Here is a 55,433-nt window from a genome sequence, read left to right on the forward strand (position 1 = left end):
AGATGATCCGCGGGCCTCCGACCAGGGTCATGGCGAGGTCGAGGCGGCGTTTCATGCCGCCGGAGTAGGTGGAGGCGGGCTTCTTCGCGGCCTCGACCAGGTCGAACCGCTCCAGCAGTTCAGCGGCGACCCGCCGCCCCTCGCTGCGGGAGAGGTGGTGCAGGTCCGCCATGAGGAGCATGTTCTCCTCGCCGGTGATCAGGCCGTCGACGGCGGAGAACTGCCCGGTGACACCGATCGCGGCACGCACGGCCTGCGGGTCGGCGGCGAGGTCGTGGCCGCCGATGTGGATCCGGCCACTGGCGAGGTCGGGGGAGATGAGAGTGGACAGGATCTTGACGGCGGTGGTCTTGCCGGCGCCGTTCGGGCCGAGCAGGGAGAAGATCGTGCCTTCCGGGACGGTCAGATCGATGCCGTCGAGCACGGTCTTGTCGCCGTACGACTTGCGCAGCCCGTTCGCCGCGATGGCCGAGTCGGTCATGAGGGGGCTCCTTCTGGAGGCTGCGGGCTACAGGCTGCGGGCGGTGATGTCGCCGTAGGCGGTGGTGGCGTGGATGTTCAGGTCGGCGGAGCCGCCGTCGGTGTTCTTGAGCGTGTTGTGGATCCGGCCGTGGGTGGTGCCGGCGTCCAGGGAGGCGGAGATCCCCTGGGCGGCGCCGATTGCGATGTCGCCGTACTCGGTGCGCAGCGTGAGAGTGCCGCGCAGGGCCTCGGTGATGTGGAGGTCGCCCTTCTGGGTGCTGATCTGTGCGGGGCCGCCCAGGCGGCCGACCGAGATGTCGCCGGCCTGGAGGGTCACGCGGGCGCTTGCGGCCTCGTCGAGTCCGACCGAGCCCTGCGCGCCCTCGAAGGCGACGTCGCCGAGCCGTCCGACGCCCCGGAACTCGGCGTCGGCCGCCTTCACCTCGATCCGGGAGCCGGCAGGCAGTTGGACAGTCACCTCGATGGATCCGGAGGGGCCGAGGATCCGGTTCTTCGCCGCCGGGGCCTCGATCCGCAGGACGCCGTCGCCGTATACGACCTCGATCTGCTCCGCCGCCTTCACGTCGCGGCTCCTGGAGGCGTCCGTGGGCAGGATCTCGACGGTGGTGTCTGCCCGGTCCGCGGCGATGAACCGGATGTGTCCCGCGGGGATGTCGAGGGCGGCCGAGACCGGGGCGGGGGTGTCGAACTTCTGCATGGTGCCCTGCTTCTTCTGCATCGCGCGTTCCTTCGGCTCGCTGTTTCTGATGATGGAAACGCTACGTAGCATTCACTGATACAGCAACACGCTTGTTGCGCAGAGATGGCATCGATGCAGGTCAGAGCTAATAAATCATTGCAATGTTTCAGGAGATAATGCAACAACCTCAATCATGTTCGTTGCAATGAATTGAGAGTGAACGCTATTTCGGGGTGCTGTCCCGGAGACGCCGGGGGGCCACGAAGGAGGCCGCGATGCCGGGAGACGGACTCGCCCAGCAGGAACGCCGACAGATCGCGCTGGGACTGGCCGACGGCCTAAGCCTCCCACCAGCCTTCGAGTTCGTCCGGCCGGAAGCGCATCATGACGGAGGCGGTCCAGAAGAGTACGACGAATACGCCGCTCACGATCTCCCAGACGAGGTGGAAGACATCCGTACCGGGTCGAGGACCGAGGGCCGGGTGGACCTTGCGCTCCGGGTCGATGGTGATGAGATACCGGCCTCCGGTCCGCAACTCCGTGTTCACTGTGGACAGCTCGCGCTGACGCAGGTTCCCGGGGTAGGAGACGGCGTAGGTGTAGGTCGCGATGCCGTCCGAGTCGAAGGTCGAGGAGGTCTCCTTCTCTATCACGCCGTACACCTCCCGGCCCCGGTCGTGCAGGGCGTTGGACGAGAGGTACTGCATGTGCAGGGCGCAGAAGAACAGGGCCGCTATCCCTCCCAGCAACCCCCACGAGTACCCGATGCCGGTGCCCAGTCGCGTGAGCGCCATGGCACAACCGATGGCAATGCCGCTCGCCGCCAGAAGCAGCAGTCCGAGCGCGCCCTCCCGGGTGTAGAGGGCACGACCGAGCAGGGTCAGCAGCCACAGTGTCACCAGCCCGGCGGCCAGGCCGAGCACGATTCCCGCGCACAGCCGAACACTTGGAACTCTCACTTTGCGGCGTGGCATGGACGACCCCCCTGACGACGCTGATCCGGCCTGTGCCGGTCTCCTATGGACTCACGAGCCCGGCGGGGACGTCCAGAGCTTATGGATCTGGTGGGTGAGCTCACAGGCGTGGTCATAGAGTGGCGCCGTGATGACTCGGACGATCGTGCTCAATGGTGGCTCCAGCTCAGGGAAGTCCGGGATCGCCCGGTGTCTGCAGGCGGTCCTGCCGGATCCCTGGCTGTCCTTCGGCGTCGACACACTGGTCGACGCGATGCCCGCGTCCATGCAGGCATCGGACGGGGGCATCGAGTTCGCACCGGACGGTGAGGTGATCGTGGGCCCCGAGTTCCGTACGTTGGAGACGGCGTGGATCGAGGGGGTCGCCGCGATGGCCCGTGCCGGAGCCAGGGTCATCGTCGACGAGGTCTTCCTCGGCGGAGCGGACTCCCAGCGGCGTTGGCAGAAGGCGCTGGACGGCGTAGGCGTGTTGTGGGTCGGCGTACGGTGCGAGAGCGAGGTCGCCGCGGCCCGCGAGGTCGCACGCGGTGACCGGATCACAGGCATGGCGGCGTTGCAGGCGGACGTGGTCCACCAGGGAGTGTTCTACGACCTGGAAGTGGACACGACGCGGAACGAGTCCATGGAGTGCGCCCGGATCATCGCCGGCCGCGTCGGGTGATCCGTTCGTTCACACCCCGTCGGGGCTCGTGATCATTTCCGGCCACGGCGCGCAGTCACGCACAGCACGCACAACGCCCGGCAGGCACAACGCACCCGGCGACGAAGACCGCACCACACGTCGCCGAGGACCGTACCGCACGTCGCCGGGCTCCGGCCGGCCGACGACCTCCGTCCCCGCTCCTGTTACGGCCCGGAGGCCGCAACGGGAGCGGGGACGTACGGCTCGTGCTGTTCCCCTGCGGGGGACGTCAGTTGGCGGGGGCCTGGTAGAGGCCCCGGCCGGCGCGGTGGGCGCGGGAGGTGGCGACGAGCCGGTCCAGGGTGCTGCGGACGGTGTTGATGCCGTTGGGGGTCAGTTCACGCCCCAGGGCCTTGGTGACGTCACGGGCACGGACCGGCGTGTCGCCGAACGTGGACAGCACCTTGATGGCCATCTCCGTGAGGCTGCCACTGTCGTCGACAGCCGGTGCGGCGGGCGCCGCCTTCCTCGGGGCCGCGGCCTTCGCGGACTTGGTGGCCTTGGCGGGCGCCGCGGCGGCCTTCTTGCCCTTCGCAGCGGCGGCCTTCTTGGCTGTCGGCTCGGCGGACTTCGTGGTCTTCGCGGGCTGCGCGGACTTGGCGGCCTTGGCCGCGACGGGCTTCTTGGCCTGGCCGCGCTCGCTCTTCGGCTTGGCGGCGGCAGCCGTAGCCTGCTTGCGGCCCTTGGGGGCGGACGTCTGCCGGGCGGTGCGGCGTGCGGGGGCAGCCGCTGCCGGCTCCTGCGGAGCCTCTGCCCGGACGGCGGAATCGATGGAACCCTGAGCCTGCTGCGGGATCTGCGGGATCTGCGGGGTCTGCGGAACCTCGGCCGCGACAACGCTCTCGGCCTCGGTCTTGACGTCCTCGTTCTCGGTCTTGACGTCCTCCGTCCCGGCGTCACGCGCCTGCGTGTTCGCGGGAACGGGGGAGGCGGCCAGCGAACGCAGTGCCGTCAGCGCGGTCCGCACCGACTCCAGCCGCTCGGTGACAGTCGCGAGTTCCTTCTCCAGGGTCTGCTGGTGCTGCTCCAGGCGGGGAAGTTCCGCCTCCAGCACGGCAGTTGTGGCATCGATGGTGCCCAGTGTGTTGGTCTCTGAGGTCATGTTGTCGCCCTTCTCTCCCGGCCGACCGTCGGTGACCGATATGGTGCAGCGTAAGGGGCGTTGTGTTGTGGCCGGAAATCGACGCTTCGGCGCGCACAGTCAGGATCCGCTTCCGGTGCTGGCCGCCAGTCTCCTGAATCCTTCTGCCGCGCGCCCCGAGACCGGCCAAGAGGCACTCGTTTGGCCGCATGCGCTTCGTCGGTGGAGTGCCCTGCCGGGCCGGCACGGTCTATGCATCGCAACGTGACGCGGCACGCGGAGGGGCGACGGAACGCGGTGCGCCAGAAGACGGCAGGGCGTGCGGATTTCGTGGCGCGGGCGCCGATGCTCGTACTCGCTGCCGGAGGCTGTGGCAATGGCGAAGGGGCCGGGGACGATGCCTCAGAGGCACGGGGCGGTCACGCGTCCAAGGCGGACCCACCACCGGGGCGGGGCCCGCGCCAGGAGGGATCCAGGCCGGGGACGGGGCTCACAACCGAAACGGACCGCCAGGCCCGCCCCGGTCGGCCGTCAGGCCCGCCCCGGCCGTCAACTTCCGCTGCCCTCGCCACCATCCGCGCCGACGCCGCGTGAGGCGGCCTCGGCCATCCGGGCCGTGGTGCTGGCACCATCCAGCGCCTCGCGGATGATGTCCGCGTGCCCGCAGTGGTGCGCGATCTCCCGGAAGACATGCAGCAGCACGTGCCGTACGGTCCATGTGATCGGCTCCGGCGGCGACCAGGGATACCGGGGAAGTGTCACGAGACGGCCGAGATCGGGCTCCTGCCGTACGGTGCGATCGAATTCCGCCGCCGCCGTGTGAAAGGCGTCGAGCAGCCCGGCCAGGGTCTCGCCGTCGGTCATCCGATTGCTGTCGGGATCGAGGTCGGTCCAGCCGACCTCGCCGGGCGCCGTACCGTCCACCACGGCGAGCCAGGTCCGCTGCACGTCAGCGAGATGCTTGACCAGGCCGCCGAGCGTCAGCTCGCTGACGGTGGTGGCGAGTCCGGCCTGCTCGTCACTGATGTCCGTGACGGTGTAGAGGAAGTTGGTGCGCTGATCGGCGACGATCGCGAGAAGATCCTCGCGTTCCCCGGCCCACGCGTCGTCGGCGCTGGTCGTTCCCATGAACGTTCCCCCTCCGGACGGTTCCTGGCCGCACACACTACGGCGTCTCCCGGACGGCCGCGGATCAAAGACGCGACGGGTGCGATGGGTACGACGGGTCTCAGGTCCGCACCTCTGTTCGCCGGGGGCGACCGACGGACCCTGCCGCACCCCGGCGCGGTCCAGGCTCAGCTGCAGAGCCGTGACCAACAGTGCGGCGACGGCGAACCCCGTTCCCACCCAGGTGAGTTGACGGGCTCCGTACGCGGACAGGACCCATCCCCCGACCGCTGTTCCGATCGTGATGCCGAGGTTCGAGAACGAGATGAAGAGGCTGTTGCCGAACTCGGGCGCGTCGGAGGCGTCCCGCCCCAGCCAGCTCTGGCTCACGACGAGCCCGCCCGAGTGCACGGCCCCCCAGACCAGCACGGCGACGACCATCGGCGCGAACAGCGGGCCCACGGTGTACAGGAGCACGTAGACGATCAGGCACAGAACCGGGTAGCCGACCACGGTACGAATGAGATCGCGCCGCAACAGCTCACCGAAGACGAAGTTGCCGAGGACCATCACCACGCCGAACGCCATCAGCATGGCGCTGACCCAGGTGCCGTCCATGTGCGTGACCTGGCCCAGGTACTCGGCGAAGTAGCCGTAGACCGAGAACATCGCCGCGAAGACGAGAACGACGGACGCGATGGTCAGCCACAGCCGCAGCCGCTTCAGGACCTTCAACTGGGCACCGTAGGAGACCCGTTGACCGACAGGCATCGGCGGGACGAACAACAGCACGCCGATGAAGGCGAGCAGATTGACGAGCGCGCCGAACCAGAACGCCGAGGCCAGGGACACATGCTCGGCGAGGTACGAGGTCAGCGGCACCCCGAAGGCGAAGCCGACGGTGACGCCGCCGAACACGGTGGTCGTGGCGCGAGTGGCGTCCTCGGCGGGCACCAGCCGCGCGGCGGTCGCGAGCGCGACCGCGAAGAACACGGGATGGAAGAGCGCGGGAACGATACGGAAGGCGAGCATCACCTCGTACTGGGTGGTGAGCGCGTAGACGGCGTTGGACACGGCGAACACGGCTATCGCGGTCGCCAGCACCTTCTTGCGGTCGATGCCGGAGGCGAGCAACGTGGTGAACGGCCCGGATACGGCGATGACCAGCGCAAACACTCCGACGAGCCAGCCGGCGGTGGACGGTGCGACGTCGAGCTCCGCCGAGACCTGGGGGAGCACGCCGACCATCCCCATCTCGGTGGTGATGATCCCGAACACGCCCAGGGCGAGCACCAGGACGGTGACGGAGGCCTTTCTCATGGCAACCTTTCATCAAATCTAGAAAAGTAGATATATGCGCCGACGGAGCGGTGCTCGCAGGGGATTCCTCGGGTCTACAGCTCGTCGCGGACGTGCGCGGCGAACTCCGCGATCACCGGCTCGTTGCGCCGGTAGTACGTCCACTTGCCGATGCGTTCCGAGGTGAGCAGCCCCGCGTCCTTCAAGGTCTGCAGGTACCCGGACACCACTGACTGCGCCAGTCCGGCACGCTTCTGGATGTCGCCCACGCACACCCCGATGTGGAAGCCGAGCCCCTGCTGACGGTAGGAGTCCTCGTCGAAGTGCTTCTCCGGCTCCCGCAGCCACTGCATGAACTGCAGGCGTGCGGGATTGGCGAGTGCCTTGTGTACGGCCAGGGGGTCCACCGGTCTGCCTCTCTGTGCGGCATGGTTCGCATCTAGCTTTCTCGATATGTAGGCGCAAGTCAAATCGTCGAAATCGGCCGGAGCGCTGATCCAATCGTTCTGTGGGACTAAAGGGGCAAGTGATGCACTGTGTGACGCATGTGGTCAGAGGTGCATTGACGGGTACGCGGCGGTCGTAGGAAGCTGAGCAGTGCCCCACGGAAGCCCTTTCTGCTCCCAACCGTTGGATTACCCATGCGCACAGTTGCTTCCGCAGGCACGCTCACGGCCGCCGTCACCGCGGCCCTCCTGCTTGCCCCTACGGCATACGCCACCGCCCCCGGCGACAACGGCACCGTGAAGGTTCACGATGCCGCGACCGGTGAGGAGCTTCGTAAGAACGAGCCTCACGTGTGCACCTTCTATCTCGACGCCTTCGGTTTCGACGCCGAGCAGGACGTCGACTGGCGCATCGAAGCCTGGGCCCCGACCGCCCATGTCAAGGGCGAGACCGTGAAGTCCGGTTCGCTGACGCTCGACGGTAAGGGGCACGGCCGTTCGCAGGACCAGTCCCTGCCCGACGGGCACTACAAGCTGTTCTGGAACTTCGACGGTGAGCACGGCCGGGCCAAGCACAAGGTCTTCTGGGTCGACTGCGGCGAAGGATCGAAGCCGGGCGGCGACAAGCCTGGTGGCGGTAAGCCCGGTGGCGGCAAGCCGTCCCCGTCCGACACCCCGTCCCCGTCCGACGCCCCGTCGGCGTCCGTGACCCCGTCGACGTCCGTGACCCCGTCCGGCCCGGAGCAGCCGACCGCGGAGCCCGCGTCGTCCGCCCCTGAAGGCGCTGCTCCAGCTTCCCCGGGTTCGGGCTCCTCCGCCTCGACCCCCTCCTCGTCACCCTCCACGCAGACCGGCGGGGACCTCGCCGAGACCGGTAACGGCGCACCCGTCGCCCTGCTGTCCGCAGCGGCCGCCGCGCTCGTCGCGGCCGGCGGCTACCTGGTGATCCGTCGTCGCAAGGCGCAGCAGCAGCACTGACGCGCCGATTCCTGTGTGCCCCCGTGCTCGGCAACTTCGAGGACGGGGGCACCGCCCTGTTCCGCCTCAGCCGGACGCGCGCAAGCCAACTGCCGGAAATCCCAAGGCATTCGGCGATACCCCGCGACCTCCGCTGCACCGCACTCCGGCTCGTCCGGCGGGCGCAGACGCGGAGGTCGCGGCGTGAAGTCCCGTTCGCATGGCGAGGGATGGACGCGATGCGGTACGGTGACGCAATCATCACCCTCCGTGCGCGTCCGTGCGCATGAGGCAGCCCCCGGCGGTGCTGGTAACACCATCCGAGGGCCTACACCACCAGTGGAATAGAGCCACAGGAAATGCTGCGTCATGCTATCGCGCCCACCGCGCGCTACACGAAGGCATCACACGATGTCGTCCGTCATCCGCGTCTGAGCAGTGACGCGAAGATCCTGCTCCTGTACGTCCAGGGCCTGCCCGAAGACCCCACGTACAAGCCGTTGAGCGAACTCGCCCAGAAGCTGGGCATCAAGGGCCGCGCGTACCAGAAGGCGAAGGAACAATTGGTCGCGCACGGGTACGTGCACGAGTGGCGGAGCCAGGGCGAGGGGGGCCGCTGGCTGACCGAGCAGCTCGTCGCGAACAACCCCCTGACGAGCGAGCAGGCGGGACATCTGCGAGGGACCTCCCCGACGGCCGCCGCGCCACCGAGTAAGCACTTCCCGACGGTCGGCGAACCGACCGCCCGGACGGCCGGTGGCTATAAACCGTTAGAAGACCACAGTGATAAGACCACTCCCCACCCACCCTCCGAAGCCGAGCCGCCCGCGCCGACGGCCGACCCCACCCAACTCGCGCGGGCGGAACGGGTCCTGCTCTCGCTGCGCCACTCCCGCCGCGAACTGCACCTGGGCGTACGCGAGGCCCGCGCGCTGGCAACGGAAGCGGTCGCGTGGCTGGAGCGCGGCCTGACCGAATCCGACCTCCGCCACGCCCTGCTCGCCGAACGCCCGCAAGAGGGCGTGCGCTCGGCGGTCGGCTTCCTGCGCTACCGCCTCGCCCAGAAACTCCCCGAGGCTCAGACCTCACCCCAGCCGTACGAGCCTCCGCCCGTTCGCGAGCTCATTCCGTGCAAGGGCCCAGGCGAGGAACACCTCTTCCGGCCACTGGGCGACGAGACGGAGTGCGCCCCTTGCCGCAGGGCCACGGCCCACGCGAACTCAAACAGCAACAACCAAGCCTTCCCTGAGGGCGCCCCGTGGCGCGAACGGATCGCAAGAATCCAGGCCACAGACCTCCGACTCGGCGAGGCCTGAGGCTGCGGGTGGCCTACGGGCAACGGCATCGGTGACATGACCGGGCGGCCCTGCTCGGCGATCGCGCGTTCCGGCTGCCTCAGGCAAGGCCGTACCCAGCCTCGGCCCAGTCCCGAAGGCGGCGCCGACACGTCATTGCGCTGCGGTTGCGGGGTTGGCGTTCGCAGCTTGGGGGACGGACGGCGGTAGTCGGCCGGGCAGGACCTCGTGCCTTCGAACGACCCATCTCCGTTCGCTGAGCCGTTCGCCGGAAGCGGTTCCCTTTCCGGTGATGCGGAGGTCGATGTGTTGACCGCGTAGCCATTTCCGCAGTTGGGGGATCTCGTACGTCTTTTCGGGGGGTTAAATGCGCTGCCTCGGCACGGGATGCAGGGCGTATAAACCGAAGGGTGATCGGATGTGATCCGATGTCAGGAAATGAGCGAGAGGAATGGTTATCTTGAAGATCTCGGGGAGGCGCGCGTGGCGCATCGCCGCGAGCTCGGGCGCCGGCGCAGCAGCCATCGTGCTCGGTGCTCCGCTGCTTGCCGCTGCGGCTCCCGCTCAGGCTTGGCCCGCGGTGCCCTACGCCACGGTGATCAGCCAGAGTGGGGTGAACGAGCGGCAGTACCCCAGCACCGACTCATCGGTGCTGGGCATCCTCCAATACGCCGATCAAGTGGGCCTGCGATGCAAGGTCCGCGCACAGAACGTCGCCGGCAACGACGTCTGGTACCTGCTGCGTGACGAGCAGGCATGGATCTCGGCCAAGTACGCAGTCCAGACCGGGACCGTCCCCTACTGCAAGGACATCCAGCCGAACCCGCTCGCTCAGAGCCCGCAGGCCTCCGAGGCCAAGGGCTGAGCGCACCTGTCCCTCAGAACGTCCGAACCGTGGCGGACCGTGGTCCTGGTGGTATCTCGCCAGAAACCACGGTCCGCCACGGCGCTTTCCATACCGTTCATCACTTCCCGCTTCGTAGACGAGGAAGACGTCCGGGAGTGGGAGTGTCCGACCTGACTGCCATAGTGCGGCCCATGGATGAGAACTCCTTCTGGGCCCTGCTGGAGGGCTCTCAGCAGCAGACCGATGACCCGGACCAGCGGCTGGAGGCACTGCGTGAGCAACTCATGCAGCGACCGCTGGCGGAGATCGTGCAGTTCCAGTCGTGCCTGCACCGGGTGCGACAGCGGATCGACACGTGGGAGATGTGGGCCGCGGCCGAGCAGATACACGGAGGATCGTGCTCCGACGACAGTTTCTGGTACTTCCAGTTCTGGGTGATCGGCCTCGGCCGAGAGGCGTACGAGAGGGCAGTGGCCGATCCGGATTCGTTGGCGGAGGTGCCGCAGCTGCGCCGGTTGGCCGGTCGGCCCATGAAGACCTGGTCGGACAATGAGTGGCCCGATTGGGAGTCGTTGGACTACGTCGCGGCCGAGGCCTTCGACATGCTGACGGGCGAAGAGGAAGGCATTGAGACGGCGCTGCAGTCCGAGGGCCTGGACCTCCCCTGCAATCCCGAACCGAGCGGCGAGGCGTGGGACATACGCAACGCGGACGAAGCGTCGCGTCGGCTGCCACGTCTCAGCAGAATGTTTCCGCTCGTCGGCTGAGTGCACAGGGAAAATCTTGGGAGAGACGGCCGTCGGCTCGCCGTTGACCAGAACGGGGCATCCCTGGTGGTTCCGCTATCCGGCCACGGCTACACGCCTCGCCGCCCAGAAACGGTAGACAGCCCAGCCCGCACCGAACACAGCGGCCGTCCAGACGATGACCTCGGCGAGAACAATGGTCGGGGTCAAGGTGATGTGCGGTCGGGGCGGTAGCACGACCATTTGCACGGCAGCACCCACCGGAACCGTCAACGCCGCAAGCAGGCCGACCAGTCCAGGCCGCCGGATGGCTGAACCCACCGCGCCCAGGACCAGCCCGAGCGGCACTGCTGCCACCCCCCACCTGACCATCTCCGTTTCGGCCCCCGAGGCGAAGGCGTCCGTCACGTAGTACGCCCCAGTGGCAGCGATCAGCGCCAGGGCCCCGACCAGCGCGCCTCGGACCGGTGTCCCGGCCAGCCAGCCCACCGCCACCGCCAGCGCCGCCCAGGACCAGCCTGCGTCCACCAGCAGGCTGAGCACCTTGGCAGCGCCGGCCCAGACGGTTCCCCTGAGAGGGGCGCCGAGCTCCCCGTACGGGGAGGAAAGCGCGTTGATGAGCGAGGTAGCCGCCCCGAATCCCGCCCCAGCCGCAAGAGCACCCATCGTGATCTTCATACCGGGAGAGTATCCAGCGGGCGCCTGCCCGCGCCGCGAGTGGGTGCTGTCGGTTCTCGGGTTCTCGCTCAACTTCTGTGGTGCTTTGCCTAACCCGCCCGCCTCGCCGGATGGCCCCCTGACCTGCCCGTTCCCCGAGTGCGCCGACCGGATCAACTGACCGGCGAACCGTCATCACAGAAGTCGAGCCAGAACGCGGCGGTAGACGGTTGCCAGGTGCGTTTCCTCGTGGCTCATGCATGCCGCGTCGACGTGCGCGGAATCTGCTGAAGGTTCCGCGGCCCAGTCGCACCACAAGCATTCGGCCTCGAATGTGACATCCGTGTCGGGGTGCTCGGCGATGCGATGCAGCACGTAGCGGTACGAGCCCGCATACGAGGGGCCGTCACTGGTGATCGTTGTGATGTCGCCGCACAGCGACAGCCGATGTCACCAAGCCGCGTAAGGCGGAAGGCGTCGTCGAGAACGCCATCGGCGGGACGGTGGTCGAGGCAGTCACCCCCGCCACGTTGCTGTCGTAAGCACTGCGGACCCGCCTCATCCGTGACGGCTGAGGCGGGGCGCTGGGATTCGTTCATTCACTCAGGCCGGAGGCCCGGAAGCCTCCGGTCAGGTGGTGTACTCCGTTTCGCTCATGGCAGCCTGCCGGACAGTCATGGCTACCTGGGTTACGTCGAGCCCTGCCAAGTATTGGATCAGGGCGTCACGAGTGTCCTGGAGCTGTCTACCCAGCTCGACCCCTCCCAGTTGCTCGGGACGGATGACGCGGCGGAACTCGCCCTCGGCGATGACGCCGGCCACCAATTTCTCGGCCAGCCACAGTGGCGTGCGTTCCCTGATGGCGAAGGTCAAGTGCACGCTGGTCTCGTCGGAGTCGGTGACGAGCGGGTTGTGGACCCACCCCCGCGGGAGCAAGAGGGACTGGCCGGCCTTGAGGTCGACCTCGATGTCAGGGCCCTGTGCTTCCCACGTCGGAATGTAGTCATCACGCCAGACCCGCCAGCTTTCGTTGAACTCGCGCATGGGGGCCTCTACCGGGGGCCGCCACAACTGCCATCGCTTGACGCCCGCGGTCTGCACGATCACGGCCATCTGCTGATCCCAGTGGTGGCGCAAGCCCTGATTGCCGGGCGGGGTCATGAAGGCGTGCACGTAGTTCGAGTAGCCCGTCTCCTCCTGGATGCGCTTGGAGACGTGCGCCATGTACGGCAGCACCCTCTGGAGGTTGCCCAGGCGGATGGTGTGTCCGCTGTCATGCAGTCGCCGCAGCTTGGCCGCATCGCTCCGGCCGTTCGTCGTGAAGGCGCCTTTGTTCAAGGACGGGTTGGGAGCCTTGACGACCGCGATCTCATCTGCGGGGGCACAACCAGTGAAGAGGTAGTCCTTCAGTGAGTCCGAGGTGATCGTCTCGTCCAGTGCCGTCGTACCTCGCTCGTACACGCGCGGCTCGTCAGGCCAGGTGAGGAGAAGATCGGTCACACCGTCCTCGGGCAGTAAGAGACGCAGCGACATGGGGGTCTCCTCTCGTATTACGAGGGTGGAAGGGGGCAGGAAATCTCAGAGTTGAACCGGTTCGGGCAACACACGACGGAGAACGAGATCAGGCTCTTCGACGACGCGTAGTACACCCAGCTCACATCGACACCGCGGGGCAGTACGTCGGTGGCGTACTCCAGTTTGTTGTCGAGGCTGCTGTACGCCTCAAGGCCGTCGGAACGTACGAACGGAGGGTTCGTCTCGTACTGCTTCGTCAGCCAGGCCAGGGCGATACCCATGTCGGCCCAGGTCCGGTCATCCGAGACCTGGCTCTTCTTGAGAAGCCAGTAGCCGGTCATGGTGGGCGGCACATTGCCCGTCTGGAACTCTGCGGCGGCTTCTCGGTACCGGTCGAGGACGGCCTGCTGCTTCTTGTCCTCGGGGTCCAGCACCGACGGCGGACCGTTGGGATGCGGGGGCCGTCGGCCTCCCTCCTGTCCATACAGCTTTGATGGACCGACCCACGGCCCGTACCCGTGCCAGTGCCCTGACCAGCTCATTTGTTCCCTTCTGAAGGTACGGGGCCGCCCTGCCGAAGTAGGGCGGCCCGTCTTGTCCTGAATGGGGAAGCGCCAGACTAGAGCGCGAGGCCTCGCTTTTTGGCCCAGCCGAGGACGAAGTCGTCCACCTCGGCTGCGGTGACACGCAACTCCTGGCCGGCTCCCTCGGGCTTCGAGTCACGGAGCGCAAACGCCTCCGTGGCGCCGGGGATGGCCGCCACGTCGATGCACGATTCGTGCTCGCCGCTGAGGTTGCCGCCGCAGAAGTTCTCGAACGCGCCGTTGGTAACGGCAGGGAGGGTGTAGAGGTTCTGCACGGGTAGTCCTCCTTGCGGATGTGCTGTGCGGAGAGTCGTTCTCCGCGCCGTAGTGCGCTCGCACCCACCCTGGCCCGAACCGTCCTTCTTCAGGGGTACCGGCCAGCCGGGATGGGATTTGAGTTCCGCCACGCGAGGGTTGGTGCCGTACGGGGGAGCCGACGGAGGTCACCTCGCGGGCGGAAGATCAACGGCTCACGACCTGACGGACATGCCGACCGCCAGAGCGGCCATGATGCCGAGGAGCGCCAAGATGTGAGCCACTTGCTGCTGGCGAGGGTTCACCCGCAACCCACCCCCTGCCTCCGCGAGTAGACGGTCAGGAAGCGCCTCGTCAGCAAGCCCGTCTGACGGAGGTAGTTGAACGCGCTGAAGGCCGGAGTCTCGTTCGTGGGCCGGTGTCTCAGATCCAGGAGCTTGTACGCCTGGGAGAACAGCGACTTGACCTCCGGGTCGTCGTCTGCGCCCAGTTCCTCACCGGCGAGCAAACTCAGGTGCCCGATGAGGGTCGCTGTCCACCAATCGATGTCCTCACGCGTCGACGTGCTCAGCATCATTTCGAGGGCAGTGTCGAGGTTGTCCCCGATCAGTTCCTTGTCGATCGGCCGACCGTCAACGCTCGGGGCCTCGAGTTCTTCAGCCACGGTGGACACCACACATTTCTCCTCGGTACCGCATGGTTTGCGGCTGCCTTGGCTGCTCGGTCAAAACGAACCTAGAGCAGCGCTTCCACAACGTCCAAGAAGATTGCGCCAGTTTGCAGAAGCCTGATTGACGGGCCTGAACAGGGCATCGACCATCGGAGTGCCACGCAAATTTGCGCAAGGCGGCAGATGGGAGACAGCCATGCAGTTACGGTTCCTTGGCAAGAACTCCAAGTCGGGGGATTGCCCGACGCTCTATGCCACCGATCGGGACACCTACCTCGTCCAAGGGTGGAAGATCTTCGCGAACGACCTGCTGATGAAGCTCACCATCCCCGAGGGCGAGACGGCCGTGGAGGTGCCCACCGAACTGTTCGAGCACTTGGAGAGGGACGGCCTCCCCTCCGGTGAGTTCCGGCGCCTGGGCGACCCCCTCATGATCCTCACGCCGTGCGGCACGTACGTTGTCCAGGGCCAGAAAGTCACCGATCCCGGGGCCCTGGCCCAGATGACGATTCCGGACTACGAGACCGTGGTCGAGGTCCCCAAGGCCGCGATCGCAGCCCTACTGGAGGAACCGCATGGAGCTGATCTCCAGCGCCGAGCGCAACCAGCTCTTTGAGAGCTTCACGCACGACGCCTTCCACCTGGAGCTGAGGGACGACTACTCAGTTCCGGACGAGGCGGGATCGTTTGAGAACTGGCTCAACGGGACACCAGCCGACGACTCGTTCATGGAATCCTGGACAAAGCTCATGAAACGAGTCACGGACTCAGGAAAGACCGTCCGCCGGGTGCGGGTTGTCACCGAGCCGCACAGTCCCTACATCCAGTGGGAGTACGCCACCACTAACGTCAACGAAGAGGCCGGAGAGTCGATCCGGTGGTTGCCGCGGCACAAGCTCCCCGGTGGCCTGCGCTTCCCCGTGGACGGCAACGACTGGTGGCTCTTCGACGACAAGCTCTTGGCCGTGGGGCACTTCGACGACGCAGGACGTGTCCTGGGCTCCGCGACCATTGAGACCCCCGCCATCGTCGCTGAGTGCATCCGCGTCCGGGACCTGCTCTGGCCCATTGCTACTCCCACCATCGAGTACAAGCCCTGACGGACCCGTGAGCGACCAAGCACGAGAGACACGTGAGGCGCTGGGTGCCCGGCTGCGTGGATTCCGCAAGGACGCGGGGTTCGGCAGCGGTCGGGCCTTCGCCGCTGCCACTGGCTGGCAGGAATCCAAGGTCTCTCGCATTGAGAACGGTAAGCAGAACGCGAGTGAGGAAGACATCCGTCTCTGGTGTCAGATGACCAGGCACGAGGCCGACCTTCCTGACCTCGTCGCCACGCTTCGCCACATCGACGAGATGTGGATGGAGTGGCGGCGGCAGCTCCAGGACGGGGCCGAGAACCGCCAGAAAAAGTCCCTGCCGCTGTACCAGAAGACCAAAGTCTTCAGAATCTGGGAGCCCGACATTATCTGGGGCACCATCCAGACCGCCGACTACGCCGAAACCGTCTTCGAGGAGGTATCGAACTTCCATGAGACGCCGGCCGACACGGAAGCCGCCGTGGCCAAGCGCCTCGAACGGCAGAAGTACCTCTACGAGGGAAACCGGATCTTCAACGTGCTCCTTGGCGAGCAGGCCCTCTACTCGAACCACGGCGGTTCGGAGGTCATGAGGGCGCAACTTGACCGGCTTCTCGCCGTATTGGCGCTTCCGCGCCTCAGCTTGGGCATCGTCCCGAGGTCGACTCCCCTCGCCCTATGGCTCGGGCACAGCTTTGCGATGTTCGACGACAGGCTCGTCATGGTGGAGACGTACTCCGCGGAGATCTCTGTGACGCAGCCAGCGGAAATCGGGATTTACCGTAAAGCGTTTGAGCTCCATCGTCAGTCTGCTGTGTATGGACAGTCCGCCAGGGATCTAATCTTGACCGCTATTCAACATTTTGATCGCATGGGAAGGGGAAGTCGTGGCTGAAATGCCGAGCTGGCGCACCAGTGCCTACACGAAGTCGGACAGCTGCGTTGAAGTCGCCGACAATGACCCGGAGAAGGTCATGGTCCGGGACACGAAGGACCGAGACGGTGGAACACTCGCATTCTCGCCGTCCTCCTGGGCTGGTTTCGTAGAATTCAGCAAAACCTGCATCGTCTGAGCAGGTTCGCCCCTGGCCCCCTCTCTCGGGAGGGGGCTTACGGCGGCTAATCAGTACTCCAGCTGGACTTCTTCCACCGCTGCTGCAGGCACCACGTGCGCTTCCCGGAACCGAGCAGAGCCACAGGGTCTTGGAGTCGCTGGAGGGTCCTGCTCGGGTGCTTGGCTGACGGGAGCAGGGCAGGGCGGGCGGGCCCGGCAACGGTTCCGTAGGCAGACAACGCCCATCTGTCGGCTGGTGAACGCAGCCTTCGGCGAGCTCGCACCCGAAGCCGCGGACGCCGTGTACGCGGCCTCGCCGCCACACCGTCACAGGTCGCTCTGGATGGCGTGACCCGCCGCGGTGGTGGCGGCCTTCGCTCTCACTGATCGGATCAGAGCTGTTGCAGACGAACCGACTCGATGAACCCGGCCCATGCGTCTCGCTGTACGGCGATGTGGCGACCGTTCGGCCGTTTCGAGTCGCGTATGCCTACGGCGGCGTGCAGGTCGGCGATCTCGATGCATTCGCCGCCGGCCCCGTTGCTGTAGCTGCTCTTCCGCCAGTGCGAGGCGGTGGGGGGCAGGTTCATCGTGAGTGCTCCTCCATGGCGGAACGGATCAGCTCAGCTGATCTCTGCGGACTCAGAGCGAGGGCCCTGAGGTGGTCGAAAGCTCGGGTGTAGACACTGACATCTGCCGGGAGTTCCAGGTAGATCGAGTCGGTGAGGCCCTCCCTGTACACCACATCGGGGTCCTCCTGCTCAGGGAAGCCGAGCACGGTGAAGGGCCCGGTGGTGGGATACGCCCCGGCGTCGTACGGCAATACCTGCACCGTGACGTTCCTCAATTTCGAGATCTCCAGCATACGTTCGAGTTGGGCCGCCATGACCTCTCGGCCACCCATCACATGCATCAGGGTGCTCTGGTGGATCACGGACCAGAAGTCGGGGCCCTCCGCAGCCGTCAACAGCTCTTGGCGGCGCATGCGTACGTCGACAAGGCGCTGGATCTCGTCGTGGGGGAGGTCGGGCGTGACGCGGCTCATCTCGGTTGCATACTCCGGCGTCTGCAGCAGGCCGGGGACGAACTCTCCCTGGTAGGTGCGCATGCTGCAGGCGGCTTGTTCCAGGCCCACGTACACGGAGAACCACGAAGGAATGGCATCCCCGTGGGCGTGCCACCAACCTTTGGTCTTCGACTCCTTCGCGAGCGACTTCAGCAGGTCGCGCAACTCGTCGGACGTTCCGTAGAAGCGGCACAGCGCGTCCACGTCCGAGGGCTGCACCCGGCCCTGGCCCGTCTCCAGACGATTGACCTTGGAGCCGCTCCAGTCGAGTTCCTTGCCAACCTGGTTGCAGGTCAGGCCGCTCTCGTCGCGGAGCTTCTTGAGCTCGATCGCCAGTCGGCGACGACGTGCTGTGGGTGAACCGGACACTTCAACTCCCCTTTGCGTAACGAAGGTTCCATCCCATCGGAATTGGAAGCCTCGGCCAATCACCTGAAGGAGCGAATCTCGCCGTGCACATTGCATGAAGGGATCGGAGCTTGGCATTCTCTGTCACGGAACGACTGTGAGTCACCGCGCTTCACGAAGGGTGAGGTGTAGGTTCTCGCTCCGGTGAAAGGCGTGCGCTCGTGGTGAACGGGATCGACGGCTGCATGACGCGAAAGCCCTGGGAGCTGCCCTTCCTGGCGGAGCCCGAAGAGGTCGCCGGACTGAGACGAGTCGTGCGCCTGCACCTGCGCTTGTGGGGACTGTCGGACGTGAGCGACGCCGCCGAGATCTGCGTGAGTGAGCTGGCGGCGAATGTGATTCGGCACGTCGGTGAAGGAACGCCATGCACGCTCACGGCTGAGATGCGGGACACGCATCTGCGGATCGGCCTCCGTGACCCGGACACCCGCGCCCTCCCGACGCTTCTCTCGGCCGGTCCGGACGCCGAGGCGGGGCGCGGGCTGGCGTTGGTGGATGCTGTGTCGGAGCGGTGGGGCGTGATCCTGGGGGCGGATTCCAAGCTTGTCTGGTGCGACCTGGTCACCCAACTCCGCTCGCCCGCCGGGCATATCGATGACCCGAGGGTCGCGAAGAGTGAGGCCTGCTTGATCCTTTACTCGGCCGACACGGCGCCGGGCCTCGGAAAGGGGCGGAGCCGCGCTGCTGCACAGCAGGAGGCGGCGATCGACCTGATCGTCGACCTCCTCCACTGGCTCCGCGCCCACGGCTGTGATCCGGACGAGGCCCTGGATTGCGCGCAAGCACACTTCGAGGCCGCGGCGGCTGATCCGGCGTGAAGCAACCTTCGCCCGAGGAGCTCATTGAAATCGCGGAAGAGCTCAACGACTTGGATGCAGATTGTGATTGGACAGAGTCGTACAACCTGTGGTCGCTCGTGTGCGCTGCTCAGCACTGCGGGTTCCTGCCGGGAGTGTCGGTCCATCAACTCCTCCCCCTCGGTCGGCGGGACGACTTCTTCCTCATCACAGTTGAGGTGGCACCGGCGATCGCTTTAGCCGCAGCTCCCATCCACTGGCGCGAAATCGAGCCTCCCGCTCCTGGTACGGGGACGGCGGCGATCAGGCATGTGTTGGCGAGGATCGGTGAAGAGGGCTCGAAGCTAGTCGCGCTCTTCCGTGACAACGCTGCGATCCGTTCCAATGGGTAGCGGCATCCGGGCTCGGCGGCAGGTTGCGGCGCTTGGGCGGTCGTGACGGTGGGATGAGGCTTTGGCGCTGTCGCGCACCCGCCGCGCTGGCAAAGTGGTTGCTTTGGGACACCTTCCGATGAGAAGCGGCCATGATCAGCTGTGCGTGTTGATCGAACGCCAGTATTCGGCAGCATGTTCGCATGTCGCCATCGAAGCCCATCTACTTCGGCCCACCTCCTGATGTGAGCGAGGGGCAGTGGTTCCGTACGCACGATGCCCTGTACGCAGCCGATGTGCACCGGTTTCGTGGCCAGGGGATCTCGGGAACGTCGCACGAAGGCGTCGACTCGATCGTCGCCAGTGGTGGCTATGCCGGTGATGAGGATCTGGGCGACACAATCATCTATACGGCGCAAGGCGGTTCGCCGGACAACGACGGTCACATCACGGAGGACCAGTCATTGACTGGGGTCAACGAAGGAATGCTGATCAACTATCGGGAGGGTCTGCCTATCCGATACGTGCGCGGTCTGGGGATCAAGAGGCGCAAGGCGACTGAAGGGTACCGATACCGGGGCCTGTACCTGGTGGAGGGCTATTGGAGCGTGCTGACTGATCGTGGGCACCTCATGTGGCAGTTCCGTCTAGCGAAGATCGCGGCGGGGGAACGTTGGGGATCTGACGAGGCGAGCGATACAGCTGCGGAAGAAGAGGTAACCCCGTTTGAGCAAGCAGCCGCGAGGTACGTCAGCACTCAGCGGCGTGTGCGCAACACCCAGGAGGCCCGCGCCATAAAGGCGCTTTACGACAACACCTGTCAGATGTGTCGTGTCCCAGTCGTGGTCGACATCAACGGCGCGCGGTACAGCGAAGGTGCGCACATACATGCGCTTGGTAGACCGCATGGTGGTCGCGATGTACGTAGCAACATTCTGTGTCTGTGCCCGAACTGTCACGTGCTCTTTGATAACGGAGCACGCCTCATCACCGATGACCTCAAGGTCGTGGATACACTCAGCCGGCAGGTGCTTGGAGACCTCCACGTGAAGCGCGAGCATCGGATCGATGCGGCCTGTCTAACCCAGCATCGATCCCGATGGGCCGATCGCTCACAGGGCCTCTAAACAACAGGTCGGGCAGAGCGCGCCGCAAGAGCCCTATTCATCAACTCATTGAGTTGGCCGCGACAGGGCGGATCACCCCGCAGCAATCGTTGAGTAGGTCCACACATCGGCCGGCATTTCGTGACGAAGGCTCCAGACAATACCCATGGGCTTGCTGCCCTTGTGTTCGACGTACTCGGCGGGTCCAAGGAGCATCCATGGCTGAGGCCCGCCGATGTCTGTCTTCTTGTAGCGGCGGACGAAGAGTAGGACGTGAGTGCCCTTCTCCTTGTGGGTCTGGTAGCGGATGCCAGTGGGTGATGTCTCTGAGGTCTGATTCTGAGATTCCCAGTGGAACAAGCGCTCATTGCGGGCGTAGTCCTTGTAGCGAGTCTCTGGGGAAAAGTCCTTCTCGTCCTTTTCAAGGGTGATGAGCAGTGCGTCGGTCTGGATGTTGTCGCACCACTTCACGCCTTCGCGGAAGTGTCCCGGCATGAAGCCGCCGACGTAGGACTGTCCTAGGGCGGGGAGGATTTCTTCGCGGCTGTATGAGGCGTGGATGGTCAGCGGCAGGCGTGCATGCTCGCCGAGCAGTGGGACGGGCACGTGGTCGGCTTGGTCCAGGACGTGGGCGAGAACCTGGCGGACCTCGTCGCGGAAGGCGTGCTGAGGACGAAGAGCGTCGAAGCCCTCCTGATAGCTGCCGAAACCACCGCCCAACGGCCAGAGGGAGAAGAAGAACATGCGGGCATATGCCTGTTCCTGCTCGCTGAGCTCGTCATACGCGGGGGCGTCCTCGGAGAGCAACTTGCTGTACGCGGCGGCTCGGAGCGGGTCGTCGACGTGGAGGAAGGCCGATACTCGCTTGAGTAGCGTCGCTTCTCCTTCAGGCCCGGCCTTGGGGAGGAGTTTGGCCCGGCGGAGTAGACCCGTCCATGAGTTTCCGTTGCCCCGGTAGAGCTCTTTGAGCTCTCGTCCGCTCTCCTTGAGATAGTTGGCGAGCCTAGGCTCCGCGTATGCGGCGACCTCCAGAGCGAGCTGAGTGACGTTGACGCTGATCTGGCTGCGAATGTTGTCAATAATCAGATCCTTGGCTTTCGACTCAAGGATGATCTGGCAACCAGACGGCAACTGCGGAAAATCGTGCTCGATGTTGGCCAGCAGGCGATTGCGAGTGAGGTTGGTCAGGGCGCGGAACTGCTCCTCGAAGCGGAATTCCTTGCGGTGCTGACCGATGAAGTCCAAGACTGTGAGGACGGCCTTGTCTTCGGTCCGACGCAGGCCTCGGCCTAGTTGCTGGAGGAACACCGTGGCGCTGGATGTTGGGCGCAGAAGGAGCAGGGTGTCGACGTCAGGGATGTCGAGTCCCTCGTTGAACAGGTCTACAGAGAAGATGACTTGGAGCGTGCCTGCCTTGAGCTGGTCCAGGGCGTCCTTGCGCTCGTGACGTGGGGTCTCACCGGACAGGGCGATCGCATTGAGGCCGGCTCGACGGAAGAAGTCGGCCATGAAGACTGCGTGTGCGACTGACACACAGAAGCCCAACGCACGCATCGTGCCCGGGTCGGTAACTTTGTCCTTCACGGCTTGGACGACGAGCCTGGCTCGTGCGTCATTGCCAGTGAAGAGATTGCTGAGGGCTGTGGCGTCGTACGACCCCCGCTTCCAGGCGATGGCGCTCATGTCGGTGTTGTCAGTGACGCCGAAGTAGTGGAATGGGCTGAGTAGGTCGTTCTCCAGGGCTTCCCAGAGGCGCATCTCTGCTGCGATCCGACCTCCAAAGAACTCGTCCTGGATGTTCAGCCCATCCATGCGTTCCGGGGTAGCGGTTAGTCCCAGCAGTTCCTTGGGGTCGAAGTAATCCAGGATCCGTCGGTACGTGGGGGACGTGCCGTGATGGAACTCGTCGATCACGATGACGTCAAAGTGGTCTGGAGCAAAGCGGTCCAACGCACGCGAGTTGAGCGACTGGACGCTGGCGAAAACATGAGTCCAGTTGTCGGGGATCTCCCCACCGACGAAGAGCTCGCCGAAGTTTGCGTCAATCAGCACGTTCTGGTAGACGCGCAGGGACTGTTCCAGAATCTCCTTGCGATGGGCCACGAAGAGCAGGCGCGGGTCACGGCCCAGCGTCCGCCGCAGCCGCTTGAAGTCCAGAGCTGCCATCACGGTCTTGCCTGTGCCGGTCGCGGCAACGAGGAGGTTGCGGTGCCGACCGTGGACGGTGCGCTCCACTTCGAGACGTTCCAGCATGTCGCGCTGGTGCGGATAGGGGCGGACTTCAAGTCCAGAGAGCGTGATGACGGTGCCGCCGTTTTGGTTGGACCCGCCAGCGTGAGACAGCGCATCGTCCAGTCGCTGCGCGTCGCTGTCGGGGTCGTACGGCTCGAACGAGCGCTCACTCCAGTACGCGTCGAATGTTGCCTCGAACTTGCGGAGGACGGATGGCGTAGCGACCGACGACAGCCGAACGTTCCATTCGAGCCCGTCAAGAAGCGCGGCCTTGGACAGATTCGAGCTGCCGACGTACGCCGTGTCGAAGCCGCTCTCGCGACGGAAGAGCCAGGCCTTGGCATGAAGGCGTGTTGAACGGAGCTCGTAGTTGATCTTCACTTCGGCACCGAACTCGCGGACCAGACGATCCAGCGCGCGACGCTCCGTCGCTCCGATGTAGGTCGTTGTCAGCACGCGAATGGGTACACCACGGTCGCGCGCGGAGGAAAGCGACTGCTCAAGGACTCGTAGTCCGTGCCACTTCACGAAGGCACAAAGTAGATCAACGCTATCCGCCGTAGCCAACTCGGCGCGCAGCTCAAAACCCAGACTCGGGTCATCCGGCGAGTTGGTGATCAATGCCGTCTCGGAGAGGGGCGTTGCCGGGCGAATTGCGTATACGCCGGGAGCCTCTTGCTCAGCGACTGCGAGTAGCTGCCTGGGGCCCTCGATGACGAGATCGGCCCACTCGGCCGCACCCTCGATCGTGTTGAGCGACTCCAGGATGTGGTTGGCGGCGATCACCTGCTCCGCAGGTGAGAGGCCCTGAAGGACGTGGCGTACGACGTTCGCGATATGGCGCGACAGCACGTGAGGCACGGACTCGTGGCCGACTATGTCATCGATGGAACGCCAGCCTGTTGAGTCAAGCTGCTTCATACGTTCTTCTAGACGACGGGTGATCAGCGTCTCGTACAGCCCAGCAATCGGAGCCGCGTCGCCTGCAAAGTCGTTGGGCATGACCGAGTCCCCCTCGTCTCGTCACCTACCCGTGCAGTTGTATCAAGCCGGGCTGACAAGCTGTGGGGCTGCCCGTGCCCTCGCTGGCGTCTCGGCTATTGGGTCCCGCGTTTGGGGCTTCTGCCGAAGTCCCGCACGTACCCCAGCCCCGGCCGCCCGCTCAGCAGGAGTTCCTCTCCCGTCGGGACGAAGCCCGCGCGGGTCAGGACCGCTTGGGAGGCCGGGTTGTCGTGGGTGGTGGAGGCCCGCAGTGTGGTCAGGCCGTACTCCTCGGCCGCCAGGGCGCACAGGCGGCGGACGGTGGCCGTGGCCAGGCCTCGGCCCGTGGCCTTTTCGGCTACGCGGTAGCCGAGTTCGGCGGAGCCGTTCGCCGCATCGACCAGGTTGAAGCGGCCCAGGATCACACCCTGGTCGTCCACCAGGACGTGGAAGTGGCAGGCGCCGGTGGCCTGTTCGGCGAGGCGGGCCGCTAGGAGGGCGCCGAAGTTCGTGAAGTAGTCGTCGCCGCGGTCCGGGACCGATGTGGCGAAGAACGCGCGGTTCTCCTGCTCGAACGCGAGCAGGGCCGGGGCGTGATCGGGGTGGAGACGCTGGAGGTCGGGCATGGCTGCACCATACGGATCGGCGGCATGGCGGGGCCATCGAGATTCCGGGGGACGCCACCCCCGTTGTCGTGTCGTGACGGTCGAGGCCCGATGTGTCACGTTCACACGCGAGGTCATGGGTGGCCGTGCGGTACGGGAACGGCCCCGGCCCGGCCGGGGCCGCCGCTTCGTACCGTCGTTCAGTCCGTGCCGTGGCACTCCCGGTACGTCCGGCCCGAGCCGCACCAGCACGCCGCCTTGCGGGCCGGGGGCCAGGGGATCGCCCGGCCGCGGGCGGCGAGGGTGGTGGCGTACTGGGGGAGGAGGTCCGGGTCGGCCGGGGACGTGGCCTCCGAGGCGGCGAAGGCTTCGTACGACGGGACCGTGCCGGTCACGATGCCGAGGTTCGGGGTGCCTGCGTGGTGGAGGTCGCGGAGGGCGGCCTCCAGGCGGGCCAGGTGGTCGGGGTGGGAGGGGTACTCGCTGCGCAGGTTCGGGTACGCGGTGAGGAGTTCGTCGAGTTCGGCGGCCGGCCAGTGCAGCACCGCCACCGGGAACGGGCGGGACAGCGCGGTGCGGTACGTGCCCAGTTCGGCGCGGATGCGGGTGATCTCGGCCCGGAGCTCGCCCGGGTCCGAGGAGCCCAGTGCCCACAGGCGCTTCGGGTCGTGCAGCTCGTCCAGCGGGACGGCGGCGGTGTGGAGGGTGTCGGCCAGTTCGTCCCAGACGTCGTGGTCGGTGCCCATCAGCCTGCGCACACGGTGGCGGCCGATCAGCAGCGACTGCGTGGCGTACGGGACCTCCTCGCCCGGCGTCAGGAGGAGGGTCAGCGCGGTCGTGAAGCAGTCGTGGGCCGCGGTCAGCTCGTCGTGCGATTCGAGGGTCTCGGCCGCGATCTCCCACGGCGCGGGGTCGAGCGGGCCCGCGGCGCGGATGCCGTCGAGGATCGCGCGGGCCTCGGCCTCGTGGCCGTACTCCCACAGGTTGGCCGCGTTCAGGGCCTTCACCAGGTGCGGGTGGTCGAGGTCGGGGGAGGCGAGCAGTTCGTCGTAGAGGGTGGTGGCGCGGGCGCGGTCGCCGGCGAGCTCCAGGTGGGCCGCGGCCTGGAGGAGCAGCGGCTCACGGTCCTCCGGATACTGCGCCGCGGTGCGCAGCAGGCGCTCGGCTTCGGTGGTGTGGTCGGCAGGCGTGTCGGGGCGCATGAATCACACCGTACTGCTGTACGGCACCTGCACGGAGGGTGGTTCCGGCTCTGGAGAGTTGGGGGACATGGCCCTATCGTGCCGGCCGTGCGGGAGCGGATACCGGTTGTGACGCAGCGGAACTCGCGAGGACGCAGGGCCGCCGCGCGTGGGCTCTGGACGGGTGCCGAGGTGGTGATCACCCTCGGCGTCGTCCTGTTGTTGCTCGTTGTTCATCAGCTGTGGTGGACCAACCGGCAGGCCCGCGCCGACGCCCGGCACGAGGTGCGGGCCCTTCAGCGGGAGTGGACGGAGCCGGAAGGGGAGAAAGAGGGGCAAGAGGGGCGGCCGCAGGGGGGCGGCGACGGTGCGGGGGGCAGCGGTGGGGCCGGCACGGGGGCCGCCGGTGGCCGGTCGTCCGCGGGGCGCACCGCACCCACCGGGCCCCGCCGGGACCAGGCGTACGCCGTCATCCGTATCCCGCAGCTCGGGCTCGCCGCACCCGTCGCCCAGGGCATCAGCAAGCGCGGAGTGCTCGACAAGGGGTACGTCGGGCACTACCCGGGCACCGCGCAGCCCGGCCGGGCGGGGAACTTCGCGCTCGCCGGGCACCGCAACACGCACGGCGAGCCCTTCCGGTACATCAACCGCCTGCGGCGCGGGGACCGGATCGACGTCGAGACCCGGGACGCCGTCTACACGTACGCCGTCGACCGGACGCTCGGGCAGACCAGTGCGCGCGACGGCGGTGTCATCGCGGCCGTGCCGCGCAGCAACGTGAAGCCGTACACCGGCTACACCACGGCCGGTTCCTATGTGACGCTCACTACGTGCACGCCCGAATTCACCTCCCGTTACCGGCTTGTCGTATGGGGGAGGCTGACGGATGTCCGGGCGCGGTAGCGGCGCCGGACTAAGGTTTTCCGACGTGCTCAGAAGACGTCCGCATCTGTTGTGGTTGCTGGTCCCCTATGTGCTGTACCTGGGGGCGCTGCCGTTCGTGAACCGGGTCCATCCCGTGGTGCTCGGACTGCCGTTCCTCTTTGTGTGGCTGCTCGGCGCGACCCTGCTGACACCCGTCGCCGTATGGCTGACCCGACGGGGGGACCGCCGGTGAACGCCACGATCGCGACCTCCGTCTTCGGGGTCTTCGTGGTCGCCACCGTCGCCCTCGGGCTGCTCGCGATGCGCGGGCGGCGGAAGGGGAGCGGGGGCGGTGGCGGGCTCGCGGAGTGGTCCGTGGGCGGACGCAGCCTCGGGACCGTGTTCATCTGGGTGCTGATGGCCGGGGAGGGCTACACCAGCTTCAGCTACCTGGGCGCCGCGGGATGGGGCTACAACTACGGGGCGCCGGTGCTCTACGTGGTGGCGTACATGTCCTGCGGCTACGCCGTCGGCTATGTCGTCGGGCCGATGCTCTGGGCGTACGCGCGCAAGCACGGGCTGGTCGGGATCACCGACATGGTGGCGCACCGCTTCGGGCGGCCCTGGCTCGGCGCGCTGGTCGCCGTCCTCGCCACCGTCTTCCTGCTGCCGTACATCCAGCTCCAGATCACCGGCATGGGCGTGGTCGTCTCGACCATCTCCTACGGTGCCATCGGCCTGAACTGGGCCTACTTCATAGCCTTCGCCGTCACCACCGGCTTCGTCGTGGTGAGCGGGCTGCGCGGCAGCGCGTGGGTGTCCGTCCTCAAGGACGTCCTCGTGATCGCCACGCTCGGCTTCCTCGCCTTCTACGTGCCGCTGCACTACTTCGACGGGTACGGGCCGTTCCTCGACCGGCTCGTCACCGAGAAGAGCGAGTGGCTGACGTTCCCGGGGCACGGGGACAGCGGGCTCGGGCAGGCGTGGTTCATCACCACCTCGTTCCTCAACTCCCTCACCGTCGTGATCTTCCCGACGACCGTCGCCGGCTATCTCGGCGCGAAGAACGCCGACGTGCTGCGCCGCAACGCGATGCTGCTGCCCGCCTACAACGTGCTGCTCTTCGTCCCGATGCTGCTCGGCATGGCGGCTCTCTTCGTCGTGCCGGGGCTCGTCGGCGCCGAGTCCAACCTGGCGCTCTTCAAGCTCGTCGTGGACTCCCTGCCGGCCTGGGCGGTCGGCGTCATCGGTGTGGCCGCCGCGCTCTCGTCGATCGTGCCGATGGCCGTCTTCATGCTGGTCATCGGCACGATGTGGGGGCGCAGTGTGCTCTCGCTCGTGCCGCGGTGGGAGCGGCGGCAGAAGGGCGCCGCACAGACGGTCGTGGTGGTCGCGGGGGTGATCGCGCTCGTGCTGACGTACACCGCGCCGAACACCCTCGTACGGCTCTCCCTCATCTCGTACGAGGGGATGGCGCAGCTGCTCCCCATGGTGTTGCTGGGGCTGATGTGGCGGCGGCTGACCCTGCTCGGGGCGATGAGCGGGCTGGTCGTCGGGGTGGGCCTGGTGTGCGGGTTCGTGTTTACGGAGCACGATCCGGTGTGGGGGGTGAACGCGGGCATCGTGGCACTCGCCGCCAACCTCGTCGTCGCGCTCGGCGTGACGTACGCGGGGCCGCGCGGGCGCGACGACCGGCCGGACGACGAGGTGCTCGCGCGCGACGAGATCGGCACCGGGGAGGGCGGGCAGGAGGACGGGCAGGAGGTCAGCGGCGCTCGCGCAGGAGCAGGACACTGACGGTCGCCACCAGGGCCAGGGCGACCGACAGCAACAGCGCGCCGTTCGCGCCCGAGCCCGTCGCGGCCGTCGCGATCGTCAGCGCCACGCCCGCCGACGAGCCGATGTACCGGGCGGTGTTGTTCGCTCCCGAGCCCATCGCGGCCCGCTCGGGCGGCACCGACTCGACCGCCAGGCGCGGCAGTGCGGCGTTGAGCAGCCCGCTGCCGATGCCGGACACGACCAGCGCGAGCAGCAGCCGCAGCCACAGCGACGCGCCGATGTGCGCGGTGCCCGCCGCGTCCAGGGTGCCTGCGTCCTGCGGTACGGAACTGGGCTCGTACGGCGAATGCCCGGCCTGCGCCCGGCCCGTGCCGCCTGGGGAAGTCGAGATGCGGCCGGGCGACGGACTCGATCCGGACCCCGCCGATCCGGTCGGCCGTGCCCTGCTGGTGCCGCACCGGCTGCTGCGACCGCTGGACACCGGACGCCCCTGAGCGCGGACGAGTGTGCCGGACTCATCGTGTATAACGGCTGGAGAGCCGAACGCACGCACGCATGCGTGGGTGCGTGATCGACGCGGATGTGCGCGTGCGAGGCGCGCGCGAGGTGCGCGCGACGGGTGGGCCCGGCCGTCGGGCCGCGAAGGGGAAGAAGGGAGGGGCCGATGAACGGTGACACGAAGCGTCTGCGCGGAGTTCTCGCCCGGCTGCTCCGCCCCGCCGGACTGCTGCTCTTCTTCGTCACCGAAGTGCTCCTCGCCGAGGGCGGCAGCCTCTCCGCCGCCGTCGCGCTCGCCGCCACGGCCGCCGCAGGCTCCGCGCTCGTCGCCGCCTCGGTCATCAGCGCCCGCTGCGCCGCCCCCGTGCCCCGCACCCGGGTCCGTACGGCCATCCGCGACCGGGAGAAACGCACCGCGTTCCTGCCGCAGCGAGATCCTGACGCCAAGGGGCGCCGACGCCCCCGAGCCCCCGGCCACGCCCTCCCGACGGCCGCGTAGGGGCTCACGCAGCAGCGAGCACCCCCCCTCGCGGTCCGTCATGCCGAGTTCGTTCTTCTTCCCGGCACGACGAGACCCCCGGAGGGCTCACCCATGTCCGTCTTCATGTCCGCATTCGCCGGCCTGGTCGGCGCGCTGGCCGATGTGCTGCACCCGCTCTTCCAGACCGCGTCCACCGCCGCCGCCATCGTGCTGTTCACCGCGCTCGTGCGGCTCGCCGTGCACCCCTTGTCGCGGGCCGCGGCGCGCGGACAGAAAGCCCGCACCAGGCTCCAGCCGCAGATCGCCGAACTGCGCAAGAAGCACGGCAAGAACCCCGAGCGCATGCAGAAGGCGCTCATGGAACTGCACAAGAAGGAGCAGGTCTCGCCGCTGTCCGGCTGCCTGCCCAGCCTGCTGCAGATGCCCGCCTTCTTCCTGCTCTACCACCTCTTCTCCAGCCAGAACATCGGCGGCGACCCCAACGCGCTGCTCGGCCACCGGCTCTTCGACGCCCCGCTCGGCGGGCACTGGCACGACGCCCTCGCGCACGGCGGGCCGTTCGGGGCGCAGGGCATGGTCTACCTCGGCCTGTTCGCGATCGTCGCCGTCGTGGCCACCTTCAACTTCCGGCGTACGAAGCGGCAGATGGCCGCCAATCCGGTCACCCCGGCCACCGGCCCCGACGGACAGCCGGTGCCGGGCATGGGCGCGATGACGAAGCTGATGCCGCTGATGTCCTTCGCCACCCTCTTCACCGTCTCCGTCGTGCCGCTCGCCGCCGCGCTGTACGTCGTCACCAGCACCACCTGGACCGCGGTCGAGCGGGCCGTCCTCTACCGCGACATGCCGGCCGCGGGCACCGCCATGGCCACCGCGGCGTGATCGGGGCGGCGAGTGCACCGGTCCAGTGTGTGAACAGGGTCTTGCGGAGTGATCGGATGTCTTGGACGATCGGACAGCCTGCGATGGCCGCCACCCATCCGACGGGCCCGATCTCGACCAAGGGGAGAAAGACCGTTGAAGCTGCTTCGTGTGGGTACGGCCGGCGCGGAACGACCGGCGCTGCTGGACGAGGACGGAACCCTGCGTGACCTGTCGGGGATCGTCACCGACATCGATGGCGCGCTGCTCGCCGACGAGTCCGCACTCGCCCGGGTACGGGCCGCAGCGGCCGTGCCCGGCGGGCTGCCCGAGCTCGACGCCGACGGGCTTCGGGTGGGTCCGCCCCTCGCCCGGATCGGCAAGATCGTGTGCATCGGGCTGAACTACCACGACCACGCCGCCGAGACCGGTGCGGAGATTCCCACCGAGCCGATCCTGTTCTTCAAGGCGCCGGACACCGTCGTCGGGCCCCACGACACGGTGCTGGTGCCGCGCGGCAGCGTCAAGACCGACTGGGAGGTCGAGCTCGCCGTCGTCATCGGGCGCACCGCCCGTTACCTGGAGTCCGCCGAGGAGGGACTCGCGCATGTCGCCGGATACGCGACGGCGCACGACGTCTCCGAGCGCGAGTTCCAGATCGAGCGCGGCGGCACCTGGGACAAGGGCAAGAACTGCGAGACGTTCAACCCGCTGGGGCCGTGGCTGGTCACGGCGGACGAGATCGCCGACCCGCAGGCGCTGCCGCTGAAGCTCTGGGTCAACGGTGAGCTGAAGCAGGACGGCACGACGGCCGACCAGATCTTCCCGGTGGGCGAAGTGGTCCGCTACCTCAGCCACTTCATGACGCTGTACCCCGGCGATGTGATCAACACCGGGACGCCGGCGGGGGTCGCGCTGGGGCAGCCCGAGCCCAAGCCGTATCTGAGGGCGGGGGACGTGGTGGAGCTGGAGGTCACGGGGCTGGGGCGGCAGCGGCAGGAGCTGAAGGACGCGTAGGGGCTGTCCCGTAATCCGCGCCTGCCAGGGTACGGGACAGCCCTTCGGGGCCGCTTCGTCCTCGATCACCGGACGGGCCGAAAGGTACTTAGGTAAAGATCGGAGGGGTGGGGTGCCGCGTCGGTGGCGCCCCACCCCTCCCTCGCGTCATGCGCCGATCGTCGTCGCGAACTGTTCCAGCGCCTCGACCACCAGGGCGTGGTCCTCCGCCTGGGGCAGACCCGAGACCGTGACCGAGCCGATGACGCCCGCGCCCTCGACCGCGATCGGGAACGAACCGCCGTGCGCGGCGTACGTGCCGAGGTCCAGGCGCGAGGCGTCGTCGAACGTCGTCCCCTTCGCCCGGAACCGGGATCCCACCAGGTACGAGCTCTCGCCGAACCGTTCCACAACCCTGCGCTTGCGGTCGATCCAGGCGTCGTTGTCGGCGCTCGATCCCGGCAGCGCGGCGTGGAAGAGCTGCTGTGCGCCGCGGCGGATGTCGATCGCGATCGGGGCGTGCCTCTCCCGGGCCATCGCGACGAGCAGGCCGCCGAGCGCGTAGGCGTCGTCGTAGCTGAAGTGCGGCAGCGTCAGTCGGCGCTCCTGGGCGATGAGCTCGGAGATGGTCGGAGCGGTGGGGTTCATACGGGCTGCTCCTCGTTGTCGGCGGAGGCGGACGGGGGTGCGGCGGGCAGGGTCACGGTGACGCCCTCGCGGGCCGAGCGGCGGGCGGCCTCCAGGACGTCCAGGGCCGCGGCGGCCTGCAGAGCGGTCACTGGATTGTCACCCCTTCCGCGCAGTGCGTCGGTGACCGCCGCGTAGTACGCGGGGTAGTCGCCCGGCTGCGTACGGATCGGGGCGCCGCCGCCCGTCAGCGGGGACTCGCCCGAACCGATCCTGCCCCACAGCGTCTCGGGCTCCTCGCCCCACGGACCGCCCGGCGTCGGACGTGCTCCCGCGCGCAGGGCGGCCTCCTGCGGGTCGAGGCCGTACTTCACATAGCCGGCGGCCGAACCGAGCACCCGGAAGCGCGGACCGAGCTGGGCCGCGGTGGCGCTGACGTACAGATGCGAGCGGACCCCGTTCGCATGGGTGATCGCGAGAAACGTGTCGTCGTCGGCGGCGGCGCCGGGGCGGCGTACGTCGGACTCCGCGTACACCCGCACCGCCGGTCCGAACAGCACGAGCGCCTGGTCGACGACATGGCTGCCCAGGTCGTACAGCAGTCCGCCGATCTCCTGCGGATCGCCCGACTCGCGCCAGCCGCCCTTCGGCTGCGGGCGCCACCGCTCGAAACGGGACTCGAAGCGCTGGACGTTCCCGAGCTCGCCGTCCGCGATCAGCCGGGCGAGCGTGAGGAAGTCGTTGTCCCAGCGGCGGTTCTGGAAGACCGAGAGCAGCAGCCCGCGCTCCTCGGCGAGGGCCGCGAGCTCCCGCGCCTCGGCGGCCGTACCGGCGACCGGCTTGTCCACGACGACCGGCAGACCCGCCCTGAGCGCGGCGGTCGCGATCGGGACATGGGTCCTGTTCGGCGAGGCGATCACGATGAGATCGAGTGTGTCCGCGCGGTCCCACAGCTCCTGGGGCGACGCGGCGAACCGCACGCCGGGGAACTCGGCGCGCGCCTGCGTCCGCCGCTCCTCGTTCGACGTGACGACCGTGTCGAGGGCGAGGCCCTCGGTCGCGGCGATCAGCGGGGCGTGGAAGACGGAACCTGCCAGGCCGTAGCCGACGAGCCCGACGCGCAGGGGGGACCCGGGCAGTCCGGGCGTCTCGTGAGTCGCGTTGCCAGTCATGCATGTCACTTAAGCAACGCTGTTGCCAAAGTGCAAGCGTCAGCAACAATGGTGCGGTGAACAGGAGTAATAGCGGCGCGAACCTGCCGACGCTGCGCAGCCACAATGCGGCGCTGCTGCTGGATCTGCTGCGGGTGGCGGGCGAGCCCGGTATCAGCAGGCTCGAACTCGCCGAGCGCACCGGGCTCACACCGCAGGCCGTCAGCAAGATCACCGCCCGGCTGCGGGCCGACGGTCTGGCGGCCGAGGCGGGCCACCTGGCCTCCACCGGCGGCAAGCCGCGCACCGTGCTGCGGCTGGTGCCGGACGCCGGGTACGCGCTCGGTCTGCACCTGGACCGTGACGAGCTGACGGTGGTGCTCGTCGACCTGGCCGGCGCGGTCGCCGCGAGCCACACCGCCCCGCTGGACTTCGGCGCCCCGGCGGACGAGGTGCTGACGACGGCGGCGGACATGGTCGCGGCGGTGCGCGGCGCGGGTGCCGGGACGGCCGGGCGGGGCGAGGGCGCGTCCTGTGCGGGCCGACCGGTGCTCGGGGTCGGCGTGGCGGTGCCGGGGCCGCTCGACCACCGGGGCGGGGTGCTGCACCGCGTCACCGGGTTCCCGCAGTGGGACGGGTATCCGCTGCGGGACGCGCTCGCCGCGAGGACCGGGCTGCCCGTCGTCGTCGACAAGGACACCAACGCCGCCGCCCTGGGGCTCGCCCTGCGCGCGGCCGGCACGGGTGATTTCGCCTATCTGCACCTCGGGACGGGACTCGGCGCCGGGCTGGTCCTCGGCGGGGCGCTGCATCGCGGGGCCCGTACCGGGGCCGGTGAGTTCGGGCACCAGACCGTCCAGCTGGACGGTCCGTTGTGCGGCTGCGGCGGGCGGGGCTGCATCGAGGCGCTCTGTCTCGCCGCCGTCGCCCGCGGCGATGTCGCGGAGGCCGCCCGGGTGCTGGGCACCGGCGCCGCCAATCTCGTCGGGCTGCTCGACATCGACCGGGTGGTGCTCGGCGGCCGTACCGTCGCCGCCGATCCCGAGCCGTACGTACGGGGCGTCCGCGCCGTGATCGACGAGCGCGCCCGCCGGGGCGGCCTCGACGCGCCGGTGCCGGTCACCGCCGCACGAGGAGGGGACCGGCCGGTCGCGGAGGGAGCCGCGCAACTGGTCCTGGCCCCGCTGTTCGGACGGGTCGGGAGCGCGGACCCGGGCGAGCGGGGCGCGCGACTGGGCTGATCGAGCGGTGCCCGGCGGCCGGCCGGCCGATCCACCGGCATGTCGGTGCCGGTCGCCTCGCGCGTGCGTGGCAGCGTCGCCGTCCACGACCGGTGAACTCCGGCACACAAAGGCTGGGCGGGTGCTGAGGATCTTGGCCGGACCCGTGGCGGTCGGCACGCACAGCTCCGGCGCCTTGTGGTTGTACGCGTCGGCCGCCGCTCCCAGGTCCGGCCAAGGTCTTCAGTGCTCGCCCAGCCGACCGTCCCGCGAGCCGCGAAGGGTGATCCCCGCATGCCCTCCACACCCCCCTCGTCCGCCACGCCCTCCCCGGCCGGCTCCGGGACGGGCCGCGCGGCCGACGCCGTATCGCCCTTCACGTCCGGCACCGCATCCCTCCCCATGGCGAGCCCCGTGTCCCTCCCGCTCGCCGACGGGGCGTCCATCCCGGTGTCCACCGCCTCCGCGCGGCCTCCCTCGCCGCCCCTGCGCGTGTCGCCGCTCCCCGGGCGGACGCGGCACGGGCTGGCGCTCGGGCTGGCGGCGGCGAGCGTGGTTCCCGCCGTCCTCACCGGCGCGTCCGCCGCTCCGGCCGCCGCGGCGTCCTCGGCCGCCCCGGTCTCGAAGCCGAAGACCGCCACCGCCGACCAGCCGGCGGCCTGCGGTGATCCGGCGGCGAGCGAGTTCCCGATCAGCACCCGTATCCGCGGCGGCCCGGACACCTACGCGTCCGGCGGCGGCTACGGGACCTGGTACCTGGACCTGACCAACACCACCACCGAGCCGTGCCGGGCCATCCATCCGGTGCTGGTCCTCACCGACGAGGACCGCAAACTGACCTCCGACCAGATCCAGCTGAAGTTCTCCGAACAGACCCGTCCCGAAGTGGAGCACCGGGTCAGCTGGGAGACCAGCGACCAGGACGAGCAGATCGGCGTCTTCGACGGCGACGGCGACGACACCTTCGAGGGCTTCACCATCCCCGCGGGCGCAACCGTCACCGTCGAGGTCCGGATGGCGTTCACCTCCGACACCAGCCCGGGACGGATCACCGCCAACGCCGCGATCGTCCAGCGGCAGCACGGGTCGAGCGGCACGTCCGAGACGGACGACGGGGCCTGGGTCGGTGAGAGCGACGACTACCCGTTCACCGTTGTCGAGTACGACGGCGGCGGGACCGAAGAGCCCGATGAGCCCGGGGGCATCCGCGGAACCGGGGACGTCGACGAGCCCGGGGACATCGGCGGAACCAAGGACACCGTCCACACCCCCCGCGACACCCCGCGTGACGCCGCGCCCGACGGAGCCCGGACCGGCGCTGGCGGCGACACCCCGCGGCCGGTCCGGCCCGGCCGGGCACCGGGGGAGAGCGGTCTCCCCGAACTGGCCGCGACCGGTTCGGACGCCGTCGCGTACGCCGGCGTCACCGTCGCCGGGTTCCTGATCGGCGGTGGGGCCATGGTGTTCTGGACCCGCCGTCCGCGCCGCCCCCACCCCTGAACCGCCCCTTCCCGCCATCGGCCGTTCACGCGTGTTCATGTCCGTCTGCCACCATCGGGCGCGTGGACTACCCGCACGACCAGACACCTGGCGCACCCATCCGTTCCGGCATCCCGGAGCACGGCCGCATCCCCAAGTACTACGCGGTCAAGGCTCATGTCTCCCTCCTCATAGAGGAGTTGGGCGAGGGGGGCATGCTGCCCACCGAGCGCGATCTCGCCGAGCGCTACGAGGTCTCGCGCGAGACGGTGCGCCAGGCGCTGCGCGAACTGCTGCTGGAGGGGCGGCTCGCCCGCCAGGGGCGCGGCACCGTGGTCGCGGGCCCCAAGCTGGAGCAGCCGCTCTCGCTGGCGAGCTATACGGAGGGCGTGCGCCGCCAGGGCCGTACCCCCGGCCGCCGCCTCATCGGTCTGGAGCGGTTCCCCTGCCCCGAGGCGCTGGCCGCCGACATCGGGGTGGCGCGCGGCGAACCGGTCTGGCACCTGGAGCGGGTGCTGCTCGCCGACGACGACCGGGTCGGCCTGGAGAGCACCTACGTCTCCGTCGCCCGCGTACCGGACCTGGACACGGGGTTCGACCCCGACTCGTCCTTCTACGCCCATCTGCGCGACCGGCTCGGGATCTCCTTCGGCGATGCGGACGAGCGGATCGAGACCGTGCTCGCGACGCCGCGCGAGGCGCTGCTCATCGGTACGCCGCCCGCGCTGCCCATGCTGCTGATCCACCGGATCTCGCGCGACACCGACGGCGAGCCGCTGGAGCGCGTACGGACCCTCTTCCGCGGGGACAGGTTCTCCTTCACCGCACACCTGGGCGCGCAGGACGGGCGCTGAACGACTCCGGGCGACGGTGGCGGCCGACTCATTGAGGTAACGAGAATGTAACGGGTCTAGTCCAAGCTTGGGGCCCAGTTCACCCTCGCGTTGCCCTACCGATCCGTACGCGTCACCGACCCCGAGGAGCGTGGCCGTCGTGAGAGTCATCGTCGTAGGAGCCGGCGTGGTGGGAACCATGCACGCCTGGCACGCAGTGAACCGCGGCCACGAGGTCGTACAGATCGAGCGCGAGAGCGAGGCACGCGGGGCATCGCTCCGCAATTTCGGACAGATATGGGTCAGCGGCCGGGCCGGTGGCGAGGAGCTGGAGACCGCGCTGCGCGCCCGTGAACTGTGGGAGGGCATCGGGGCCCGGGTCCCCGATCTCGGCTTCCGGGCCTGCGGCTCGCTCACCCCGCTCCGCACCGGGCTGGAGATCGCCGTCGCCGAGGCGGCCGTCGCCCGCCCCGACGCGGCGGCCCGCGGCTACAAGCTGCTCACCGCCGACGAGGCCCGTGCGATCAACCCCGCGCTGCGCGGCGGATTCGCCGCCGCCCTGTGGTGCGAGCGGGACGCCGCGGTCGAGCCGCGCACCGCCCAACTGGCCCTCAAGCGAGAGCTGTTGAAGTCGGGCCGGTATACGTACCTCGGCGGGCGCGAGGTCCGCGAGGTGGTGGGCACCGCCTCCGTCCGCGACGACCACGGCGATGTCCACACCGGTGACGCCGTGATCCTGGCCACCGGAGCCTGGCTCGGCGGACTCGTGCGCGAACTGGCCGGCCCCGATCTGCCGGTGCGCCGCGTCCGGCTCCAGATGATGCAGACCGACCCGCTCGGTGAGCGGCTCACCACCTCCGTCGCCGACGCCGACAGCTTCCGCTACTACCCGGCGTACCGCAGCGAGGCGCTGGACACCCTCAACGCCGAACAGGTGCAGGCGCCGACCGCGGCACAGCACAGGATGCAGCTCCTGATGGTCCAGCGCCGCGACGGCGGGCTGACCATCGGCGACACCCACGAGTACGAGCACCCCTTCTCCTTCGACACCGTCGAGGAGCCGTACGAGCACCTCACCGGAGTCGTCGAGTCCTTCCTCGGCCGCCCGCTGCCGAGGATCCGCCACCGCTGGGCCGGCGTCTACGCCCAGTGCACCGACACCAGCCGTGTCGTCCACCGCCAGCAGGTGCGGGACGGCGTCTGGCTGGTCACCGGTCCGGGCGGGCGCGGCATGACCTGCTCGCCCGCCATCGCCGAAACGACCGCCAACGAACTGGGCTGGTGAAGAAGTTGAGCAACACCGACACGTCGAACACCACCGACGGGCTGAACCTGATCGTCCTCGACATGGCCGGCACCACCGTCGCCGACGGCGGCCTCGTCGAGCAGGCGTTCTCCGTCGCGGCCGAGCGCCTCGGCGTGGAGCCGGGCTCCGCCGACCACGCGGAGAAGCTCGACTACGTGCGCGCCACCATGGGCGAGTCCAAGATCTCCGTCTTCCGTCACCTCTTCGGCGACGAGGACCGGGCCCAGCGGGCCAACACCGCCTTCGAGGAGGCGTACGGGGAGCTGGTGGACGGCGGCCGGATCGCGCCGGTACCGGGCGCCCGCGAGGCCATCGAAAGGCTCAAGGCCGAGGGCCGGACCGTGGTCCTGACCACCGGTTTCGCCCGCACCACCCAGGACGCCATCCTGGCCGCGCTCGGCTGGCAGGACCTGGTCGCACTGACCCTCTGCCCGGCCGACGCGGGCGGTCGCGGCCGCCCCTGCCCCGACATGGTCCTCGCGGCGTTCCTGCGCACCGGCGCCGTCGACGGTGTCCAGCGGATCGTGGTCGCGGGCGACACCTCGTACGACATGCTCAGCGGCGTGCGCTCCGGGGCCGGGATCGTCGCGGGCGTGCTCACCGGCGCCCACGACAAGGAACAGTTGACCCGTCACGGCGCCACACATGTGCTCGGCTCGGTCGCCGAGCTCCCGGACCTGATCGCGCGGGCGGAGGCATGACGGGCGGGGCCGACGCCGTCCGCAGCGGCATCAGGTTCGACCAGGTCAGCGTCGCGTACGGCGGGAACACCGTCCTCGACCGGCTCGAACTGACCGTCGAACCCGGCGAGGTCATGGCGCTGCTCGGGCCCTCCGGGTCCGGCAAGACCACCGCCCTGCGCGCCGTCGCCGGATTCGTCCAGCCCGTCTCCGGCCGGGTGTACCTCGGCGACCGCGACGTCACCGGCCTGCCGCCGCACAGGCGCGGCATCGGCATGGTCGTCCAGCAGTACGCCCTCTTCCCCCACATGCGGGTCCGGGACAACGTCGCCTTCGGGCTCAAGGCCCGCAAGGTCGCCAAGGCGGAGATCCCCGAGCGGGTCGCCGAGGCACTCGAACTCGTCGGCATGGCCGGCTACGCCGAGCGCTACCCGCGCGAACTCTCCGGCGGCCAGCAGCAGCGCGTCGCCATCGCCCGCGCGCTGGCCATCCGCCCCGGCGTTCTCCTGCTGGACGAGCCGCTCTCCGCGCTCGACGCCCAGCTGCGCTCCGGAATGCTCGCCGAACTGGCGCGACTGCACCGGGAGCTGCCGGACGTCTCCATCCTGTACGTCACCCACGACCAGGTGGAGGCGCTCACCCTCGCCGACCGGATCGCGGTCATGGACAAGGCCCGGCTGCAGGACTGCGGCACCCCGCAGGAGCTGTACCGCCGTCCGCGTACCGAGTTCACGGCGTCGTTCGTCGGCAACGCCAATCTGCTGCCGGTCACCGTCGCCGACGGCGCCGGCACCGTCGACTTCGCGGGACGCGCGCTCGACGTACCGACCGGCGAAGTGCCCGGCGGTGCCACCGCCACGCTCTGCGTCCGGCCCCACCTGGTCGGGCTCGGCGACGGGCCCAACGCGCTGAGCGGCACCATCGCCGAGGTCCAGTGGCGGGGCTCCACGCACCGGCTGTACGTCGACATCGACGGGCACCGGGTCAAGGCGGACCTCCGCGAACTGCGCGAGACCCCGGCGCTCGGTGACAAGGTCACGCTGCACTTCGCGGCCGAGGACGCGGTGCTGCTGCCCGTGGGCGCGGCGCCGGGAGCCGGAGGAGGGGCCGATGGCTAGGGTCTTTCGTTCGGATCAGGCCGGATCAGGGAGCGAGGTCCGATGCCGCGCATCGCAAGGCGGAGGAGGGAAGCATGGCGGAGCCATGGTGACAGACGACAACGCGGCGAGGCGCGGTGCGGGGGCACGCGAGCCCGGCATGATCCGAACGGGAGGCCCTGGCATCGTGCAGCCCGTCACCCCGGGCATCACGGCGGCGAAGACGCCCCGTCAGCGCACCGGCGGCAGCGGGACCGGCCCGTCCGGGGAGACGCCCCCGGCGGCCGGCCCGCAGGCCCCGGCCCGCGAGGCCCGCCGCATCCCCCGCTTCGTCTGGGCGCTGCCGCCCGTCGCCGTCCTCGCGCTCGTCTTCCTCTACCCGCTGGCCCTTGTCGTCCAGCAGTCCTTCAGCCCGGACGAGGGCGGTACCTCGCTCGCCCCGTACGGCGAGGTGTTCGCCTCCGAGTCGTTCCGCTCCGCGCTGACGACCACCGTCTGGCTGGCGGTCGGCTCGACCGTCGGATGCCTGGTGCTGGGCTTCGTCCTGGCCATGGTCATCGCGTTCGTGCCGTTCCCCGGCGGCAAGGCGGTCGCCAAGTTCATCGACGTCTTCCTCTCCTTCCCGTCGTTCCTGATCACGCTCGCCCTGCTGTTCATCTACGGCAGCGTCGGCATGGCCAACGGCCTCTGGACGGACGTCACCGGGGCGTCGAGCGGCCCCTTCGACTTCCTCACCACCCCGTGGGGCGTCCTGCTCGCCGAGATCACCTACTTCACCCCGTTCGTGATGCGCCCCCTGCTCGCCGCGTTCTCGCAGCTCGACAGCGCGCAGCTGGAGGTGGCGTCCTCGCTGGGCGCGAAGCCGGCCCGGATCGTGCGGCAGGTGATCCTCCCCGAGGCGATCCCCGCGCTCGCAGCGGGCGGCAGCCTCGTCCTCATGATGTGTCTCAACGAGTTCGGCATCGTGCTGTTCACCGGCGCGAAAGGGGTCACGACCCTGCCGATGCTCGTCTACAGCAAGGCGATCCTGGAGTCCGACTACCCGGCAGCCTGTGTCGTCGCAGTCGTCAACATCGCGATCTCCGTAGGTCTCTACAGCCTGTATCGGATGGTGAGCCGCCGTGTTGGTGCATAGCCGTACGGGGAAGTGGGCCGCCTGGGCCGTGTTCTTCGTGCTCTTCGTCCCCCTGTTCGCGGTGCCGCTGCTGGTCATCCTCGCCGCGTCGTTCACCACCAACTGGTCCGGCGCCTTCCCCTCGGGGCCGACCACCGGGCATTACGCGGCCGCGACCGGCGGTGACTCCCTGCAGGCCCTGACCACCAGCCTGATCACCGCCGTCAGCGCCAGTCTGCTCGCCCTCACCGTCGGTTCCTGGGCCGCCCTGGCCGCCGCCTCGCTGCGCAGCCGCGGCAGAAGGTTCCTCGACGCGCTGTTCATGCTGCCGGTCGCCGTGCCGTCCGTCGTCGTGGGCCTCGCCGTGCTCGTCGCCTTCAGCAAACCGCCGATGCTGCTGAACGGGACGAGCTGGATCGTGATCCTGGCGCACACGATTCTTGTCACGGCGTTCGCCTATTCGTCGGTTTCGGCGGCGATAGTGCGTCTCGACCCGATGTACGAACAGGCGGCGGCCAGTCTCGGTGCCCGCCCCTCGTACGTCCTGTGGCGCGTCAAGCTGCCGCTCCTGCTGCCGTCCCTGACAGCGGCGGCGGGGCTGTGCTTCGCGCTGTCCATGGGTGAGCTGAGCGCCACGATGATGCTCTACCCGCCGGACTGGACACCGCTCCCGGTGCAGATCTTCGCGGCCACCGACCGCGGCTCGCTCTTCACCGGAGCGGCCGTCGCCGTGGTCCTGATGGGAACGACGCTGCTCGTGCTGCTCGGCGTCTCCCGGATCCGCACCAGGGCCTCGTTCCGCTGATCCGCCGACACCCCCGTACTGACTCCGGCCGGCTCCCGGCCGACTTCCAGGAGATACGACTGCCATGCGCAAGAACCACCTCAAGCCCATAGCCGCCGTCACCGGCTGCCTCGCCCTCGCCGCCACCCTCTCCGCCTGCGGCGGCTCCTCGGCCGCATCCGACGAGAAGGTCGTGACCGTCTACAGCGCCGACGGCCTCAAGGGCGAGAACGGCGACGGCTGGTACGACAAGGTCTTCAAGGACTTCGAGAAGCAGACCGGCATCAAGGTCAAGTACGTGGAAGGCGGCTCCGGCGAGATGGTGCAGCGCGCCGTCCGCGAGAAGTCCAACACCCAGGCCGATGTGCTGGTCACGCTGCCGCCGTTCATCCAGCAGGCCGACAGCAAGGGGCTTCTGGCGGCGTACGCGCCGGCCGGTTCCGACCAGGTCGACGGCGCCGACAAGGCGTCCGACTCCAAGTGGACCTCGGTCGTCAACAACTACTTCGGGTTCATCTACAACAAGAAGGAGCTGAAGTCGGCACCCACCACCTGGGAGGAGCTGCTCGACGGCAGGTTCAAGAACAAGATCCAGTACTCCACCCCCGGAGTCGCCGGTGACGGCACGGCCGTACTCATCAAGGCCATGCACGACTTCGGCGGCAAGGAGCCGGCGATGGCGTACCTGAAGAAGCTCCAGGCCAACAACGTCGGCCCGTCCGCCTCCACCGGCAAGCTCGCCCCCAAGGTCGACAAGGGCGAACTGCTCGCCGCCAACGGCGACGTCCAGATGAACTACGCGCAGTCCAAGGACATGCCCAACCTCGGCATCTGGTTCCCCGCGAAGGAGGGCGGCAAGCCCACCACGTTCGCCCTGCCGTACGCGGCCGGCCTGGTCGACAAGGCCCCGCACAGTGCCAATGGCAAGAAGCTGCTCGACTTCATGCTCTCCGAGCAGGCCCAGAAGGACGTCAGCACGGTCGGCGGAGGTTTCTCCGCCCGCAAGGACGTCGAGGCCACCGACGCCAACGCCCTCGCGCTCGCCGAGCTGATGGACGGCGTCGAGGTCTTCGCGCCCGACTGGTCGGACATCGGCACCAACCTGGACACGTACGTGGGGGCCTGGAAGTCGGCCACCGGCAGCTGACGCGGCCCTCGGACGCATCGCGGGGAAACCGGGCCCGGTACACCATCGCAAAAAGGTAACGGGTCTGGTCCGTCCGGTCGGATCACGCCGGGCTGATCCGACCGGACGGCCAGGGTCCCGGTCCCGGCTCGCACCGAGCGTTCCGGCAGTACCTGTCGGTCGAACGGACGCTCTAAAATCGGGGACGTCGGCGCTGCACAACGCGGTGCCGCCGGCGTCCCCGCACACGGCGTACGGCAGGAGTCCCACATGGCAGAGCGCAAGCCGATCTCATCCTGGCTCACCGACATGGACGGAGTCCTGATCCACGAGGGGACACCGATCCCCGGGGCGGATGCCTTCATCAAGCGGCTGCGGGACTCGGGGTTGCCCTTCCTCGTCCTCACGAACAACTCGATCTACACCGCGCGTGATCTGCACGCCCGTCTCGACCGCATGGGTCTCGACGTGCCCGTGGAGAACATCTGGACCTCCGCCCTGGCCACCGCCCAGTTCCTGGGCGACCAGCGGCCCGGCGGCACGGCGTACGTCATCGGAGAGGCCGGGCTCACCACCGCGCTGCACGACATCGGCTACGTCCTCACCGACCACGACCCCGATTACGTGGTCCTCGGCGAGACCCGTACGTACAGCTTCGAGGCGCTCACCAAGGCGATCCGGCTGATCAACGGCGGTGCCCGCTTCATCTGCACCAACCCGGACGAGACCGGCCCGTCCGCCGAGGGCCCGCTGCCCGCGACCGGGTCCGTCGCCGCCCTCATCACCAAGGCCACCGGCAAGGCCCCGTACTTCGCGGGCAAGCCCAATCCGCTGATGATGCGCACCGGGCTCAACGCGATCGGGGCCCACTCCGAGTCCAGCGCCATGATCGGCGACCGGATGGACACCGACGTGCTGGCCGGACTGGAGGCGGGGATGCAGACGTTCCTGGTCCTGACCGGTCTCACCACCGTCCCCGACATCGACAAGTACCCCTTCCGGCCGTCCAGGGTCGTCGATTCCATCGCCGACCTGGTCGACCTCATCGACGTGGGCTGAGCCCGGCGGGCCCCGCCAGGAGAGGGGCGGGGACGATCCGGGGCGGTCCCCGCGCGCCCCGTTCCCCCCGCTCCTGCGGATGCGGAATGCCGACGCAGGCGTGAACCTTTCCTGAGGAGGTTTACGATGCGTTCCATACCCCTCACGTTCTGTGCCGCCGCAGTGGTCGCGGCGACCCTGGTGCCGGCTTCCGCCGCGCTGGCCGACTCCGGCTCCGGCACCGGTTCCGGCCCGGGGACGGGCTCCGGCAGTCGAACCGGCCTCTCGGTGACCCCGCTCTCCGCCGCCCCGGGCGACGGGGTGGACCTGCGGCTGGACAGCTGCGAGGGCAAGGAGGCCAAGGGCGAATCCGATGCCTTCGTCTCCGAGGCACGGTTCTCGCCCGCCACGGACGGCGGCCTCTCCGCCGAGGCCCGGATCAGCTCGGACGCCTCCCCGGGCGACCACGACATCCGGGTTGTCTGCTCGGACGGCCGGGGCACCACGATGTCCGGCAAGGTCACGGTCGCCGACCGGAACAGACCCACGCCGCTGGCCCCGGTCCGCGCCGGAGGGGGCGGCACCGCCCTGCTCAACGAAGAGTCCGCTCGTCACAACGGTCCCGGCCTCGTGCAGGCGGTGATCGGCCTGGTCCTGGCCGCCGTCGCGGTCGTCGTCGTCGTGTTCCGCAGCGTGCGCCGTCGCCGCACGGCCAAGGACTGACGTGTCCGCCCCGGACCGCCCCTCGGACCACGGCCGGCTGCTCACCGGAGTGGCCTGGGCCGTCCTGCTGATGGGCCTGTGGCTCTGGGGCCGCGACATCACCGACGGCTCCGGCGCCAGTTCCGCCCCGACCACCGGCGACATCGCCGCGGTCGGGCGTCCGCTCGGTGTCCCGCTGCCCCCGCCGCACGACCCGGTCGGGGGCTCCGTGCCGAAGCGGGTCGAGATCCCGTCGCTCGGCATCGAGGCGCCCGTGATCGCCCGAGGCCTGGACGAGGACGGCGCGATCGAACCACCGTCGTTCGACACGCCCCGGACCGTCGGCTGGTACGGCGACGGCGCCGAGCCCGGCGCGAAGGGTCCCGCTCTCTTCGTCGGCCACGTCGACACCGAGACCGAGCCGGCCGTCTTCTACGGACTGAGCGCGGCCCGCGCCGGCGCCAAGGTCGAGGTGACCCGCGCGGACGGCAGCGTCGCCGAATTCACCGTCGACGACGTCCAGGTCTTCACCCGTGAACGCTTCAACGCCGACAAGGCCTACGGCCCCCGCAAGCAGGGCCGCGCGGAACTCCGCCTGATCACCTGCGGCGGCACCTACGACCGGGCATCGCGCTCCTACGACGCGAATGTGGTCGTGTCGGCCTACCTGACCGGAAGGAAGTCCGGCGGGAGCGACGGCACCTGAGGCCGTGGGCGGCGGCTTCGATGTGCCCAACTCCCGCACCGCGGCGGACAGTACGGGAGCCGTACAGCATCATCCTGATCGTCGGGTCGATCGGCGCGCCCCAGGCACCCGTCCCCAGGACCGGACCACAACTCGGTGCCGCGCGAATCCAGTTCAGGGCGGACACGGATCCGTCCTCGCGGCCGGGCCCTCGCCGAGCTGTGGTTGCCGTGCTCGGTCCGCGCGCGGTACCGGGCCCTCCTGCGGCGGAGGATTTTCGAGCCGCTGCGTGACGGGACGGTGACCGCGTGTCCGCGGCGGGCCGGCTGTGCGCGGGTCGCGCGTCGGCTGCGTGGCGGTCACGCGATGTTCGCGAAGGCGGTGATGCGGAGGCCTTCTTCGGAAACGAACAAGACCCCCTCACGTGCAGTGAGGGGGTCTTGACTCTGCGTGCGCCGCCAGGGACTCGAACCCCGGACCCGCTGATTAAGAGTCAGCTGCTCTAACCAACTGAGCTAGCGGCGCCTGCTGACCTGGAGAACTCTACCCGAAGGTGGGGCGTGCTCCTGACTATTTCCGGTCCCTCACGGCCTGTCGGATGGTCGTTTTTTCTCTTCTATCCGTCAAAATGCATTATGTCAGGAGAGTTGAGACACTGACGCCCGTGCACATGCGCCCAAAGATCTTGACGAGTGCGGAGGGGAATCGCATGACTGTGCCGGCTTTCGAGGAGTACGTGCCCGCCATCGACTGCATCTGTGCGGGGTGCGCCGCGCAACGGCGAACCGCCGCCGGTGCCTTGCCCGTGCGGTACGGAGGTCATCCGGCCGCCCACGGCGCGCGCCGTGCGCTGGTGCTGGTCACCGCGGCCGGCGTGGTGCTGAGCACCGGCGCTGCGGAGGCGGCGAGCGCGCCGGGTGACCGGTCGGCGGAGGCGACCGGAGCCGCCCGGACGGACGAGACGACGGTGTCGACGGCTCCGGCGGACCCGGCCGACGAGGGCGACCCGCTCGCCCCGGCCGACGGGGATCCGGACAGCCCGCAGGGCAGGCCCGGACCGCTGAAGGGCGCGGGGGCCTCGGGCCCGCCCTCGTCCACGGGCAGCACGCTGCCCCGGACCAGCAGGACCGCGATCATCAACCGCGCGAAGAAGTGGGTGGCCGCGCAGGTTCCGTACAGCATGAACAAGTACTGGTCCGACGGGTACCGGCAGGACTGCTCCGGCTATGTGTCGATGGCCTGGAACCTGCCCGGCAACGAGTGGACCGGCAGCCTCGCCAAGTTCGGGCAGCGGATCGCGCGGGAGGATCTGCAGCCGGGCGACATCCTGCTCTTCCACAATCCGGCGAACCCCGCGAAGGGCTCGCACGTCACGATCTTCGGCGGCTGGACCGACTACACGCACACCCACTACACGGCGTACGAGCAGACGAAGCCGCACACCCGCAAACAGACGACACCCATGGCGTACTGGACCAACTCCGGCAAGTACGTCGCCTACCGGTACAAGGGTCTCAGCAGCGGGAGCGGCAGCGGAGGCAGCGGTCCGTCGTCGTCGACGGAGTTCCCGGGCGCCGGGAAGTTCGGTCCCGGAGCGAGCAACGCGTACGTCACCCGGCTCGGGAAGATGCTCGTGGAGCGGGGCGGCAAACGTTTCTACAAGGTCGGTCCCGGCCCGGTCTGGGGCGACGCCGACCGGCTCGCGACCCAGGCCTTCCAGAAGGCCCAGGGCTGGAAGGGCAAGGAGGCGGACGGGATCCCCGGCCCCGACACCTGGCGGTTGCTGATCGGTGGAACCGGTCGTGACGTCCCCACCGGAAGTGGAGGCGGTCAGGGGGGTTCGAACTCTGATTCGACGTTCCCGGGCCGCGGCTATTTTCGGCCCGGCCAGTCCAACAGCCATGTCGACAGGCTCGGCAAGCAGTTGGTGAAGAAGGGATACGGCACGTACTACCGGTCGGGACCGGGGCCTCGCTGGACCGAGGCGGACCGGCGCAACGTCGAGGCCTTCCAGCGGGCCCAGGGCTGGCGGGGCGGAGCGGCCGACGGCTACCCCGGTCCGGAGACCTGGCGGCGACTCTTCGCGTGACACGACGGCGGACATGCATGACGGAGGCGGGAATGGGATCCACGGTGTCGGACAGCTCCGGAACCCCGGAGAACGGGAGGGGACGGGAAGAGGAGCAGGGGGTCGACGCGGGGCCGGGCACGGCTCCGGTTCCGGGGGCGGACGGGGGGCCGGATACGGCTCCGGGGCCGGAGGCTGCCCCCGACCGGGCGGCCGGTGCGGGCCCGGGGCCGGGTTCCGCCCCGGACGGGGAGTCGGGCGCGGGCCCGGACTCCGTGGTCGACCTCGTGCTGGACCCGGTACCGAGGAAGTCCGTGGACTCCGCGACGCTCGGCGCGGCCTCGGCCGCCGTGTCGGTCCCGGCCATGGGCACCCCACCTGTCGCAAGCACCGCGCACGTCCCGGCCATGGGCACCCCACCTGTCGCAAACACCGCGCACGTCCCGGCCATGGGCGCCGCATCTCTCCCGGTCGCGGCTTCGGGCAGCGCGGCCGTCGAGGACTCGGTGCCGGGCCCCGCGCCCGTGCCGGCCTTGGCCGGGCACCGCACCGGGCCCGGTTCCGACACCCCGTTCCCGTCCCCCTCCTCCCGGCACCGGGCGGCAGCCGACACCGTCTTCGGCTCCCTCCCCGTCTCCGGGGGCGGCGGGGCCGAGCGGTCCGGCGGCAGCCCGTGGGGCGCCGGGCGGCATCACGCCGTCATCGCCGGTGAGCGGACCGCGTCCATTCCCGTGCACCTGCTCTTCCGCGAGGATTCCGCACACACCGACGCCGGCGTGCTCCCCGCCGGTGCGCTGCCCGGGGGAGCCGACGGCGGCGGTGCGGCGGCGCGGGTGCGGCGACCGCCCGCGCCGAGGGGACCGCAGGTGCGGCCGTCGACGAGACCGGCGCCGGTCGGTGACCCCCGGCTGGCCGAGCGGCCGGGGCCCGCGCTGCCCGGCTGGGTCGCGGTGCTCGGCGGACTGGCCGGGATCGCCGCGGGGTTCGCCGTCCTCTGGTGGGTCGGCGCGTTGCCCGCCGTAGTGCCGGCCCGGCTCGGGATCGGCTCGCGTCCGTACCACGGAATCGGCCTCGGGGCCTGGACAGCGCTCGCCGCGCTGGTCACGGTCGTGCTCTTCGCTCTCGGCGGTCTGAGCCGCGGACGGGTCGGTTACGCCTGGGTGCTGACGCTCTTCGGCGAGTACCGGGGGAGTGTGCGCCGGACCGGACTGATGTGGATCAGCCCGCTGCTGCTGCGCCGTCGGGTCGACGTACGTCTGCGGCACTGGCGCAGCGAACCGCTCCCCTCGGTGGACGCCAACGGTACGGCGCTGCGCGTCGTCGTCCTCGTCGTGTGGCGGATCAGGGACACCGTACGGGCGACGCTCGGGGTCGCCGACCACGAGGCGTATCTGCGCGAACAGGTCGAGGCGGCGATGGCCCGGGTCCTTTCGCAACTGCCCGCCGACGCGTTCCACGAGGACACGCACACGCTGCGCGACGCGGAGGCGGTCGGTGACGCGCTGACCCGGATGCTCAAGGCCGACTGCGAACCCGTCGGCATCGAGGTGTACTCGGCGCAGCCGACCGGCATCGAGTACGCGCCCGAGGTCGCCGCGGCCATGCAGCGGCGCAGGATCGCCGCCATCGACGCCAAGCACCGTGACAGCGTGCTGACTTCGGTGGTCGACGCGGTGGACGACACGGTCAACCGGCTCACCGCGAGGGGGATCGTGGAGCTGGACGACTACGAACGGAAGTCACTGGTCAAGGACTTGACGGTGGCCTTCTACACCGGACGCAGTGGCGGGGAGGGGGCCTGAGGGCCTCGTGGGGGCGCTCGGGAGGCGAAGCGGAATCCAACTCCCATTGGTCTGGACATGTTCATATCCCGTCAATAATCTAAGGCTTGGTCTAGACCGCAACACGCGCGCAGCAGGGCTCATGGAACCTCCCCCACGTTCTTGAGGAGCGACAGCAATGCGTAAACGGGCAAGCGCGGCCGTAGTCGGCCTGGCGGTGGCGGCCGTCTCGATGTTCGCGACGAGCAGCGCCGGCAGCCACGGCTACACCGACAACCCCATCAGCCGCCAGAAGCTCTGTGCCAACGGCACGGTGACGGGCTGCGGCAACATCCAGTGGGAGCCGCAGAGCGTCGAGGGCCCCAAGGGCTTCCCGGCGGCAGGTCCGGCCGACGGCAAGATCTGCTCCGGCGGTCACTCCGAGTTCGCCCAGCTCGACGACCCGCGCGGTGGCAACTGGCCGGCCACCGCTGTCACGGCCGGGCAGGGCTTCAGCTTCCGCTGGCAGTTCACCGCACGCCACGCCACGACGGATTTCCGCTACTACATCACCAAGGACGGCTGGGACCCCACCAAGCCGCTCACCAGGGCCGACCTGGAGCCGCAGCCCTTCATGACGGTGCCGTACGGCGGCAAGCAGCCCCCGGCGACCCTGACCCAGCAGGGCACCATCCCCACCCAGAAGACCGGGAAGCACATCATCCTGAGCGTCTGGAACATCGCTGACACGGCCAACGCGTTCTACGCCTGCTCCGATGTGCAATTCTGACGCATAGTCAACGGTCGTGCGGAGCGGGGCGGCCCCACCCGGGCCCGCCCCGCTCCGCCCCCACCCGGGGGCTGCCACTGACCGGGACCGGTGAGGCGCACCGGTGGCCAGGGCGCCGCGCCTCGATCCGGACCGATTGGCCCGATCCACCCGATCCACCCGATTCGAACGAGAGCCCCTAACTCGTCAGGGCCAGTTCGTCCCGGCTCGCCGGTGCGGTGCGCCGCCGCAGCAGCGTCGCGGCCAGCACCGCCCCCACCAGCAGCAGGGCGGCCCCCGCCACCGAGGCGTACTGCATGCTGTGCACGAACGCCTCCCGCCCGACGGAGATCAGTGAATCGTCTCCCGTGGCCACCGCACCCGGCAGCGTCTTGCGGGCGGCCTCCGGTGCCGAGCCCGGCATCTGCGCGGTGTAGACCGCCGTGGCCACCGCACCCAGCAGGGCCATGCCCATCGCGCCGCCGAACTCCTGGCCGGTCTCCAGCAGCGAGGCCGCCGAACTGGCCCTCGCGGGCGGGGCGGTGGACAGCGCCAGATCCGAGACGAGCGCCATCACGGTGACGATGCCGCAGCTCATCACGGCGCAACCGCCCAGCAGCAGCCACAGCGAGTCCGTACCGGTCAGGGCGAGGACGGAGAAACCGGCGGCGGCGATCACGAAGCCGGCGCAGATGACGCGCGTGCGGTCGGTCCGCTGGGCGATCGCCGTGGCCGTCGGGGCCGCGGCTCCCACCGCCAAGGACGGGGCCAGGCTCCACAGCGCGGCCTCCATCGTGCCCATGCCGAGCACCGACTGCAGATACTGCGTGGTGAAGAACGAGGAGCCCATCATGGCGAACGTGGCCAGTGCGTTCAGCCCGATGCCCGCCGCGAAGCCGCGGTCCCGGAACAGCTCCCGGCTGATCATCGCGTCGCCGCGACCGCGCTGACGACGGACGAAGAGCCAGACCATGAGGAGCCCGGCGGCGATGAGCAGCCCGCGTGGCACGTCGAACCCGTGGGCGGCGCTCTCCTTGACCCCGTAGACGACGGGCAGCACGGCGCCCATCGACAGCGGCACGCTCAGGAAGTCGAACCGGCCGGGGTTCGGGTCCTTGGACTCCGGAACCAGCACCGGCACCAGGACCAGCAGCAACACCATCGCCGGCACATTGATCAGAAAGACCGAGCCCCACCAGAAGTGCTCCAGCATGACACCGCTGAGCACCGAGCCGAGCGCGATCCCGCCGGCCATGGCGCCCGACCAGATGCCGATGGCCCGGCCCCGCTGCCGCTCGTCGCGGAACATGCTCCGCACGAGCCCCATCGTCGACGGCATCAGCGTCGCACCGCCGATCCCGAGCACGGCGCGGGCCGCGATCAGCATCTCGGGGCTGGTGGAGTACGCGGCGACGACGGACGCGGCACTGAACGCGAACGCGCCGAGGAGCAGCAGCTTGCGGCGGCCGATCCGGTCGCCGAGCGAGCCCATCGTGATGAGCAGGCCGGCCAGGGCGAAGGCGTACACATCGAAGATCCAGAGCTGTTGAGTGGCGCTGGGCGCGAGGTCCCGGTCGATGGACGGGATCGCGAAGAAGAGGACGGAGACATCCATCGAGACGAGGAGGAGGGGGAGCAGGAGGACCACGAAGGCGGTCCATTCCCGGCGACCGGCGAGGTCGCCGCGCGCGGCGGTGGTGCTCGTAGCGTTCGTCATGCCGGGGAATATACGGACGTGTAATACGGTTGTCTAGTACGGCTGTGTAAGACGTTCGTCCATTATCTGGGGCAGCAAAAAACGCACTGGGCGGTTCACGTGTGTACGTGAACCGCCCAGTGCGTTGTCTGTGCGCCGCCAGGGACTCGAACCCCGGACCCGCTGATTAAGAGTCAGCTGCTCTAACCAACTGAGCTAGCGGCGCCTGCTGACAGGAAAATAATACCTGCTCCCGAGAGGTGCTGATGACACCGGGAATGAACGGGGGCAGAGTCGAACGAAACCGGATGAGACGGTCCGAACCGGTTCGATCAGGGAAGGCCGAGTCGGCCGGAGCGGCATCGGACCCCTCCGCCCCTGGAGGCGAGGCTGCCCCGGGGTGCCCCGCGCAGCGTCAGAGCGCCAGCGACAGGAGCACGGGCGCCGCCCGACGGTTGAGCGTGTCCGCCGCCGCGCGCAGTCGATGCGCGTCCTCGATCGGCAGTGACAGTGCCAGGCATCCCGCCGACGAGCCGGCTGTGAGCGGCACCGCCGCGCACACCGTGCCGACCGCGTACTCCTGGATGTCGAGCACCGGGACCGTGGCCGGCTGGCTGTCCAGCTTGGAGAAGAGAACTCTCTCGTTGGTGATCGTCCGTGAGGTGAGCCGGGCCGTCTTGTGGCGCGAGAGATGGTCGCGGCGGTCGTTCTGGTCGAGCTGGGCCAGCAGGCACTTGCCGACCGCCGACGCGTGCGCGGAGGAACGGAAGTCCACCCACTCGTTCACGGCGGGAGTGCGGGGACCGTCGGCGTACTGCGTGACGCGGATCTCGCCGTCGACGTACCGGCTGATGTAGACCGCCGCGCCGACCGAATCGCGCAGTTGCGCCAGCATCCCCTGGAGCTTGGTCTCCAGTGCCTGTCTTCGGGCCGCGCCGGAACCCAGGAGCAGCAGCGAGGAGCCGATGACATAGGCACCGTCGGTGATCTGCTCGACGTACCCTTCGCGGCGCAGCGTCAGCAACAGGGAGGTGAGGTGCCCGAGGGGCAGCCCCGTCTCCCGGGAGATCTGGGTGTCCGTCACACCGTTGCCGTGCTTGGAGACCGTTTCGAGAACACGAAGGGCGTACTGCACCGAATGGAACGGTGCGGTCGGTTCGGGCTTCAATGTCACGGTTTCCCCCACCAGGTTGTGACCGCAAGCTCTGCCCTCACGATAGCCGCCAAGGGCCCGTTCCGGGGCGGGTGTTGGTGATGTCACGGTGCGCCCCCGGCTCCAGGAGCTGGGGCGCACCCGTTTGGCATATGCCAGAGTCATTGGCGTGCGACGATTGGCGAGGTCACAGCACCGCGGTGAGGAACTCGCGCGTACGTTCATGTGCGGGATCGGTGAAGATTTTTTCCGGCGGACCCGACTCGACCACGCGTCCGGCATCGAACATCAGTACCGTCTCCGAGACGTCCCGGGCGAAGTTCATCTCATGGGTCACGCAGAGCATGGTGATGTCGGTGTTCCTCGCGATGTCGCTCAGCAGCTCCAGCACGCCGGCCACCAGCTCCGGGTCGAGCGCGGACGTCACCTCGTCCAGCAGCAGGATCTCCGGCCGCATCGCCAGCGCGCGGGCGATCGCCACCCGCTGCTGCTGTCCGCCGGAGAGCTGGGAGGGGTGCGCGTCGGTCTTTCCCGAGAGCCCGACCAGATCGAGCAGCTCGCGGGCACGCGCCTCCGCCTCGTCGCGGTCCATGCCCAGCACGCTGACCGGGGCCTCGGTGATGTTCTGCAGCACCTTCATGTTGGGGAAGAGGTTGAACTGCTGGAAGACCATGCCGATCTTCTTCCGGGCCTCGCGCAGATGCTTCTCGGTCGCCGGCCTCAGCGAACCGTCGGGCGCCTCGACGTGGGACAGCGGGGCGCCGTCCACCCAGATGACCCCGTCGCTGACCTTCTCCAGCGTCATCAGCAGCCGCAGGATGGTGGTCTTGCCCGAGCCGCTGGGCCCGATCAGGGTGACGTGCTCGCCGCGCCGCACCGAGAAGTCCAGGCCGTCGAGGACGACGTGGTCCCCGTACCGCTTCACGACGTGGTCGAAGCGGACCAGCGGATGGCCGGTCCCCGGCGCGGCGGAGACCGGTGCGGCGTCCTCCGGGACCGGGAGCGCCGTCTTCTGCAGGGGGAGGGGTTCAGTGGCCAAGGCGCTTCTCCAGCTTTCTCATCAGCAGCGAGGTGGGGTAGCTCGCGACCAGGAAGACCAGCCCGGCGAGCGTGAATGCCTCGGTGTACGCGAAGTGGTCGGCGCCGTACTTCCGCGCCTCGAAGACCATTTCCTGCACCGTGATCACGGCGAGGAACGGAGTCTCCTTGAACATCGCGATCGCGTAGTTGCCGAGGGCGGGCAGCACATTGCGCACCGCCTGCGGCAGGATCACGGCCTGCCAGGTCCGCCGGGGGCCGAGCGAGAGCGCCCGGCAGGCCTCCCACTGGCCCTTCGGTACGCCGTCGATCCCCGCGCGGTACACCTCGGAGGTGTACGTGGCGTAGTGGACACCCAGCACCACGATGCCGGTCACCAGCGGCTCCACCGAGGTGAACAGGGCTGCCGCGCCGACGAGTTGGACGAGCAGCGGGGTGGACCGGATGAACTCCATCACGACCCGCACCGGCACCGTCACGAACCGGCTCGGGGCCCTTCCGGCGACCGCGATGGCGAGCCCGAGGACCGCGGCGACGAGCGTGCCGAGCACGGTCGCGAGCAGTGTGACCTCGAAACCTCGCAGGAGCAGGGGCAGGGCGTCCCCGGCGGCGTTCCAGTCGAAGCCGTTCACCGGGCACCTCCGGTCGCCGACGCGACGGCTTCCGTGGCGCTGCGGCTGCGCAGCAGCGAGCCCGCACCGGTCGCCAGGCCGAGCCGGCGCTTGGCGCTCCGCTCCAGCAGGTTCATGAGCAGGGTCAGCGCGTAGGCCAGGACGAAGTAGACGACCAGCAGGGTCAGGTACGCGGTGAGCGTCTCACCGGTGCGGTCGCGCAGCTGCTGGACCACGGTCATCAGGTCGGCCGCGGAGATCAGCCACAGCAGCGGGGTGCACTTGAGCAACTGGATCAGCAGATTGGTGAAGGACGGGATCATCTGCACCCAGGCCTGCGGAAGGATCACCTTCCGCATCCGGTGCAACGGCGTCATGTTCAGCGCGACGGCCGCCTCGTACTGGGCGCGCGGTACGGAGTTGACCGCCCCCCGCACCACCTCGGCCCCGTACGCGCCGTAGTTGAGACCGAAGGCGACGACACCGCAGAGCAGCGGCGTCAGTTCGTACCCCGTCAGCGTCGGCATCGCGTAGTAGAGCCAGAACAGCTGGATGTAGAGCGAGGTGCCGCGGAAGAACTCCACGACCACACGGGACACACCGCGCAGCACCAGCAGCCGGCTGACCGACATCAGACCGAGGGCGAACGACAGGAGGAGGGCGGCCAGCGCGCCCAGGACGGTGGCTTCGAGAGTCACCCACAATCCCGAGCGCAACTGCGGCAGATCGTCGAAGAAGGCGGTGAAGAAATCACTCATGCGGTGCGGTCCGTCCCCGTCAGCCCTTGCACAGATCGGCCGTCTTCAACGTGGCCGGCGGGAGCTCGGTGGCCCCGAAGCCGTAGTCCCGGAGCAGGCCCACATAGCGCGAGCTGTCCGAGACGATCTTCTTCAGCTCACGGTTGAAGGCGTCCCGCAGGTCCTCGTTGCCCTTGCGGAAGACGGCGCCGCCGGGGCTGTACTGCTTCTTGCCGTCGAGCTCCGGCAGGAAGGCCTCGGTGACCTCGGTGGCGGGATTCGTCTTCGCCAGCCAGCGCAGCGAGATGCCGGTGAGCAGGAACGCGTCGATCCGGCCGCCCTTGACCGCGTCCGCGCCGTCCTGCGGCTTCTGCAAGGACTTGATCCGGTCCTTGGTGATGCCCGCGCCCTCGGCGTACTTGCCCTCGACGGCGCCCGACATCACGCCCACGGTGATCCCGGCGGCCTTCGCCGACGCCAGGTCGGTGACCTTCCTCGGGTTGCCCTTCTTCACCATCAGCGCGGTGGGCGAGATGAACTCGGGCTCGGAGAACAGGGCGTTGGCGCAGCGCTCCGGTGTGATCGCCATGCCGGCGCTGACCACGTCGTACTTGCCCGCCTGAAGCCCAGGGATCAGGCCGTCCCACTCGGAGAGGGTGGGCTTCAGCTCGTCGACGCCGAGGGCCTTGAAGATCTCCCGGTGCAGGGTGGGCGCCTCGCCCTTGAGCTGCTTGCCCTCCAGATAGCCGTACGGGGCCTCATTGGCGTACGCGACCCGGACGAAGCCCTGCTTGCGGAGCTTGTCGAGCGCCCCCGCACCGTCCGCCGAACCGGCGTCCGTCTTGCTGCACGCGGAGAGCAGACCGGGGACGACGAGCAGGCCACCCACGGCTGCCGATCGGTTGAGGAAGCCCCTGCGGGACAGGTCGGGGAAGTCAGCCATGGTTCGTGATCTCCTGGAGCGGGCGAACAGTCCGGACAGGGGGAGCGCCTGCCCGATCCCGTGCGTCTATGCAGGAAGACGCCGCATGTGATCGAACAGTGTCCGGAAGGTGACCTTCCCGTGTCCGTTCGCGCGCGGAGTGCGACGGTCGGTGCGCAGCGCGTACGGCCCGGCCGGGAACGG

Annotated in this window: 56 protein-coding genes, 2 tRNA genes and 2 pseudogenes; 33 read left to right on the plus strand and 27 right to left on the minus strand. The window is 68.8% G+C overall.

Annotation, left to right across the window (positions count from 1 at the left end; all coding sequences use genetic code 11):
* The 3 genes from ACF1B9_RS33745 to ACF1B9_RS33755 all read right to left on the minus strand — a co-directional run.
* Nucleotides 1-481: ABC transporter ATP-binding protein (locus ACF1B9_RS33745; RefSeq protein ID WP_391795965.1), on the minus strand; the 481-nt coding region annotated here is incomplete at its 3' end.
* Nucleotides 482-508: 27 nt separating this feature from the next.
* Nucleotides 509-1,180 (minus strand): DUF4097 family beta strand repeat-containing protein, encoded by a 672-nt coding sequence (locus ACF1B9_RS33750; protein ID WP_391741890.1) that lies wholly within the window; start codon nt 1,178-1,180, stop codon nt 509-511.
* Nucleotides 1,181-1,500: 320 nt separating this feature from the next.
* Nucleotides 1,501-2,136, minus strand: coding sequence for a hypothetical protein (locus ACF1B9_RS33755; RefSeq protein WP_391741551.1), 636 nt, complete (start codon nt 2,134-2,136; stop codon nt 1,501-1,503).
* Between the two features lie 130 nt (nt 2,137-2,266).
* Here ACF1B9_RS33755 and cpt point away from each other — a divergent pair, with 130 nt between their 5' ends.
* On the plus strand, nt 2,267-2,797 hold the full coding sequence (gene cpt, locus ACF1B9_RS33760; RefSeq protein WP_391741892.1) for a chloramphenicol phosphotransferase CPT: 531 nt from the start codon (nt 2,267-2,269) through the stop codon (nt 2,795-2,797).
* Nucleotides 2,798-3,047: 250 nt separating this feature from the next.
* On the opposite strand, the gene ACF1B9_RS33765 is transcribed toward cpt, so the two are convergent.
* The 3 genes from ACF1B9_RS33765 to ACF1B9_RS33775 form a co-directional block, all read right to left on the minus strand.
* Nucleotides 3,048-3,920 (minus strand): hypothetical protein, encoded by an 873-nt coding sequence (locus ACF1B9_RS33765; protein ID WP_391741552.1) that lies wholly within the window; start codon nt 3,918-3,920, stop codon nt 3,048-3,050.
* A 528-nt stretch (nt 3,921-4,448) separates the two neighbouring features.
* Complete coding sequence (locus ACF1B9_RS33770) at nt 4,449-6,326, minus strand: MFS transporter (protein ID WP_391741554.1); 1,878 nt, start codon at nt 6,324-6,326, stop codon at nt 4,449-4,451.
* Nucleotides 6,327-6,400: 74 nt separating this feature from the next.
* A complete protein-coding gene (locus ACF1B9_RS33775) occupies nt 6,401-6,712 on the minus strand; it encodes an ArsR/SmtB family transcription factor (protein WP_391741555.1) in 312 nt (103 codons plus the stop codon).
* Nucleotides 6,713-6,946: 234 nt separating this feature from the next.
* Between ACF1B9_RS33775 and ACF1B9_RS33780 the strand changes: the two genes are divergently transcribed.
* The 4 genes from ACF1B9_RS33780 (at nt 6,947) to ACF1B9_RS33795 (ending at nt 10,617) form a co-directional block, all read left to right on the plus strand.
* A complete protein-coding gene (locus ACF1B9_RS33780; protein WP_391741557.1) occupies nt 6,947-7,729 on the plus strand; it encodes an LPXTG cell wall anchor domain-containing protein in 783 nt (260 codons plus the stop codon).
* Nucleotides 7,730-8,067: 338 nt separating this feature from the next.
* Entirely contained in the window at nt 8,068-9,024 is a 957-nt protein-coding gene (locus ACF1B9_RS33785) for a hypothetical protein (protein WP_391741559.1), read from the plus strand.
* 430 nt (nt 9,025-9,454) lie between these two features.
* On the plus strand, nt 9,455-9,868 hold the full coding sequence (locus ACF1B9_RS33790; protein ID WP_391741561.1) for an SH3 domain-containing protein: 414 nt from the start codon (nt 9,455-9,457) through the stop codon (nt 9,866-9,868).
* A 173-nt stretch (nt 9,869-10,041) separates the two neighbouring features.
* Nucleotides 10,042-10,617: a DUF4240 domain-containing protein gene (locus ACF1B9_RS33795; RefSeq protein WP_391741563.1), complete on the plus strand. Its 576-nt coding sequence runs from the start codon at nt 10,042-10,044 to the stop codon at nt 10,615-10,617.
* Between the two features lie 75 nt (nt 10,618-10,692).
* Here the strand turns inward: ACF1B9_RS33795 and ACF1B9_RS33800 are convergent, their stop codons facing one another.
* The 5 genes from ACF1B9_RS33800 to ACF1B9_RS33820 form a co-directional block, all read right to left on the minus strand.
* Nucleotides 10,693-11,274, minus strand: a complete 582-nt coding sequence (locus ACF1B9_RS33800) for a hypothetical protein (RefSeq protein WP_391741564.1) — start codon at nt 11,272-11,274, stop codon at nt 10,693-10,695.
* Nucleotides 11,275-11,883: 609 nt separating this feature from the next.
* Entirely contained in the window at nt 11,884-12,786 is a 903-nt protein-coding gene (locus tag ACF1B9_RS33805) for a JmjC domain-containing protein (protein WP_391741566.1), read from the minus strand.
* A 17-nt stretch (nt 12,787-12,803) separates the two neighbouring features.
* Nucleotides 12,804-13,202: a hypothetical protein gene (locus ACF1B9_RS33810; RefSeq protein ID WP_391741567.1), complete on the minus strand. Its 399-nt coding sequence runs from the start codon at nt 13,200-13,202 to the stop codon at nt 12,804-12,806.
* A 185-nt stretch (nt 13,203-13,387) separates the two neighbouring features.
* Nucleotides 13,388-13,627, minus strand: coding sequence for a DUF397 domain-containing protein (locus ACF1B9_RS33815; RefSeq protein ID WP_391741568.1), 240 nt, complete (start codon nt 13,625-13,627; stop codon nt 13,388-13,390).
* Between the two features lie 281 nt (nt 13,628-13,908).
* On the minus strand, nt 13,909-14,283 hold the full coding sequence (locus ACF1B9_RS33820) for a hypothetical protein (protein WP_391741569.1): 375 nt from the start codon (nt 14,281-14,283) through the stop codon (nt 13,909-13,911).
* A 190-nt stretch (nt 14,284-14,473) separates the two neighbouring features.
* Here ACF1B9_RS33820 and ACF1B9_RS33825 point away from each other — a divergent pair, with 190 nt between their 5' ends.
* The 4 genes from ACF1B9_RS33825 to ACF1B9_RS33840 are packed head-to-tail and all read left to right on the plus strand — an operon-like array spanning nt 14,474 to nt 16,426.
* The gene (locus ACF1B9_RS33825; protein WP_391741571.1) at nt 14,474-14,893 is read left to right on the plus strand and encodes a hypothetical protein; all 420 of its coding nucleotides are present in this window, start codon (nt 14,474-14,476) and stop codon (nt 14,891-14,893) included.
* Nucleotides 14,853-15,377 (plus strand): DUF6879 family protein, encoded by a 525-nt coding sequence (locus ACF1B9_RS33830; RefSeq protein WP_391741572.1) that lies wholly within the window; start codon nt 14,853-14,855, stop codon nt 15,375-15,377. Before ACF1B9_RS33825 ends, ACF1B9_RS33830 begins: the two co-directional genes overlap by 41 nt.
* A gap of 7 nt (nt 15,378-15,384) precedes the next feature.
* The gene (locus ACF1B9_RS33835) at nt 15,385-16,248 is read left to right on the plus strand and encodes a helix-turn-helix domain-containing protein (protein ID WP_391741573.1); all 864 of its coding nucleotides are present in this window, start codon (nt 15,385-15,387) and stop codon (nt 16,246-16,248) included.
* A 1-nt stretch (nt 16,249) separates the two neighbouring features.
* Nucleotides 16,250-16,426 (plus strand): DUF397 domain-containing protein, encoded by a 177-nt coding sequence (locus ACF1B9_RS33840; RefSeq protein WP_391741894.1) that lies wholly within the window; start codon nt 16,250-16,252, stop codon nt 16,424-16,426.
* Nucleotides 16,427-16,799: 373 nt separating this feature from the next.
* On the opposite strand, the gene ACF1B9_RS33845 is transcribed toward ACF1B9_RS33840, so the two are convergent.
* Both ACF1B9_RS33845 and ACF1B9_RS33850 read right to left on the minus strand, forming a co-directional pair.
* The gene (locus tag ACF1B9_RS33845) at nt 16,800-16,997 is read right to left on the minus strand and encodes a DUF397 domain-containing protein (protein WP_376271777.1); all 198 of its coding nucleotides are present in this window, start codon (nt 16,995-16,997) and stop codon (nt 16,800-16,802) included.
* A complete protein-coding gene (locus ACF1B9_RS33850; RefSeq protein ID WP_391741574.1) occupies nt 16,994-17,842 on the minus strand; it encodes a helix-turn-helix domain-containing protein in 849 nt (282 codons plus the stop codon). Before ACF1B9_RS33850 ends, ACF1B9_RS33845 begins: the two co-directional genes overlap by 4 nt.
* Before the next feature lie 200 nt (nt 17,843-18,042).
* Between ACF1B9_RS33850 and ACF1B9_RS33855 the strand changes: the two genes are divergently transcribed.
* Together ACF1B9_RS33855 and ACF1B9_RS33860 are read left to right on the plus strand one after the other, a co-directional pair.
* A complete protein-coding gene (locus ACF1B9_RS33855; RefSeq protein ID WP_391741575.1) occupies nt 18,043-18,699 on the plus strand; it encodes an ATP-binding protein in 657 nt (218 codons plus the stop codon).
* A gap of 553 nt (nt 18,700-19,252) precedes the next feature.
* A complete protein-coding gene (locus ACF1B9_RS33860; RefSeq protein WP_391741577.1) occupies nt 19,253-20,176 on the plus strand; it encodes a YDG/SRA domain-containing protein in 924 nt (307 codons plus the stop codon).
* Nucleotides 20,177-20,248: 72 nt separating this feature from the next.
* On the opposite strand, the gene ACF1B9_RS33865 is transcribed toward ACF1B9_RS33860, so the two are convergent.
* The 3 genes from ACF1B9_RS33865 to ACF1B9_RS33875 form a co-directional block, all read right to left on the minus strand.
* Nucleotides 20,249-23,389: a DUF3427 domain-containing protein gene (locus tag ACF1B9_RS33865; RefSeq protein ID WP_391741579.1), complete on the minus strand. Its 3,141-nt coding sequence runs from the start codon at nt 23,387-23,389 to the stop codon at nt 20,249-20,251.
* Between the two features lie 95 nt (nt 23,390-23,484).
* Nucleotides 23,485-23,994, minus strand: coding sequence for a GNAT family N-acetyltransferase (locus ACF1B9_RS33870; RefSeq protein WP_391741580.1), 510 nt, complete (start codon nt 23,992-23,994; stop codon nt 23,485-23,487).
* Between the two features lie 179 nt (nt 23,995-24,173).
* Nucleotides 24,174-25,175 (minus strand): SEC-C metal-binding domain-containing protein, encoded by a 1,002-nt coding sequence (locus ACF1B9_RS33875; protein ID WP_391741582.1) that lies wholly within the window; start codon nt 25,173-25,175, stop codon nt 24,174-24,176.
* Nucleotides 25,176-25,283: 108 nt separating this feature from the next.
* On the opposite strand from ACF1B9_RS33875, the gene ACF1B9_RS33880 reads away from it, so the two are divergent.
* The 3 genes from ACF1B9_RS33880 to ACF1B9_RS33890 are packed head-to-tail and all read left to right on the plus strand — an operon-like array spanning nt 25,284 to nt 27,815.
* Nucleotides 25,284-26,057: a class E sortase gene (locus ACF1B9_RS33880; protein WP_391741583.1), complete on the plus strand. Its 774-nt coding sequence runs from the start codon at nt 25,284-25,286 to the stop codon at nt 26,055-26,057.
* 55 nt (nt 26,058-26,112) lie between these two features.
* Nucleotides 26,113-26,271: a DUF3311 domain-containing protein gene (locus tag ACF1B9_RS33885; protein WP_078840020.1), complete on the plus strand. Its 159-nt coding sequence runs from the start codon at nt 26,113-26,115 to the stop codon at nt 26,269-26,271.
* A complete protein-coding gene (locus tag ACF1B9_RS33890; protein WP_391741585.1) occupies nt 26,268-27,815 on the plus strand; it encodes a sodium:solute symporter in 1,548 nt (515 codons plus the stop codon). Before ACF1B9_RS33885 ends, ACF1B9_RS33890 begins: the two co-directional genes overlap by 4 nt.
* Here the strand turns inward: ACF1B9_RS33890 and ACF1B9_RS33895 are convergent.
* A pseudogene (locus ACF1B9_RS33895) lies at nt 27,784-28,104 on the minus strand (MFS transporter); the annotation flags it as partial. The gene ACF1B9_RS33890 and the pseudogene ACF1B9_RS33895 overlap by 32 nt on opposite strands.
* A gap of 4 nt (nt 28,105-28,108) precedes the next feature.
* On the opposite strand from ACF1B9_RS33895, the pseudogene ACF1B9_RS33900 reads away from it, so the two are divergent.
* The 4 genes and pseudogenes from ACF1B9_RS33900 to ACF1B9_RS33915 form a co-directional block, all read left to right on the plus strand.
* Nucleotides 28,109-28,291, plus strand: a pseudogene (locus tag ACF1B9_RS33900) (transcriptional regulator); the annotation flags it as partial.
* Nucleotides 28,292-28,461: 170 nt separating this feature from the next.
* Nucleotides 28,462-28,794: a DUF6412 domain-containing protein gene (locus tag ACF1B9_RS33905; RefSeq protein ID WP_391741586.1), complete on the plus strand. Its 333-nt coding sequence runs from the start codon at nt 28,462-28,464 to the stop codon at nt 28,792-28,794.
* A 93-nt stretch (nt 28,795-28,887) separates the two neighbouring features.
* Nucleotides 28,888-29,658: a YidC/Oxa1 family membrane protein insertase gene (locus tag ACF1B9_RS33910; protein WP_391741587.1), complete on the plus strand. Its 771-nt coding sequence runs from the start codon at nt 28,888-28,890 to the stop codon at nt 29,656-29,658.
* Nucleotides 29,659-29,793: 135 nt separating this feature from the next.
* The gene (locus tag ACF1B9_RS33915) at nt 29,794-30,654 is read left to right on the plus strand and encodes a fumarylacetoacetate hydrolase family protein (RefSeq protein ID WP_391741588.1); all 861 of its coding nucleotides are present in this window, start codon (nt 29,794-29,796) and stop codon (nt 30,652-30,654) included.
* A gap of 147 nt (nt 30,655-30,801) precedes the next feature.
* Here ACF1B9_RS33915 and ACF1B9_RS33920 read toward each other — a convergent pair whose 3' ends face one another.
* Both ACF1B9_RS33920 and ACF1B9_RS33925 read right to left on the minus strand, forming a co-directional pair.
* The gene (locus tag ACF1B9_RS33920) at nt 30,802-31,281 is read right to left on the minus strand and encodes a heme-degrading domain-containing protein (RefSeq protein ID WP_391741590.1); all 480 of its coding nucleotides are present in this window, start codon (nt 31,279-31,281) and stop codon (nt 30,802-30,804) included.
* On the minus strand, nt 31,278-32,432 hold the full coding sequence (locus ACF1B9_RS33925; RefSeq protein WP_391741592.1) for a Gfo/Idh/MocA family oxidoreductase: 1,155 nt from the start codon (nt 32,430-32,432) through the stop codon (nt 31,278-31,280). The genes ACF1B9_RS33920 and ACF1B9_RS33925 overlap by 4 nt, the downstream gene beginning before the upstream one ends.
* Before the next feature lie 56 nt (nt 32,433-32,488).
* On the opposite strand from ACF1B9_RS33925, the gene ACF1B9_RS33930 reads away from it, so the two are divergent.
* The 12 genes from ACF1B9_RS33930 to ACF1B9_RS33985 all read left to right on the plus strand — a co-directional run bounded on the left by ACF1B9_RS33930 (nt 32,489) and on the right by ACF1B9_RS33985 (nt 44,496).
* Nucleotides 32,489-33,652 (plus strand): ROK family protein, encoded by a 1,164-nt coding sequence (locus tag ACF1B9_RS33930; RefSeq protein ID WP_391741594.1) that lies wholly within the window; start codon nt 32,489-32,491, stop codon nt 33,650-33,652.
* Between the two features lie 273 nt (nt 33,653-33,925).
* Nucleotides 33,926-35,131, plus strand: a complete 1,206-nt coding sequence (locus tag ACF1B9_RS33935) for a hypothetical protein (protein WP_391741595.1) — start codon at nt 33,926-33,928, stop codon at nt 35,129-35,131.
* A 62-nt stretch (nt 35,132-35,193) separates the two neighbouring features.
* Nucleotides 35,194-35,964, plus strand: a complete 771-nt coding sequence (locus ACF1B9_RS33940) for a GntR family transcriptional regulator (protein ID WP_351073320.1) — start codon at nt 35,194-35,196, stop codon at nt 35,962-35,964.
* Between the two features lie 139 nt (nt 35,965-36,103).
* Nucleotides 36,104-37,228 (plus strand): TIGR03364 family FAD-dependent oxidoreductase, encoded by a 1,125-nt coding sequence (locus ACF1B9_RS33945; protein ID WP_391741597.1) that lies wholly within the window; start codon nt 36,104-36,106, stop codon nt 37,226-37,228.
* Nucleotides 37,225-37,950: a phosphonatase-like hydrolase gene (locus tag ACF1B9_RS33950; protein WP_391741598.1), complete on the plus strand. Its 726-nt coding sequence runs from the start codon at nt 37,225-37,227 to the stop codon at nt 37,948-37,950. Before ACF1B9_RS33945 ends, ACF1B9_RS33950 begins: the two co-directional genes overlap by 4 nt.
* The gene (locus ACF1B9_RS33955) at nt 37,947-39,047 is read left to right on the plus strand and encodes an ABC transporter ATP-binding protein (protein WP_391741599.1); all 1,101 of its coding nucleotides are present in this window, start codon (nt 37,947-37,949) and stop codon (nt 39,045-39,047) included. The genes ACF1B9_RS33950 and ACF1B9_RS33955 overlap by 4 nt, the downstream gene beginning before the upstream one ends.
* Nucleotides 39,048-39,213: 166 nt before the next feature.
* Entirely contained in the window at nt 39,214-40,161 is a 948-nt protein-coding gene (locus ACF1B9_RS33960) for a 2-aminoethylphosphonate ABC transporter permease subunit (protein WP_391741600.1), read from the plus strand.
* On the plus strand, nt 40,148-40,945 hold the full coding sequence (locus tag ACF1B9_RS33965) for an ABC transporter permease (protein ID WP_391741601.1): 798 nt from the start codon (nt 40,148-40,150) through the stop codon (nt 40,943-40,945). The genes ACF1B9_RS33960 and ACF1B9_RS33965 overlap by 14 nt, the downstream gene beginning before the upstream one ends.
* A gap of 64 nt (nt 40,946-41,009) precedes the next feature.
* Nucleotides 41,010-42,071 (plus strand): 2-aminoethylphosphonate ABC transporter substrate-binding protein, encoded by a 1,062-nt coding sequence (locus ACF1B9_RS33970; protein ID WP_391741603.1) that lies wholly within the window; start codon nt 41,010-41,012, stop codon nt 42,069-42,071.
* Between the two features lie 249 nt (nt 42,072-42,320).
* Nucleotides 42,321-43,109 (plus strand): HAD-IIA family hydrolase, encoded by a 789-nt coding sequence (locus ACF1B9_RS33975; RefSeq protein ID WP_391741604.1) that lies wholly within the window; start codon nt 42,321-42,323, stop codon nt 43,107-43,109.
* Nucleotides 43,110-43,235: 126 nt separating this feature from the next.
* Entirely contained in the window at nt 43,236-43,811 is a 576-nt protein-coding gene (locus tag ACF1B9_RS33980) for a hypothetical protein (RefSeq protein ID WP_391741606.1), read from the plus strand.
* Nucleotide 43,812: 1 nt separating this feature from the next.
* Entirely contained in the window at nt 43,813-44,496 is a 684-nt protein-coding gene (locus ACF1B9_RS33985) for a class F sortase (protein WP_391741607.1), read from the plus strand.
* A gap of 430 nt (nt 44,497-44,926) precedes the next feature.
* Here the strand turns inward: ACF1B9_RS33985 and ACF1B9_RS33990 are convergent.
* Nucleotides 44,927-45,000 (minus strand) — tRNA-Lys (locus ACF1B9_RS33990).
* A gap of 184 nt (nt 45,001-45,184) precedes the next feature.
* Between ACF1B9_RS33990 and ACF1B9_RS33995 the strand changes: the two genes are divergently transcribed.
* The 3 genes from ACF1B9_RS33995 to ACF1B9_RS34005 all read left to right on the plus strand — a co-directional run bounded on the left by ACF1B9_RS33995 (nt 45,185) and on the right by ACF1B9_RS34005 (nt 49,093).
* Nucleotides 45,185-46,564 (plus strand): peptidoglycan-binding protein, encoded by a 1,380-nt coding sequence (locus ACF1B9_RS33995; protein WP_391741608.1) that lies wholly within the window; start codon nt 45,185-45,187, stop codon nt 46,562-46,564.
* A gap of 32 nt (nt 46,565-46,596) precedes the next feature.
* Nucleotides 46,597-48,345 (plus strand): SPFH domain-containing protein, encoded by a 1,749-nt coding sequence (locus ACF1B9_RS34000; RefSeq protein ID WP_391741609.1) that lies wholly within the window; start codon nt 46,597-46,599, stop codon nt 48,343-48,345.
* 157 nt (nt 48,346-48,502) lie between these two features.
* The gene (locus ACF1B9_RS34005; RefSeq protein WP_351073298.1) at nt 48,503-49,093 is read left to right on the plus strand and encodes a lytic polysaccharide monooxygenase auxiliary activity family 9 protein; all 591 of its coding nucleotides are present in this window, start codon (nt 48,503-48,505) and stop codon (nt 49,091-49,093) included.
* A gap of 178 nt (nt 49,094-49,271) precedes the next feature.
* Here the strand turns inward: ACF1B9_RS34005 and ACF1B9_RS34010 are convergent, their stop codons facing one another.
* The 7 genes from ACF1B9_RS34010 to ehuB form a co-directional block, all read right to left on the minus strand.
* Nucleotides 49,272-50,789 carry an MFS transporter gene (locus ACF1B9_RS34010; RefSeq protein ID WP_391741088.1) on the minus strand — a complete coding sequence of 506 codons (1,518 nt, stop codon included), beginning with the start codon at nt 50,787-50,789 and terminating at the stop codon, nt 49,272-49,274.
* 131 nt (nt 50,790-50,920) lie between these two features.
* Nucleotides 50,921-50,994, minus strand: a tRNA-Lys gene (locus tag ACF1B9_RS34015).
* A gap of 189 nt (nt 50,995-51,183) precedes the next feature.
* The gene (locus tag ACF1B9_RS34020) at nt 51,184-51,942 is read right to left on the minus strand and encodes an IclR family transcriptional regulator C-terminal domain-containing protein (RefSeq protein WP_391741087.1); all 759 of its coding nucleotides are present in this window, start codon (nt 51,940-51,942) and stop codon (nt 51,184-51,186) included.
* A gap of 166 nt (nt 51,943-52,108) precedes the next feature.
* On the minus strand, nt 52,109-52,960 hold the full coding sequence (ehuA, locus tag ACF1B9_RS34025; RefSeq protein WP_391741086.1) for an ectoine/hydroxyectoine ABC transporter ATP-binding protein EhuA: 852 nt from the start codon (nt 52,958-52,960) through the stop codon (nt 52,109-52,111).
* Complete coding sequence (ehuD, locus tag ACF1B9_RS34030) at nt 52,950-53,591, minus strand: ectoine/hydroxyectoine ABC transporter permease subunit EhuD (protein ID WP_391741084.1); 642 nt, start codon at nt 53,589-53,591, stop codon at nt 52,950-52,952. Before ehuD ends, ehuA begins: the two co-directional genes overlap by 11 nt.
* A complete protein-coding gene (gene ehuC / locus ACF1B9_RS34035) occupies nt 53,588-54,328 on the minus strand; it encodes an ectoine/hydroxyectoine ABC transporter permease subunit EhuC (protein WP_391741082.1) in 741 nt (246 codons plus the stop codon). Before ehuC ends, ehuD begins: the two co-directional genes overlap by 4 nt.
* Nucleotides 54,329-54,347: 19 nt before the next feature.
* Entirely contained in the window at nt 54,348-55,250 is a 903-nt protein-coding gene (ehuB, locus tag ACF1B9_RS34040) for an ectoine/hydroxyectoine ABC transporter substrate-binding protein EhuB (protein ID WP_391741081.1), read from the minus strand.
* Nucleotides 55,251-55,433 lie beyond the last annotated feature (183 nt).

Source organism: Streptomyces sp. NPDC014727, assembly GCF_043083485.1.
GTDB lineage: Bacteria > Actinomycetota > Actinomycetes > Streptomycetales > Streptomycetaceae > Streptomyces.

Excerpts from the sequence above, each read along its gene's own strand:
- ACF1B9_RS33920 (WP_391741590.1), bottom strand. The coding sequence starts at position 31,281 with ATGAACCCCACCGCTCCGACCATCTCCGAGCTCATCGCCCAGGAGCGC.
- ACF1B9_RS33795 (WP_391741563.1), top strand. The coding sequence starts at position 10,042 with ATGGATGAGAACTCCTTCTGGGCCCTGCTGGAGGGCTCTCAGCAGCAG.
- ACF1B9_RS33805 (WP_391741566.1), bottom strand. The coding sequence starts at position 12,786 with ATGTCGCTGCGTCTCTTACTGCCCGAGGACGGTGTGACCGATCTTCTC.
- ACF1B9_RS33955 (WP_391741599.1), top strand. The coding sequence starts at position 37,947 with ATGACGGGCGGGGCCGACGCCGTCCGCAGCGGCATCAGGTTCGACCAG.
- ACF1B9_RS33860 (WP_391741577.1), top strand. The coding sequence starts at position 19,253 with ATGTCGCCATCGAAGCCCATCTACTTCGGCCCACCTCCTGATGTGAGC.
- ACF1B9_RS34005 (WP_351073298.1), top strand. The coding sequence starts at position 48,503 with ATGCGTAAACGGGCAAGCGCGGCCGTAGTCGGCCTGGCGGTGGCGGCC.
- ACF1B9_RS33980 (WP_391741606.1), top strand. The coding sequence starts at position 43,236 with ATGCGTTCCATACCCCTCACGTTCTGTGCCGCCGCAGTGGTCGCGGCG.
- ACF1B9_RS33785 (WP_391741559.1), top strand. The coding sequence starts at position 8,068 with ATGCTGCGTCATGCTATCGCGCCCACCGCGCGCTACACGAAGGCATCA.
- ACF1B9_RS33935 (WP_391741595.1), top strand. The coding sequence starts at position 33,926 with ATGCCCTCCACACCCCCCTCGTCCGCCACGCCCTCCCCGGCCGGCTCC.
- ACF1B9_RS33755 (WP_391741551.1), bottom strand. The coding sequence starts at position 2,136 with ATGCCACGCCGCAAAGTGAGAGTTCCAAGTGTTCGGCTGTGCGCGGGA.
- ACF1B9_RS33790 (WP_391741561.1), top strand. The coding sequence starts at position 9,455 with ATGGTTATCTTGAAGATCTCGGGGAGGCGCGCGTGGCGCATCGCCGCG.
- ACF1B9_RS33975 (WP_391741604.1), top strand. The coding sequence starts at position 42,321 with ATGGCAGAGCGCAAGCCGATCTCATCCTGGCTCACCGACATGGACGGA.
- ACF1B9_RS33865 (WP_391741579.1), bottom strand. The coding sequence starts at position 23,389 with ATGCCCAACGACTTTGCAGGCGACGCGGCTCCGATTGCTGGGCTGTAC.
- ACF1B9_RS33910 (WP_391741587.1), top strand. The coding sequence starts at position 28,888 with ATGTCCGTCTTCATGTCCGCATTCGCCGGCCTGGTCGGCGCGCTGGCC.
- ACF1B9_RS33765 (WP_391741552.1), bottom strand. The coding sequence starts at position 3,920 with ATGACCTCAGAGACCAACACACTGGGCACCATCGATGCCACAACTGCC.
- ACF1B9_RS33750 (WP_391741890.1), bottom strand. The coding sequence starts at position 1,180 with ATGCAGAAGTTCGACACCCCCGCCCCGGTCTCGGCCGCCCTCGACATC.
- ACF1B9_RS33905 (WP_391741586.1), top strand. The coding sequence starts at position 28,462 with ATGAACGGTGACACGAAGCGTCTGCGCGGAGTTCTCGCCCGGCTGCTC.
- ACF1B9_RS33825 (WP_391741571.1), top strand. The coding sequence starts at position 14,474 with ATGCAGTTACGGTTCCTTGGCAAGAACTCCAAGTCGGGGGATTGCCCG.
- ACF1B9_RS33845 (WP_376271777.1), bottom strand. The coding sequence starts at position 16,997 with ATGAACCTGCCCCCCACCGCCTCGCACTGGCGGAAGAGCAGCTACAGC.
- ACF1B9_RS33870 (WP_391741580.1), bottom strand. The coding sequence starts at position 23,994 with ATGCCCGACCTCCAGCGTCTCCACCCCGATCACGCCCCGGCCCTGCTC.
- ACF1B9_RS33780 (WP_391741557.1), top strand. The coding sequence starts at position 6,947 with ATGCGCACAGTTGCTTCCGCAGGCACGCTCACGGCCGCCGTCACCGCG.
- ACF1B9_RS33770 (WP_391741554.1), bottom strand. The coding sequence starts at position 6,326 with ATGAGAAAGGCCTCCGTCACCGTCCTGGTGCTCGCCCTGGGCGTGTTC.
- ehuC (WP_391741082.1), bottom strand. The coding sequence starts at position 54,328 with ATGAGTGATTTCTTCACCGCCTTCTTCGACGATCTGCCGCAGTTGCGC.
- ACF1B9_RS33995 (WP_391741608.1), top strand. The coding sequence starts at position 45,185 with ATGACTGTGCCGGCTTTCGAGGAGTACGTGCCCGCCATCGACTGCATC.
- ACF1B9_RS33840 (WP_391741894.1), top strand. The coding sequence starts at position 16,250 with ATGCCGAGCTGGCGCACCAGTGCCTACACGAAGTCGGACAGCTGCGTT.
- ehuB (WP_391741081.1), bottom strand. The coding sequence starts at position 55,250 with ATGGCTGACTTCCCCGACCTGTCCCGCAGGGGCTTCCTCAACCGATCG.
- ACF1B9_RS33830 (WP_391741572.1), top strand. The coding sequence starts at position 14,853 with ATGGAGCTGATCTCCAGCGCCGAGCGCAACCAGCTCTTTGAGAGCTTC.
- ACF1B9_RS33875 (WP_391741582.1), bottom strand. The coding sequence starts at position 25,175 with ATGCGCCCCGACACGCCTGCCGACCACACCACCGAAGCCGAGCGCCTG.
- ACF1B9_RS33925 (WP_391741592.1), bottom strand. The coding sequence starts at position 32,432 with ATGACTGGCAACGCGACTCACGAGACGCCCGGACTGCCCGGGTCCCCC.
- ACF1B9_RS34010 (WP_391741088.1), bottom strand. The coding sequence starts at position 50,789 with ATGACGAACGCTACGAGCACCACCGCCGCGCGCGGCGACCTCGCCGGT.
- cpt (WP_391741892.1), top strand. The coding sequence starts at position 2,267 with ATGACTCGGACGATCGTGCTCAATGGTGGCTCCAGCTCAGGGAAGTCC.
- ACF1B9_RS33970 (WP_391741603.1), top strand. The coding sequence starts at position 41,010 with ATGCGCAAGAACCACCTCAAGCCCATAGCCGCCGTCACCGGCTGCCTC.
- ACF1B9_RS34000 (WP_391741609.1), top strand. The coding sequence starts at position 46,597 with ATGGGATCCACGGTGTCGGACAGCTCCGGAACCCCGGAGAACGGGAGG.
- ACF1B9_RS33800 (WP_391741564.1), bottom strand. The coding sequence starts at position 11,274 with ATGAAGATCACGATGGGTGCTCTTGCGGCTGGGGCGGGATTCGGGGCG.